The organism is Photobacterium damselae (assembly GCF_003026815.1).
In the GTDB taxonomy this organism is placed as follows: Bacteria; Pseudomonadota; Gammaproteobacteria; order Enterobacterales; family Vibrionaceae; genus Photobacterium; species Photobacterium damselae.
In genome coordinates, this window is sequence record NZ_PYOG01000029.1 from 1 (window position 1) to 48,582 (window position 48,582).

Sequence of the window (48,582 nt, forward strand, 5' to 3'; positions counted from 1 at the left end):
TTTGCGGCTGATTGAGATGCTGAAGCCTTATCAATATAGCTAGTTAAAGTCTGTATATTGAGATTATTTTGGATCTGGTTATTAACGGGCATAGGGTATTCCTTGGTCAAGCAATAATGTTAACAACATCATATTTTTTTCTATGCAGGTATTTCATCACTTTTGGTTTGAATTTTTATACTTTTGGTTGTTTATGGCTAAATTTGGGGTTCTGTCGCAAAGTTAGGGAACCAGAGAGCAGTTGAGAACTCTAATTACTGACTTTAAGCTTTTAGCTAAACTTTTATGCCATTTACTGGTTATCATTTTCCATCTGACATCATCCTTCAAGCCATACGCTACTATGTAGCGTACAAACTCAATTTCCGTGACATCGAAGAAATTTTTGCTGAAAGAGGAATTCAAGTCGATCATGCCACCATTAATCGTTGGGTCATTCGTTTTGCTCCCTTAATTGAGCAAAATGCACAGGCGAGAAAACACCCAGTATCAAGTTGTTATTGATAAAAGTGGCGCTAATGCTCGAGCTCTTCATCATATGAACGTCAAATTATGGAAAAGTGTCGTTTTCATGCTGAACTTAATAGAAATAATCGACGTGAAATACCTCAACAATATAGTTGAGCAAAGCCATAGGCCAATTAAACAAAAGATGTATCATTGGAAATCTGTTGAGGGAGCAAGTGCCACTATGTCAGGTCAAGAAGCTTGGACGCAAATCAAACGAGGTCAAGTTGGCGAGCTAAGCTCGCCTGTATGGGAGCGATTTTACGCGCTCATAGCATAATAGTGTCCGAAATTCGACACGCTTACGCCTTACATAAACTTTGCGGCAGAACCCCTTTTTGTACTGTGTGCACTCTGAGTATGACGCACATGATTGTGAGGGAGTTATACTCGCGATTCCTCAGACTGCTCAAGAGACGCAACCCAACGCAGGATTTCAGCGGTGGTTTCAATAAGATCGCCAGGAATATACTGGTTTAACTGACCATCAGCATAAAGAGCACGTGCGAGTGGTACTTTTTGCATCACTGGGACGCCTTCTTCGTGGGCTATCGCAATCATACGTTTCGCCATCGCATCGGTTTCTTTAAGGGTTATCACAGGCAGCGGTGTTTCGCCCTTTTTGTAGTACAAACCAATCGCGATGTGGGTTGGGTTCGTGACCAACACATTCGAACGTTTAACGTTATCTCTTTGGTTCGAAGCTTGCAGCTCTTGGTGCAACTGACGACGCTTACTCTTGATTTCAGGGCTGCCTTCCATCTCTTTATATTCGCGTTTGACCTCGTCTTTAGTCATCTTCAGTTGCTTGGTGTGGTCGAACTTTTGGTATGCGTAATCGGCAGCAGCAATCACAATAAAGCCGACGGAAGAGATGATCATGAGTTGTTTCACCAATACGCCGGTGATGGTCGGTACACACTCTAATCCGCATGCCGGGATTTGCAGTAGCGTGTTTAAGTTGTCCCGCAGCGTGACCCAAATAATGCAGGAAAGGAGCGAAACTTTAAGAATCGACTTAATAAACTCAATGATGCTCTTTAGCGAGAAAATTCGTTTCGCCCCTTCGACAGGGTTGATCTTTTTGATATCTGGTTTGACGGATTCACCACTAAACAGCAAGCCGAATTGCCCCATGTTCGACATGATGGCGATCAATGCCGCCACGATCAGGATCGGTGCCAGCAAGTAAACCATTTCTTTGGCGATGGCGATGGCTACGTCAAGCAACGCATCCTGAAACCCTTGATAAGCCAACTCACTCGGTAACAAAAGTAGGGCAGAAATGTGCGACATATAATAGTCAGCAAAGGCAAATAGGACGGCAACTAGGGCTAGGATTAAGGCCGATGAGACGACTTCCTGACTTTTGGCGACTTGCCCTTTTTGCCGGGCATCCCGAAGTTTTTTCGGGGTGGGGAGTTCTGTTTTTTCTCCGCTCATTGCTCTTCCTGTCTGTTATTACCAAATGGTATTGAGCTGTTCTCTGAACAGTACGATGTCAGAGAAAAGGGCTTGAAAGTGGTCCATCATCAATGCCAAATAAACAATCAATAGTACGCTGGCAATGGCACTTTTGATCGGCATGGCTAAAGAGAAAACATTCAGCTGTGGGGCGAATCGGCTAATCAGCGCGAGTCCAAACTCGGCAAGGAACATGGCTAAAACCAAAGGCGCAGACATCAAAACGCCAAGCCACATAAGTTGCTCGAACTGAGCGTAGAAAAAGTGCACCCATTCCTCAGTGACGGTTGGGAAAAAACTAATCACAGGCCACGACGAATAGCTGTTAAACAGCGCATAAATAAAAGTAACAAAGCCACCACCGGAGAAGAACAAGGTGATCAGGGTTTGAGTCAATAGCACAGCCGTTGGCGTTGACTGAGAGCCGAGAGTGGGGTTAAACATACTTGCCATCGCAGCACCACGTTGGTTATCCACTAGAAACCCTGCCGCCTCAATAGCCCAAAAAGGGATTGCTGCAACAAAGCCAATCAGCATACCCAATAGTACCTCTTTGCCTAAGATGACCATCAACCAAATCCCGTCCGTTTCTGCGGGCAGGTCTTGTTGGTTGATCATTGGGAAGATAAACAGCGCAAGCGAACACAAAACACCATTTCTCACCAAGGTGCCACCTAGCGTTTGTTTGTTTAAGATCGGCAAAAATATAAAGCAAGCCATTAACCTAGGGAGCGTCAAGCTGTATAGGAACAGGGCTTGGTGCAAATCATCGTAACTCATCGTATTTGCGGGATTTTATCCAAGGTCAAGGTAGCAAATGAATGCAGTTCGGCGCCCAGCCATTGTGAGGTAACAAATAGGGTTATGGTGACGGCGATCAATTTGACGACAAAGCCTAACGTCTGTTCTTGTACCTGTGTTAGCGCTTGGACAAGAGAGACCAAGGTACCGACAAGTGCCGCAACCAAAATCGGCGGCAGCGACAAGAACAGAACAAGCGTTAGAGCCTGAGTGGTAAAGTGGATCATTTCAGCCGGATTCATGCTTCTCTCCTCATTATCCGTAACTGAGCACTAGGCCATGGGTCAACTTGGTCCAACCGTCTAGCAACACAAAGAGCAGCAGTTTGAATGGCAGTGAGATGGTCATTGGCGAGACCATCATCATGCCCATGGCCAGCAAGATGTTGGATACGATCAGATCGATAGCGATGAATGGCAGGTACAACAGGAAGCCAATCTCAAACGCTCTAGTTAGCTCACTCACGGTAAAGGCGGGGAGTAACAACAATAAGCTGTCTGACTCCAAACGGTCGACGTACTTTTGTGGCCACAAGGTTCTTGCTGCATCAGTAAAAAACACCGATTCAGTTTCACGGATGTGCTTTTTCAAGAACTCACGGTACGGCTGCAATCCACTCTCGATTAAACCTTCGATGCTCTCCGAATCTTCAAGTGAGATTTCGTGCTGGGTCACGTAGTCATAGGTTTCAAACCCCACTGGCGCCATGATGAAGATCGACAGAATGATCGCCAATCCGTACATGGCCATATTGGGTGGAATCTGTTGTACACCTAATGCGTTTCTTAGCAGAGAGAAAACCACGGCCAGTTTAACGAAGGAGGTCGCCATCATTGCAATGAAAGGAATCAAAGCAAGAAGGGCGAGTGTAACGATGAGGTTCAGTTCATCAGGTAACTGGATCATGCTGGCTCCTGACTGCCGCCAAACAGTTCGAGAACGCGGACACCCAAGCGTTCATTAATGTTCACTAGTTCGCATTCACCAATGATTTTGCCGTTTGCTCGCATGGTGACTGGGTCAGAGATTGGCTGGTTAAGCTCAAAGGTAAAACCCGGTTGCAGCGCGTTAAGCTGTTCTAAAGTAATGGTTTGCTGACCAACATCGAAAGTCAGTTCAATTGGCAATTGCTGGTGGTCGGTCAGTGCTTCAGAGCTGTTGATATCGTTCATATTGGTTTCTTTTTCTTGGATATGGAGTGTCGTATTGTCGAGTTGGCATCGCCAAAGGTTGTGATTGGAGACCTGAAGCAGCACTTGGTGTTGCGCGATGTAGCAATCGTCGAAAAACACCACATCGCCCAGTTCAAGTTGCTCAAATTGACTGAGCGCCAAACGTGTTTTGCCAAAGCTCAACCAGAAGGGCAGTGCGATATTTTGGCTCAGGTAAGAGGGCGCTTGTGGCAGAGTGTCAATCAACACATCTCGACCTTCATGGACCCACAGGCTAAGAGAGACACCATCGCGATTGATGGTGAGCATCAACACGTTTTCTTCTGATGCAGGCTGCTCATGAACTTGCAGCTTGCTCAATGCCGGAAGTTGTCCAAATAAGCGCTTAATCATGTCGGTGTAGGGCTCAATTTGGCTACTGAGCAACGCCAATTGCAAAGAGTTTGGCAGTGATTCAAATGCCGTCGAGTCAAGAATGCCGTGCAACCATTGCTGTAATTGCGCACCGCTGAAATCGATTTGAATGGTTTGTCCACCAATGAGTAATGTTAAACGATAGCCAGAAAACTCCGGCTTTTGGCCAAGCGTGACCGATAAGCTATTGCTCTGACTATCTTGAAAGTGACACTGTTTTGCGCACAGTTGATTACTTAACGCGATGCTTGAAGGCTCAACCTTTGGGAAATCTAATATCATCATTCGTCCTCAGGCTTCCATTCATCGTAAATGCTGCGTTGTTGTCGAGAGCGTTGTTGGTCTTGTTGTTGGTTCATCTGTTCGCTGACTGCGATCCGAATCGGTTGGTCGATGCCTAAACGTTGCAGACGCTCGGTCAACTCTTGCTTAGCCGTTTGGTTGATCAGCGAAAGAGCGTGCTCTTGCTTAATCAGCACGCTGTAGCCAGAACTGTCTTGCTTGATGGAGATCTCGCCACCTTTTAATTGGCCTTCATTCAGAAGCAGGCGAACTTCTTTATCGTTTGCTGAAGGAAGAGAAACGTAGATCTTGTCGACTAACTTATTAATCAATTCGTTTACGTCTTGAGCTCTGTTCTGGGGCGCGTGTGTCTCTACGTTTTTCAGGATGATGTCGCCTTGCGCTGTTGATTGGCTTAGGTTGGCCGTCGGGTGAAGCTTAGCGTCCGACTCTGAACTTGGATGACGCAGTTCGATGTGCTTCACTGCTTTAACCTTCTCTTCAAGCGCGGACAATGCGGCTTTCGAGTCCACAATAGCAGCAGTGTCTTTTGCCGCAGGGTCGGGTTTATGAGCTGCGGCATCTAACTTATGCAGTTGGCCTTGCAGCACACTCTGCACGGTTGATGGCTCAGTTTTATTACGCAGATTGGCTTGGTCAGTCTGAATCGGTAATACCTGATCCTTTAGAGCGTTAGGCAAGCTGATCATCGGTATTTTAGGATCACGAGACGAACCATTATCTAATGGTACCGAGCTGACTTGTTTATTGTTCGAGTCTTTTTCTGCCGCAGAGTTAGAAGCCAACGGCTGTGATTTATCCGTTTCTTTACTTCCTACCGACTGCTCGATTAGAGAGTGTAGCTTTACAGGTTTGGCGGTATCTGAATGTGGCTCTTTCGCAGGGCGCTCTGACGTCTCGCTATGGCTCTCTTCGTTTTGATCTTTGTTGTCCAATACCTGCACGGTCTCTCTTTCTGAGAGATCGTGACTTGGCTTTTCTGGATGCAGATCAGCGTCTGACTTCTCATTAGCAGGTTGATCTTTCAAGTTTTCAGGGTGTTCTTGACTACCCTCGAGCTGCTCTTTCCCCGTAGCAGGAATAGCACTGCTGATCTTGCCTTTATGCTTCATGCCATCGAGCTTATCTGCGTTCAATACAGCAGCGAATAAGCGAGAGGTCGCTGACTCGTGTTCGCTTTCTGCTTGCGTTGGCTTAAGCGCATTATTAAAGCGAGATTCAAGTTCTTCTGAGACTTGGTTGACCGGCCTCTGTTGAACCTGTTGCGGACGTTCAGTTGTGTTTGGATGATCGTTTTTGACTCGCATCTTTACCTTCTATGAAACAACAACGCTGCGGAACTCTTCTTGTTCGAGCTCTTCTTGATACTGCACTTGGCGTGCTTGCTCAGCGATTTCTTGTTCGTTTAATTGAATGAATTTTTCTTTGGTTTTATCGGCGGCCAGAGCTTCTTGCTTTCTTTCCTTGAGTCGCTGGTTCTCTTGTTCCAATGCTTTTTTTTCTTCTGCGGCTCGTTGTTTTAAATCGGCTTCTCTTTCCCTTAACAGCGCGATTTCTTGCCGCAATATTTCAAGTTCTTTTAGAACGACGGTTTTCTGTTTGGCTTTTGCAAAGCGCCGTTCTTCTTCCTCTTCGCGCCATTGACGATAATCAACGACAGACTGTTCCGCCTTTCGGAGTGAGGCTCGTGCGTTACTGACTCGATACTCTTGTTGCTGCACCGCGCGATCAGCACGGTCGGCACGAATTTTTTTTATCTCTAGCAATTGCTCGATCATAAGCCTGCAAGCCCACTCAGCTGTGTGACGGTCTCTTCGAGTTCACTTGGCTCGTGCGTTCCTTGGCGCAAGAACGCTCGGATATCATCTCCCTGTGCGATGGCCATATCTGCGCGACTGTCGGCGCCGTGTTGGTACTCACCAATTTTTATCAGCAGTTCGACTTCTTCATATTTGGCCAGCATTTCACGCATGTGAGCCGCGGACGCTTGATGAGTTTTATCGACGATTTGATTCATCACACGGCTGGCAGAACGAAGCACATCAATGGCTGGATAGTGATTCATCGCAGCCAGTTTGCGAGAAAGAATGATGTGACCATCGAGTATCGAACGGGTCTCATCGGCGACTGGCTCAGTCATATCGTCACCTTCTACAAGCACGGTATACAGCGCGGTGATGGAGCCTTTGTCTGATTGACCTGCACGTTCCATCAGTTTTGGTAGTGCGGCAAAAACAGAAGGCGGATAGCCTCGTCGTGTTGGTGGCTCGCCAGCTGCCAAGCCGATTTCACGCTGAGCTCTGGCAAAACGCGTCACCGAATCCATCAGCAGCAGGACACGCTTACCTTGGTCGCGGAAGTACTCGGCGATGGAGGTCGCGACGAACGCCGCTTTGGCACGTTCCATTGCTGGTCGGTCTGAGGTTGCGACAACCAATACTGACCTTGCCATGCCTTTTTCGCCAAGGTCGTGTTCGATAAATTCTCTTACTTCACGGCCCCTCTCACCGATGAGGGCAAGCACGGTTACATCGACATCGGCAGAGCGAATGAGCTTGGCGAGCAGGGTACTTTTACCACCGCCAGCCGCAGCAAAAATGCCCATCCTCTGTCCTTCACCACAGGTGAGCAATCCGTCGATGGAACGCACGCCCATCGAAATCGGCTTTTCAATCAGTTTTCTCTGCATTGGTGGCGGCGCATCACGATAAACCGGATACCAAGCGCTCGGCTCAGTGCTTTGAGAGCCATCGAATGGGCGGCCTAGGCCATCGAGAATTTTCCCTAACAGATGATCGCCAACGCCGACTTCGTGCATTTTCCCAAGCGGGCTCACTTCGGTATTGGAGGAAATACCAAACATGTTGCCAAGTGGGGTAAGCAACGCATGGTGTTGCTGAAAACCCACCACTTCCGCAAGCAGCGACAAGGTTTGATCGGGATTTCGTAGCTCACAAAGCTCGCCGACACGAACACCAGGCACAACGGCTTTGATGATGGTGCCAGTCACTTGAGTCACGCGACCGCGGATTTGGATCAAACGCGTTTGCTTGATGGCCGATTGTTGAGTTTCGGCGATGTATGAGAAGTCGTTCAATTTAAGAAAACATGCGCAATAACTGATGCTGGTAGAATAGAAAGGATGGCGCCGTATTTATAGTGACTATTGGTCGGGAGTTTTTAGAAAACTTAAAACGCCCTAAAAAAACACGTCTGATTTTGACAGCCGATTAAAAATGCAATTCCTATAATTCGCTACATATTGTAGGAAGGAGTGCAAATCAATGAGCACTATCAATAGCCAAATTTTAACGGGCAACAAATTTGACGCGCCAATTCGAAGTAACCTTGAGTCTTCCCGCACGGGAGCTTCAGTCAATGGTAATTATCGAGGTGAAACTGTCCGCGCGCACAATGCAACTCAATCATTGTTTGATGCGATGGAAGAGCTGACGGCGTTAGGTTCAGAAAAAGCAGAAAAAGATCTCACGAAACGCAAAGTGAAAGACGGCAGTATTCGCGTGAATGAAGCGCATGAGCTGGTTTCCGATTACCTAAGAAAAGTGCCTGATCTTGAGAAAAACCAAAAGATCAAAGACCTTGCTACCAAAATGGCAAGCGGCAACTTATCAACGATTGCTCAGTTACAGGCGTACCTCAACGGATTCTCGGAAGAGAAGAGCCATCAGTACCTCGCGCTACAAGCAGTGAAAAAGTTCCTCGGAACCAATCCAGAAAGTAAGAGCTTATTGGCGCTGATAGACCAAGCCATTCTGACCTTTGAGCAGAACCTGGACTCTTGGGCTCAGATTGATACTGAAATTCGTGTTTCAAGCTTCGCGGATGAATACAGCCAAGAGCAAGGCTTTAGCAGTTTGCATCAATTGCGTGGTTTCTATCGCGACACGGTACACAGCTACCAAGGTTTAAGCTCAGCGTACAAGGATGTGGTTGAGCGCTTTGGTGCAAAAGAGGTCTCAACGGCGGTCGACTTTATGTTGCAGGGCATGAGCGCAGATTTGAGCGTTCAAGGTAGTAGTATTGACTCCGTTAAGCTTCAGCTTCTGATGTCCGATATGCAAAAACTTAAGACGCTGAATACGCTTCAAGACCAAGTTAGTAACCTCTACCAGATGTTCAAACCTCAGCAAGCAAACTATGGCTTATCAAGTTACTAATTTGATGTCAGACGTCATCGCTTTGGTTGAGCAGCGTTGGGTGGAAAGTGCCGAGATATGGAACCTAGTGAACGCCATGGAGTTGGCGTCCACGGAGCAAAAAATTAGCTTTTTTAGGGAACTGCACAAACTGATTCGCCATATTCCAATTGATGTATTTAACGATGAAGAACAGCGACAAAACCTAATACAAGCTGTGCAAAAAGCGCTTGATGAAGCAATTGATTTAGAAGAAGAGGAAATGTGGGACGATGAATTGGATTGATGAGTCAGTGGATGATTTTTGCCGAGGAATGGGGCTTGAAGCGGTGGACTTCTCGTCAGCAGGACGTGTTCAACTGAGCTTTGAGCAAAGCGGCACTCTGCATATCGAGAAGCATCAGGACTGCCTGTTTCTTATGCTTGCGAAAACGCTGCCTTGGCACCAGTCGAATGAGCCTATTAAAAAGGCGTTGAGTTTTTGCCATGCAGGTCAAGGTTGGCCATTCCTCATTAAGACCGGGTTACTGGATGAACAGACACTGGTCTTCTCTGCACAAATTGAAGGGGATGAAGTGACCTTACCAACCATCGAGCAAGCGTTCGCTCTACAGGTTCGTTTACATAAAGAGGTGGCGGGTTCATGAGTCGCATTAGTACGCTAAACGTTGGTATTGAAGGATTTACTCACGTTTCGCTTGAGCAAGTTGAAAACGGCTTCCCACAGCGTTTTCAGCTGTTGCCTGATGGTCAAGCCATTGCGACTCACCTAGAGAAACTGTACGAGCTTCGTCCCTCTGAGCAGTACTTGATGTCACTGGCCAGGCCGAAGTTGACGCATTTGGAACTACTTCGCCCAGACAAGTACCGTCAACAGTTTGATACCACTCAGCAGCGGCTTCAGGAATTGGCGCAGAAAAATGGTTCGCACGCGCTCAATCAGGCATTGGAAACACTGCAAAGTACCAAATTGGACCAACGTTATCTCACCATGGCGTTAAATCTACTGATTCAGGTTTAAGCCCCATGTTGCAAACGAAAGACGTGGAACTGTTGCTTATCCACGCTGCACTCCAAGTTCAATATCAAAAGCCGGAACAGGCGATTACCTTGCTTGATGCACTGCTGGAAATCGAACCTCAGCATCAAGAAGTTCGCCAAACATTAGCAGTGGCATGCCTGAATTCAGGTCGATACACACGTTCAATCGAGCTGTGCGAAAGCTTATTGAAAACCGAACATTCAAATAAAGCGGGTTTGTGGTTTTGCCTGAGCCAAGCTCGCTGGAAACAACAGGATGTTGAAGGTGCACGCCACGCACATCGACGTTATCTACAATCTCTAAATAATTAATCAAATGAATAAGTTGAAGTTGATCGATATTCTAAATAAAGCCGGACAGCGTAAAGACATCATGCTTGCCGTGATGCTACTTGCGATCGTCTTTATGATGATCTTGCCTCTACCTACGGCACTAGTGGACGTTTTGATCGGTACCAACATGAGTATTGCGGTCGTCTTATTGATGTTGGCTATCTACATCACCACACCGCTAGAATTCTCTGCATTCCCAGCCGTGCTTTTGATCACTACTTTGTTTCGCTTGTCGCTTTCTATTACGACAACGCGACTTATCCTGCTGCAAGGCGATGCAGGTCAGATCGTATACACCTTTGGTAACTTCGTGGTCGGTGGTAACTTAGTGGTCGGTATTGTTGTTTTCCTGATCATCACCATTGTTCAATTTATGGTGATCACCAAAGGCTCTGAAAGGGTTGCGGAAGTCGGCGCTCGATTCTCTCTTGATGCGATGCCGGGTAAGCAGATGAGTATCGACGGCGATATGCGCGCTGGGGTTATTGATGTTCATGAGGCGCGTCACCGCCGTTCATTGATCGAAAAAGAAAGCCAAATGTATGGCTCGATGGATGGTGCGATGAAGTTCGTGAAAGGCGACTCAATCGCGGGCCTGATTATCATCGTGGTAAACATTCTAGGTGGTGTCACCATCGGTGTGACTCAAAAGGGCATGTCTGCCTCTGAGGCTCTTGAATTGTTCTCAATCCTGACCGTCGGTGATGGTCTGGTTTCGCAGATCCCGGCACTGTTTATCGCTATCACGGCCGGCATCATCGTTACCCGTGTTTCAAACGAGGATTCTTCTGACTTAGGCTCAGATATTGGTGGTCAGGTGACTGCTCAGCCAAGAGCTTTGTTGGTTGGTGGCGTTCTGCTTATTTTGTTTGCTCTTATTCCGGGCTTCCCGAAGGTTACCTTCCTGATTCTTGCCGCGATTGTTGGCGGTGGTGGCTTCTTCTTGTTCTACCAACAGAAAAAACAAAGCGAATCCGACAGTTCTGACTTGCCTAGCTTTGTCGCCCAAGGTGCTGGTTCGCCAGCGGCTAAACCTAATAGACCGACATCATCTCGTAATAGCAAAGGCAAGCTGGGTGAGCAAGAAGAGTTTGCGATGACAGTACCGCTGCTCATCGACTTGGATTCTCGCTTACAAGAGAGCCTAGAAGCTGTGGCATTAAATGATGAGCTCGCACGAGTCAGACGCGCGCTGTACCTCGATCTAGGTGTGCCATTCCCGGGCATTCACTTACGATTTAATGAAGGGATGAGCAATGGTGAATACTTGATTCAATTGCAAGAAGTACCGGTTGCTCGCGGTCGAATTGAAAGCGAAAAAATGCTGGTAACAGAGGGCAATGAGCAGATCGATTTGCTGGGTGTGCCTTACGAAAACGATGACGATTTTCTGCCGGGCATTGTGAGTATTTGGGTTGACCACAGTCACCGAGAAAAATTGCAAAACAGCCATGTGGGCTTTTTGACTCCCGACTGCATTCTGACTTACCACCTGTCTCACGTACTGAAAGAGTACGCGCAAGACTTTATCGGTATTCAAGAGACCCGTTACTTGCTTGAACAAATGGAAGGCAGCTACTCCGAATTAGTGAAAGAAGCGCAACGTATTGTGCCTCTACAAAAGATGACGGAAATCCTGCAACGCCTCGTTTCTGAAGATATTTCTATTCGTAACTTACGTGTGATCTTAGAAGCAATGGTTGAGTGGGGGCAGAAAGAGAAAGACGTGGTTCAACTGACGGAATACATCCGTTCCAGCTTGAAACGCTACATCTGTTACAAGTATGCCAGCGGTCAAAATATGCTGCCTGCGTACCTGTTGGATCAGAGCTTGGAAGATACGATCCGTAACGGAATTCGCCAGACTTCGGCGGGCAGCTACTTAGCGCTTGACCCTTCTGTGACTCAACAGTTTGTCAGCGACGTTAAGCAAACTATCGGTGATTTGAGTCGCATGCCAAATAAACCTGTGCTGGTGGTGTCGATGGACGTGCGTCGTTACGTACGTAAATTGATTGAATCTGAATACTACGAACTGCCAGTGTTGTCGTTCCAAGAACTGACGCAGCAAATCAATATTCAACCTCTGGGAAGGGTAGGAATGTAATGGCGTGTGAACTCGCTCAGTCTTTAATGGCGTCAGGAGTCGAAGTGACGCCTTACTTTTGGCAGAAAAGCACCATCTTGCTCGGGCAACGATACGAGTGCGACGGTATGGAGCTGGTATTCCGAGTAGAAGAAGGTGAAATCATCATCGTACTGCTGCGAAGAGTCAGCCCTAATCAAGGTTTGAGCAATCCTTTCTCTGCACTGTTTTTACTCGCAGAACACACGATCCGATTGTACCCACTCGATTGGAGCATTCGCGGCAACGTTGACGTATTGCGAGGCAGCAATATGAGTAGCCAAAGATTAGCGCAGTTCTATTTAAGAGCCTGTGGGGCGAGCCACGATGAACAAGAAGATTGGTACTTTTTGCGCCTCAGTGATTACCGCCCACTTAAAAAGAGAAGAAGTAAAAACTCTCGACTGTTACTGACCGCATCCAAGAGATGCTTCGCTTTAAGATAGGTATCAAGATGAAGCAACCCTTTACCGAAACCATTGAAAAATCAGAACTTGCTATCCGTAATGCGGAAGATAGAACTGATGTCTTCAATGAATTACTTGAAGGATTAGGCGTTGGTCCAGTAGCAGGCAATATTCTGCTCGATGGGTTAAATGCTTCGCCCCAATTGATGAAACAAGCAGAGCATGAACTGCTTGAAGAAGTACAACGCCGCAGACAACAACAGCATCAAGTGCAAGCCACGAGTACCAAAGACTCTAGGCGCAAGCGACCAACAATGATGCGTGGCATGGTGATCTAGAGGTTTTTAAATGACGGATATGACAACCATGAACTCTGTATCTGGAGTTCTAAATACAGCAACGAATCGTGACTATCAAGCCTCTTTCCAGCAGCGTTTGGTAGAGACTCTTTCTCCAATTCTAGGCGATTCCGATGCAGCTCAATTAGAGTCTTTGATTCGCCAATTACCAATGGTAGTTGGGCGCACCGAACAAGACAGTTTGGATCTATATGCAGATTCATTACGCACGCTGCTAGAAAAGCAAGCCGCCTTTACGGGGACTGCTGCCGCTGAAACAGCTGCGCATTGGATGCAGTTACTGCAACACCAAGCGGTGAATGGTCAGATTGCGCCTCAAGACGTAATGACTGGCGTAAACAACACGCTCGCGCATCAATTCCAGTCTTGGTTCGATAAGCAATTAAAAGATACGGTCGACAGCTCGCTTCCAACAGATTTTATCAATGAGTTTCGTTTAGGCAGCCAAAGCACCCAAGCGCAGCAAATTGCAGCCCTAGATGCGAGCGCGCTTACAGCCGCGACAGCAGAGGTCAGCAAATTTGTAGACGCTCTTGCGCAGCAAATGAGCTCTAGCGAAGTCCGTGATAGTGCGATTTCATTTTTACGCAATGCTTTTCGTAATCTAGTCTCGGTAGACGTCAACGGGCTCAAGAACTCGGACTACTTGCTAACGCAAGAAAGCTTCAGTGCAGCGGTTACAGCTCAACTGGTTGCTTCTTTGGACAGCGTAGATATCAAGTTAAGTAAAAGTGACGCAGATGTTTTGGCAGGCAAGATTGCTTGGATTCCTGGTATGTCTAAACAGGAGCTTAACGACGCATTAAATGATCTTGCAAAACAAGTGAAAGGTCAGTTCGCAAACAGTTATACCGCTGGCGGTAAAGATGAATTACAAGCCGCACTTGATACTGTGGTAAACGAACTCAATAACTCCCCAAATGAGATAACACTTTCAAGTTTGTTATCTAGCATTGCGGTAAGCCTTGTGAACACTCAAGTCGATGCGTTTTACGGCGGCTTGGAAGATGTTCAAGTTACTCAAGCAACGCCAGATCAGGTTGCTCTGATCAAGCAAAGCACAGCGAGGGACATCACGCTGCTTTTCGAAAAAATAGTTGCTAGACAAGATAGTGGTACAGATTTCACTTCTCGTCATAAAAAAATGCTGGAAAACCTGGATGCGCTAAAGATTCGCTTAAGCAAAATTACAAAGGAAGAAAAAGACAACAAAGCAGTTAATGCTGAGCATGCGTTAACGGCTCGCGATCTTCTATCTGTGATTGAATCTAGTATTGGCGACCGCTTTGATGAACGTGTGCTGTTTGCCTTAAACGAGCGTCGCGTTAACCGACTTGAGAAACGAAATGAACAGAAACAAGTGCTAGAAGAATTGACTATTAGATTGAAGTTTTTCGGTGTTGTTCAGTCTCGGATACACTCGTTTCAAAGTAGAGATGCTAGTTACGATCCATTTGGAGTGGAGGGTAGATTTAAGGCGTCAGATTTTAATTATAGCAATGATAATGAGTTCAAAGCTTCTCCCGAGTATAAATATTTATCGAAAAATAAGATAGAGAAGCACGGGGATTTTTTGAGAAAGGAAGGTCTTACTGTACCGTATGATGTTTCTTATCAAGATACAAAAGATAATAAAAAATTATCAAATTTTTCCAGCTCTGTCAGCGATAAATCCAAGTTGCTTAACGATGAAGTACAAATCAAAACCACTGAGCTGAACGACACCAGTTCTCAATACAACTCTACCGTTGAAGCTATGAACAAATTTGTTCAGAAGTACCACAGTATTTTACAAGAAATCTTACGAGCGATTTAAGGATAAACAACAATGACTACACAAAACGCGGCAACTGACCCATCTCAAATGCAAGCAGAGGAGCTACTTTCGTTTCTAGAGGATGGAGGAACGTTAAAAATGCTGCACGACGTATCAGCAGACACTATCGAGCACATTTATGCGGTTGGCTACAACTTTTTCCAATCAGGCAAGGTAGAGCAAGCCGCTAAGGTTTTCCAACTACTTAGCATGCTTGATCATTACCAAGCGCGCTTTTTTATTGGTTTGGGAGCCGCTCGTCAGGAACTGAGTGAGTACCTGCAGGCGATTGATGCCTACAGCTACGCTGCGCTTGTGGATATTAATGATCCACGCCCACCTTTCCACTCTGCAGAATGTCACCTTAAGCTTGAGCAATTGACAGAAGCAGAGAGTGGGTTTTACAGCGCGAAGGAGATGTCTGCCGGGAAATCAGAGTATGCAGACTTGCATCAACGAGCAGACATCATGTTAGAAGCGGTGAGAAACAAAAGGAGTAACTAGAATATGAATTATATTGCACCTGACCGCACTCAGAGTCAGGTATACACACCTGACTCTGACCAAACTACGTTAGACAAGGTAACGAAGACCGCATCTCATGCGTCACCTTCTGTAACCGTTGAAAACGTAAAAAGTAAAGATGCTGAAGCATTGAACATTGGTAAAACTAAAGTTCAGCTTGATGCACCTAATGCCGCAGTAAGTGATAAGGTTAATGAACTTACGCTGAAAGCCATGGCTAAGCTACAAAAAATCGTAGACTCGATTGCCAAGGTTTTGTATGCGGTTGCCGACAATACGGGCTCACTAGCAGTGAGAATCATCGCAGGTTCTGTGGATGATTTTGAAGTAGAGCTGGCTGCAATCACAGACAAACTGAAGAGCGCTCAAAACGAGCTTAGAATTCAGGAAGTGAAAGTAGCGAAAGCGAAGCACGAGCAAGAAATGGCAGAAAACCAAGAGAAGATCAAAGAGTCTGAATCTGCGGCAAAAGAAGCTCAGAAGTCTGGCTTAGCGGCTAAGATCTTCGGTTGGATTAGTGCCGTAGCTTCGATAATTATTGGCTCTATTATGGTTGCTACAGGCATTGGTGCAGTAGCTGGGGCGTTAATGATTGCAGGCGGTATTCTTGGTGTTGTAAGTGCAACTATTCAAGAGCCCGCTGTACAAGACGCGATGAAAGAAGCTGGCATCAATATCGATGCTTTACAGAAAGCGATAATGGCTTTTGAAATTGCAGTCGCTGTCATTGGAGCAGTAGTAACTGTTGGTGCATTCTTCTCGGCTAGTATAGCGAAAATTGCAGAAATGGGTTCTAAGACCGCAACAATGACAACTCGAGTCATCAACCTTACCACTGAATCTATTGATATTGCTATTAATACTGGTAAAGGAATAACTGACTCTATTAACTCTAAAAAAAGTGCGAATGTCGCAACTATTCAAGCAGAGATTACTAATTTAAAATCAAGTATGACTCTTAGCCAAGCGGTTCTCGACAAGCTTAAAGAAGAGATCGCTAAGCTGATAGAAGATTTTCAAGAGTTGATGAGTGTCATCATGCAGATGATTCAGGCGAAAGGTGAAACGCTGCAAGCGGTGATGAGCCGTCCAGCAACAGTTTAAGGAGCGTTTATGTTAGATAAAATTGGCAATACTGGACGTACAGATCTTTACGGTTTGGGCGAGTTAGACAAAAGCACTAAGGCTGAAAAAGCGCCTGAGACGAAAACGGAAGCTGCGGCAATTCGTGGTAACGGTGAGGCTACAGTCTCAGGCCCTAAACATTACCAATTGGATGGTCCAAAAGCACCTGCAATCGGCGATCAAGCTAGAGTAGTTGAAAAGCTGATGAGCGCATTGGCGCCGACTGTGAATCTGCTAATGCAGACGACAGAAAAAGCTCTAAACGGTGAGCAGGTCATTAAATCTCCATCGGAGGTTGTTTCACAATCACTATCGCTGCTTACACTGCTTTACCAAGTGTCTAAGCTAAGCCGTGAGCAGCAAGTACTGCAACGTGAAATTGCCGTTGAAGCAAACGTAGCAAGCCTTAAGAGCCAAGCAGAAGAGTTGAACAACTCAGCCAAAGCGATGATCGCGATGGCGGTTATCTCAGGTGTGCTTGCAGGTATTACCGCAATCGTTGGTGTAGTTGGTTCAATGAAAGCAGGTAAGTACATTAAGCAAGAAGCTGCTGGTAGCGCGATCGCCGCAAATAAGTTTCAAAAGCAAATGGCTACTAATAACGCTGTAAACACGGTTATTCAAGCTATCGGGCAAATGGCAAATTCAGCTGCAAACGTAGAGCAAACTAAAGCTCAGGCTCGTAGTAAAGAAGACGAAATTCTAGCGACACACGCACAAGCATCTAAACAGAAAGCAGACGAAAACGTCGGCTTCCAAGAAGGGTTGCTAAAAGAGTTGCGTGAGCTGTTCCGCTCAATTTCTGATAGCCAAAATCAAGCATGGCGTGCATCTATCCCAACGGTATAGGTTTGCTATCAATTATCAAGGCGCTGGGAATACAGCGCCTTTTTGGGGTTCTGTCGCAAAGTTTATGTAAGGCGTAAGCGTGTCGAATTTCGGACACTATTATGCTATGAGCGCGTAAAATCACTCCCATACAGGCAAGCTTAGCTCGCCAACTTGACCTCGTTTGATTTGCGTCCAAACTTCTTGACCTGACATAGTGGCACTTGCTCCCTCAACAGATTTCCAACCAAGAGCCTGATACATCTTTTGTTTAATTGGCCTATGCTTTGCTCAACTATATTGTTGAGGTATTTCACGTCGATTATTTCTATTAAGTTCAGCATGAAAACGACACTTTTCTATAATTTGACGTTTATATGATGAAGAGCTCGAGCATTAGCGCCACTTTTATCAATAACAACTTGATCTGGCAATCCATTTGTTCGAATAGCCTTTCGTAGAAAGGCTTGAGCGGATTTTTCATCTCGTGTTTGACTAAGATAAAAATCTACAATATCACCGTATTTATCGACTGCCCGATAGTAATACCACCATTTCCCGTTGATTTTGATGTAAGTCTCGTCCATCCGCCATGAACTTGATACATAGTGTTTGCTCGTTCGTGCATTTTGCTCAATTAAGGGAGCAAAACGAATGACCCAACGATTCATGGTGGCATGATCGACTCGAATTTCTCTTTCAGCAAAAATTTCTTCGATGTCACAGAAACTGAGTTTGTACGCTACATAGTAGCGTATGGCTTGAAGGATTATGTCAGATGGAAAATGATAACCAGTAAATTGCATAAAAGTTTAAAGTCAGTAATTAGAGTTCTCAACTGCTCTCTGGTTCCCTAACTTTGCAACAGAACCCACCGTGAAATGTCTGACGACTAAAATTTTCTGACTAATTTTGAAAGGCATCAACTGGCGTAAACTCTATTATGCTCAGCGCAACAACGAACAACACTATTACCTCTACTTCCTTATGGATTGTTCGAAGTAGATGCGGAGAACAACACCAATGAAAAAGCTGCATTGGCGACGCCGTTCGCGTTATCCTAACAACATTGTGACGCAAAGGAAGGTCACTGTATTGCAGAGAGGCGTAAGATACGAAGGTTTAACCCAATCATCGCAAGTACCCAATGTTGTTAATATCAATCACCGACAACTGCTTAGTGAAGAGGTTCTGAGTTCAGAACAATTGTCTTTGCTGCTACGTTTGCTTGACCGCAATGTCGTTGATTGCTTATGTGCAAGCCAAGTGGTGAAAACCTATCAAAGGTTTGGTACCTCTTTAGACCGGTTTGCCATGCGCCTCTTTCTCGAGGTAGGTGGACAACTAAGTAACAATCATGTGTTGAGCTCTTTTGAGCAAAGGCTGGATTACATTAACTGCCAATTAGGGTTTCGCTTCAATTTGGCGTCCCCTAAAACGCTGATCCTGTCGATGTATTTAACCCTGAATGAGTGGGTGAACCGAAAGACAGATCAGACGGTGTTGCATGACACCATCCAGCTTGAGCAGTTGATTAATCAGCTGAGTATTCAGAAAGACTACTGGTTGAGACTGTCAACAGAAGAGAACAGTGCGATTTTTGCAAAGCAGCAGTTAGCACTGAACCAGAGCCAGCAGAGTGAACTGCCTGATTTTGTTGTTCTTAATGAACAACAAAATCAGGCAGTCGAATCCCACCAAGCAATGGTGGAAGAGTGGAAGCCAACGCTTGATAAGCTCAAAGGTCTATCTCAGTACGGCGAAACATCAGATAAGTTTATCTCAGAATGGAAAGTCTGGTGTGGCGAAGCTCGAGTACAAGCACCAGAGCTCAACGACGTGTGGGACGCTTGCGATCATGTGTACAGCGACTTAAATGCGGTTGCGAAGATTTGGCAGTGGTTTCAAGACATGCACACCGTTGGCAATGTGGATCACTACTATTTTGACATTCAGAGTAACCAGTGCGGTCAAGTTTGTAACCATCTCAGCCAGATTTAAATAGAGCTAAATATGTTAGATCAAATGATGAAATCTCTCGCGGCAACGCTTGGGGTAGGGGATTTTATTTCCTCAAATAATGGTTCCTACGATATCGAAGTCGATCAGATGCTGCTTAACATTCGGCAGCATTCATCATGGGTCTTGTGGGAAACAGTGCTCCCATTTCAGTTTAAACAGCACCTCGATTACCAAAAAGAGCAAACACTTAAGCATTGTATGCAGCTCTCTTTGAAGACTCTGCGAGACACGTGCAGCACACTGACGGTAAATAATAACGAACAGTTGATTGTGCAAGGAAAGATGAACATGGAAAGCGCAACCACAGAAGCATTATGCGCTCAGCTCTCCCAGCATGTGAATTTGGTCGAGCAATTTAGTGATGTGCTAGAGCATCAACGCGTTAATCATACCGTCAGCCACTGTATTTGGATTCCATAATGCTTGCCGTTTTAAAAAAACAACTACGCCGACTTGTTTGGTCTGTTGCATATACTTTGAGTTTGTTGGCGGCATTGTCTTTACACGCATCAGAGTTGGATTGGCCTGATCAGCCGTTTCGCTACTATGCCAACAACGACTCTTTAAAAGAACTATTGAATAACTTTGGTGCTAACTATCGTGTTTCTGTGTCGGTCAGTGACAAGGTCAATGATCGAGTCAGTGGTCGATTTACGCCAGAAGACCCAGCAGAGTTTCTTGATTATCTAGCACAGCTCTACAACCTGATGTGGTATTTCGATGGCGCGGTGTTGCATGTGTACAAAGCGACGGAAACCCGTTCACGACTGCTACAACTTGAACTTCTGACGGCCAATGAGCTGCGCAGTACTCTGATATCGACAGGGATTTGGGACTCTCGCTACGGTTGGCGTGCGGCAGAGAACAAAGGGCTGGTTTACTTAGCGGGCCCACCTAGATACGTTGATTTGGTTGTGCAAACGGCGGAAGCGCTGGAAAGCCGATTGGTTCAAAAGTCTAACTCTACTGATGAACTGTTTGTTGAAATTATTCCTTTGAAATATGCCTCGGCGACGGACAGAGAAATCACTTATCGTGATCAAGTGGTGACGGTGCCGGGCATTGCATCGGTATTGAGCCGCGTATTGTCAGGTGTGCAAACTCAGATCAAGGCAACCAAAGAGAGTGAAGAAACGGACATCAATACGGCTGCAACCACGACGAAGAATGTTTCTGTACACGGCGGTGCATCGGTTGAAGCAGAGCCAGGTTTAAACGCCATCATAGTGCGAGACACGCAAGCGCGCCTGCCTTTGTACCGCAAGTTAGTCGCTCAGTTGGATCAGCCACAGTCGCGAATCGAAGTGGCTCTTTCGATTGTCGATATCAGCGCTAATGATTTGAGCCAATTGGGTGTGGATTGGCGAGCGGGTATAGCGGTCGGTAACAATAGTATTTTAGACATCAAAACCACAGGTGACGTTGATGGTGGTGATGTGACGCTAGGCAGCGGGCAGACCTTTAAGTCACTGCTTGATGCGACCAACTTAAACTACTTGTTGGCTCAAATTCGTTTGTTGGAATCTCAAGGTAGTGCTCAAGTCGTATCTCGACCGACTTTGCTAACTCAAGAAAACGTTGAGGCGGTGTTGAACAACAGCAGTACTTTCTACGTCAAGCTGATTGGCAGAGAAATAGCAGCGCTTGAAAAAGTGACCTACGGCACCTTACTGCGAATCGTCCCACGTATTGTCGGAGACCGATTTGTTGAAAGACCAGAAATCAACCTGAGTTTGCATCTTGAAGATGGTGCGCAAATTCCAGATGGCGGTGTTGATAATGTGCCATCAATCCGCAAGACAGAGATCAGCACGTTGGCGACCGTAAAGCAAGGGCAGAGCCTACTCATTGGTGGTGTGTACCGTGATGAAGTCAGTCACCAACTGCGTAAAGTGCCTTTGTTAGGGGACATCCCATACCTTGGTGCCTTGTTTAGAAACACCACTGATACCACCAGAAGAACGGTGCGCATGTTTATTATTGAGCCGAGAATTGTTGTCGATGGCATTGGTGACAACGTGCTTATCGGTAGTAATGAGTATGACTTAAGACCGAAGCTCGGCACCTTGAACAATATTTCAAATAACAGTGCAGAACTGAAATCGGCACTCGCGCTCTACAGCTGTACATCTCAAGTGCAAGCGGAGCGTCATCAGCAAGATCTATTATCACAGGGCAAATCTTCGCTGTTATCACAATGTGAGCTGCCTTCAGGGCAAAAAGGATGGCGAGTGCAAATCAAAGAGTGTGATGGCTCAGAGAATCATTGCGTTCGACCATTAGAGGAGCAATAGCCTCAATGCAGCAATGGAAAATTCGTATTCTCTCTGGTGTTCATGCCGGAGTAGAGGTTACCTTACCCAATGATTCATTGGTGTTGGGGAGCGATGACTTCACCGCCGACCTTGTGTTGACCGATTCAGACATTAAGGCGAGTCACCTTGTATTGGTATGCGATGGCGATACTGTCTTACTGCGTGATTGTGATGAGGTTTCGATCAATAACGAGAGCGTTACGGTTGACGCTAATGAGATTGAATTATCACGCAACGCCTTGGTTTCGGTTGGCCGCTTAACGTTTGCGGTAGGGCATCTTGAAGATGACTTAGCGATCGATATCACGACGGAAGCCGCAGAAAAACAAGCAACACCGGTCAGCCATAAACCGTCATCAGGTTGGAAGCGAACAGTCTTGATCGGCTTAATGTGCAGCCTGATCCCAAGCGTGATATTTGCCGGTGTTTGGTATAGCCAAATCCGAGCCAGCAACAGCGATGCCATCACGGAAGCGGAGCCCATCGTTTTAGTGCGCAATATTCTGAGCGAATTGAAACTCGATGATGTGCGGGTTGAATGGAATGCCACGGCAAGGCAGGCAGTACTGGAAGGGTATGTCGAGGATAGAACCGCAAAACTGCAACTGTTGGGAAGAATTGACGCGCTAGGGATCAACTACAAAAGTGACCTGCGAACCATGGAAGAGATCCGTCGTGGCGTACGCTTTATCTTGCGTAACCTCGGCTATCACCAAGTCAAGGTTGATAATGGTGAAGAGATCGGCACGCTGCTCTTAACGGGGTACATTGATGATGCGAGCCGTTGGAGCCAAGTCGAGCAGATATTAGAACGCGATGTCCCAGGACTGGTCGCTTGGAAGGCCGAACTGCAAAGAGCGGGTGCCTATATGGATACGCTTAAAGCCTTGCTTGAAAAAGCAGAGTTACTAAAGAAAGTTCAGTTAGTAACAAGTGGCGATCGTATTGAAGTACGAGGTGAGTTAGACGATATCGAGACCACTCGCTTCTATGGCGTTACGAGGGATTTCCGTGAGCAGTATGGCGAGAAACCTTATTTGGTTTTGAAGTCCATTCCTAAAGTAAGCAAGGGAACCAACATCGATTTTCCGTTTCGTAGCGTGAATTTCGGCCAAGTCCCTTATGTGATTCTTACGGACAATGTTCGTTACATGGTTGGGGCTCGCACCCCTCAAGGGTATCGCATTTCTAGCGTCACCCCATCAGGAATAGAGCTGGTGAAAGGCGGGCGAGTGATCACGATCGATTTATGGTATGAAGGTGAAAATACCAATGACAAATCTTGAACAACTACTACAAAGCGACTCAGGGCAGGAACAGAAAGAGACCATTGTCCTCAAGTTCAAGCGTGCGCAATCTGCAGTTAAGCGCCAGCTCGATCTTGGCTGTGCCCCCCATGAATATCAGTTGCTACTCAAACAGCATGAAGCCTATCAAGCGGCCCTAGCTGTGATTGAAACTGTCGAATGCAATAAATAAACAAGAGGCGATACCTATGTCATTTTACGATGCGAGTAACCGTGTTTATCTCGATGATGTTAAAACGAAACTAGAAGAACAAGCAAAAGCGGCGAATGAAGCCGTGAATAAAGCTATCAAAAACTTAGAAACCAACGCTGACGACCCATCAAAGCTGGCTGAATTGCAGCACACGATCAACAAATGGTCGGTGATTTACAACATCAATGCGACCACGACTCGTGCTATCAAGGATGTGATGCAGTCGATTCTGCAGAAGGTGTAAGTTATGGAAAAAGACATGCGTTTGCTGCTGGCCGAAACGGCTTTGATGGCAACCGGTATGCATCGCCACGAAGAGGCAGAGACAATTGCGTCTTGCCTCGAATCCCAAGGGGATACCGAAGAAGTCGTAGCAATGATTCGTTCTATGAGTTTGATGAATCGTGGTCGCTACGAAGAGGCGCATCGCCTGCTTGAACCTGTGTGCGTGAACTCTCCTGACTTAGTCTGCTTAGCGGCTCTGGCAGCGGGTAAAGCAGGGTTAGCGAGCAAAGCGGAATCTTGGCTGGCAATGGCTTCAAAAGGCAGTGAAGAAAACCAAGCTTTTGCAACGAGCTTTTCTCAGGATATCAGGAACCTTTAATGAAGGTTGAAAACAACTCGCTCAACTATGCGCTCAGTCAGGTTCAGCAGCCAGACAAAGTTGATCCGCACTCATCAAACAAGATGAGCCGTTTGATGAGTGAAAGTGCATTAGACTACAGTTCATCAAACAAGAACGCATCGCCAGTGCAAAAAAGCACGGACATCGTCTCTCAGTCTGAGGCCAAAGTGACGGCAATTAAAGAGTGGTATGCGCTTAGCCAGGAAAGAAGCGTAAAAGGCACCGATAAAGCATCACCAGAGTTACTGGGCAGCTTTTCTGGACGTTTGCTAGCCGATCCTCCAAAAGACCGTGAGGAGCTAAAAGTGCTGCTGTCTGAGCATTTCCCTCTGGGCGCACAAAAAGAACAAGCACTTTGGCATAGCTGGGCCAAGTTGCAAGACATCCCTGATCAAGAGCTATTGTTAGACATGGTTCGGAAAGAGTTGAGCTTTGTTATACAAATCAACTCTATGGTCAAAAACATGCTGACTTACAGCCACAAACTAGAGCTCTCATAGGAACGCAGATGATCAATACGCAGTACACCGAAGTCATGCAGACGAATCTAGAGCAAGTGCAAGATGCGCAAGCTCAGGATGGGCTTAGCGAACGTTTCGATCAAGCGATGTTGGCCCCGGAAGGAAACAATGGTTTAGAAGGTGGTTTGTTAGAAAACATTAGCGAACTGAAAAATACCATCGATAACGCAAAAAGCAGTTTAACCGACAGTATGAAAATGGTGGGTGACGATCCTGCTCAGCTTTTGCAAATGCAATGGGCGTTGACTCGAATTACCTTTCAAGAGGAGCTGATCGCCAAGACAGTAGGTAAAACGACGCAAAACGTAGAAACACTGTTAAAGGCACAGTAGCCATGATGAAAGCAATAGTCATGACAAAAGCAGTAGTCACAATGAAGTCAGTCATCACAAGAAAAACAATGCGTGCAGTAAGCATGTTACTGGTTCTATTTTTGGTGGGTTGTCAGGCCGAACTTTACACCGGAGTGAGCCAGAAAGAAGGCAACGAAATGTTGTCAGTCTTACTTTCTGAAGGCGTCGTCGCCACCAAAGAACCGGATAAAGACAACACCGTCAAGTTAATGGTAGATAACGCACAAATTGCGTTTGCGATTGATGCGCTTAAGCGCAAAGGTTACCCAAGAGAGCAGTTCTCGACACTTAAAGAAGTCTTCCCGAAAGACGATCTGATTTCGTCTCCGCTTGCCGAGCGAGCGAGACTTATTTACGCAAAATCGCAAGAGTTATCGGCCACATTGTCACAAATTGATGGTGTGTTGGTAGCTCGCGTTCACGTGGTACTTAAAGACCAAAATCTTCGTCCTGGTGAGCGCCCAACGCCAGCATCGGCATCTGTGTTTATCAAGCATGCTGCGGATGTCGCGTTGGACTCTTATGTCCCTCAAATTAAGCTGTTAGTAAACAACAGCATCGAAGGGTTGAACTACGACCGTATCAGCGTGGTGATGGTGCCATCTTCGGAAGTTCGTGTGACGCCTCAAGGTAATCAATTCGAAAGCATTCTGTCGATTCAAGTAACCAAAGACACCGCAAGCCATCTGATTGTTATCCTTGTTTTCTTGGTACTGCTGATAATTGGCTCTAATGTAGCAACGTTTGCTTGGTGCCGCAGGAACGTGAAACGTGGTTAATTCCGAAACGCAGGCTTCTCAAATTCAGCATCAGTTTAACTATTGCCCTTGCAGTTATATTGACGAAAGTTGGGTAATGGAAAAACAGCCTTGGTTGTTAAAACTACAAGGCTGGAGAGACCAAGCGGCCATCAATCAGTGGTGTATTGAAGACTGGGCGTTATCGCCAATTACGGATCATACTTTTTACCATCCATACAACAGTCTGGCTTTACTGCCTGTAGAGGCAACAAATCGACTGCTGTTGATGATTGGAGGAATCATGCATTGCCAAGCGATGCGCCAAGTGGTGCTAAAGCAACCTAAACAGTGTCTTAATCAGGTCTTTGGGGTGGATGAAACACGTTTTTTGATCCAACAAGGACCGATGATGATTTCCAACTGGCCCAGCGGTTGGCAAAAGCCACTGCCAACCAGCCTCGATGAAAAAAGCTTTGAAAAGACAGCCCGAGAACAGGGGTATTTATGGGTCAAGTTCTTACTGGCAAAGTCACCATCAGAGCTAGTACAACGATGGCAATTTAAGCTCGATCGTCAACTGACGCTGACGGATCGCAGTGCAGATTGGTTGGATAACGCGCATCGCGATCTCGCATATCGACTTATCAAGAAAATCGCAAAACAGGTAATTCCTCAATGGTTTCATTTGTTGAAATAAAAACTGACAACTTGCAATTGGCGCCGGGCTTAAAAGTGCTCAAAGCAAAAGACTATGTGAGTTACTTAGATTCGCAGCATTTGGTTGAGGCGGCGCGCTCAAAAGCAGAAAGCATCATTACGAAAGCGGACGAAGCCTATGAGCTAGAGAGGCAGCGAGGTTATCAGGACGGCATCGATCAAGCGAAGATCGAGAACGCAGAAACCATGCTGGCAACGCTTGCTCGATGCAACGAATACTATCTTCAGGTCGAGCAAAAAATGACAAGCGTTGTGCTCGATGCCGTCAGAAAGATCATCAACAGCTTTGATGATGTGGATACCACTGCAAGTGTCGTGAGAGAGGCGCTCCAGCTTGTTAGTAACCAAAAGCAAGTGATTCTGCATGTACACCCAGAGCAGGTTACTGAAGTGCGGGAGAAGGTTTCCTCCATACTCAGTGATTTCCCTGAAGTGGGGTACGTTGAAGTTATTGCCGATGCGCGTTTAAAAAACGGCGGCTGCATACTGGAGACCGAGGTCGGTATTATCGATGCGAGTATCGACGGTCAACTGCAAGCGCTCAAGCAAGCTATTACTAAGCAATTGAGCGAACGCCAGCAGATACAGACTTAATGCGTTTATTTTTTCTCTCCGAAAGTCCAGCCATGCTGGGCTTTTTTATTTTCAGTGGCTGGCTATTTCTAGATTCAGCATCAATTTCCTCTCACTAGCATGCAATTGAAGGGACTGTTGCAAAAAATTCACTCAGTACTTAGAATTTCTATTTTCGGCATTTAATCTACCAACTCTATGACCAATCCTGAATTCAAATGGAAACACTTTGCTCCTGAGAGCATCCTTTGGTGTCTTCGTTGGTATGGTTCGACACCAATGAGCTACGCGAATATCAGATTTCAGTGAACCGTTCGACCATTTACCGTTGGTTCATTGAGTATTCCCCTGCATTACGTAAGAAGTTGCGTTGTTATCAATTTATTCGCGTAGATTCTTCGTGACAGCTTGATGAAATTTACGTCAAAGTGAAAGGAAAATGGTTTTATCTGTATCATGCTATTAATAAACAAGGTGAAACATTAGATTTTTACTTTTCTAAAAAGCGGAATAAATATTCATCATATCAGTTCCTTAAGCGCTGTTTAAAATATTATCCGCTAGATAAACAACCGAAAACGCTTAATACAGGCAAACATTCTTCCTATGGTAATGCAATTGCTCGTTTGAAAAAGGAGGGATATCTGCGAAAAGATATTAAGCAACGGCAAGTGAAATACCTCAACAACGGTATAGAATCTGATCATTCGCCCATTAAAAAGTTAATTATGGCGACGAGTGGCTTTAAAGTGCAAAAACGCGCATGGGCTACGCTCCAAGGGTTTGAATCAGTGCGAATGTTAAATAAAGGGCAATTTGATTTTTGGCTACGTCATGATGAACCTAAAACAAAAGTACTGGATAGATCCGCCTTTATGAATAGTCTCTTTAATGTTGATGCGATTTACGCGTAATTTAAAGTTAATTATAAGTCCAATATACCCATTAAATTATTTGCAACAGTCCCCAACCAAGAACCTGATACATCTTTTGTTTAATTGGCCTATGGCTTTGCTCAACTATATTGTTGAAGTATTTCACGTCGATTATTTCTATTAAGTTCAGCATGAAAATGACACTTTTCCATAATTTGACGTTCATATGATGAAGAGCTCGAGCATTAGCGCCACTTTTATCAATAACAACTTGATCTGGCAATCCATTTGTTCGAATAGCCTTTCGTAGAAAGGCTTGAGCGGATTTTTCATCTCATGTTTGACTAAGATAAAAATCTACAATATCACCGTATTTATCCACTGCCCGATAGTAATACCACCATTTCCCTTTGATTTTGATATAGGTTTCGTCAATTCGCCATGAACTTGATACTGGGTGTTTTCTCGCCCGTGCATTTTGCTCAATTAAGGGAGCAAAACGAATGACCCAACGATTAATGGTGGCATGATCGACTTGAATTCCTCTTTCAGCAAAAATTTCTTCGATGTCACGGAAACTGAGTTTATACGATACATAGTGGCGTATGGCTTGAAGGATGATGTCAGATGGAAAATGATAACCAGTAAATGGCATAAAAGTTTAGCTAAAAGTTTAAAGTCAGTAATTAGAGGTCTCAACTGCTCTCTGGTTCCCTAACTTTGCGACAGAACCTGCCTATCTATTCTTACCTATCATCAGAAATTGAGTTTATATTTTGAGACATAAAAGTAAATGCTTTATTATCGTAGCTCCAATAGTATGGGTAGAGCCTCGTAGTTGACCAAGATTTTCACCATGAAAAATACAATACAAAAAAACTTTAAATACAGTATCTTACATGAATTTCACGTAAATTGTTCACGATGAACACTCCACTATTTATTACTGAATAACTCATCTAAAGCAGATTGAATTGCCTTATCAATATGCTCCAGCTCGGACGCTGATAGCCTACCAAACTCATAGTTAACATTACGGCCTTTGACTTTCTTTCTTGCATGTCTATTCTTATCATCAAACTCTACTAAGCTCGTCACGCTAATAGTAGGCGCCGACTTTTTAGGTGGAATAATGAGGTGGAGTAATGCATCAATAATTTCTTTTATATCACTATCAGGGGAGCTCTCTACAGTAGATAAAAGTTCAGTTCTATCTTTACGAGAAGATAACGCCTTCTCAACTTTAGTCAGTACTGCGTAATCTTTAACGGTGAGATCATTAATATCATTAAAAAGATGGTATAGATCTCTGCCAATCGAAGCAGCTTGCATTGCGCGAGTCACCTTCGTTCTTGATATACCAAGCGCGTTAGCAATCTCTTCCTGACTTTTTAGGCCTGCGTCTTTGTAAAGCTCGCAACGTTTACCAATCTCATAAAGGTTATGTTCTTTCGCTGACTGCAACGATTTAGCTAATGCTTTAGCATCGCTTTGTGAAATATTGCCTTGAGCAAGTAATACCGTGAAATACTTAATGCCGCCTTTCTTAAGCAGAAAATACGCACGACGACGAGAACCATCGAGAATGTTAATTATATTTTCTACGCGGCAGCCAATCGCAGGGTAGAACTGTTGAAAGTCTAACGTTGATAAGTCAGACAAGTTATTCTGATTGAGTAAATCTTGATATCGCCCATTCACTTGAAAATCAACGTAAGTTTCATTTTTCACTTGCTCGTAAGAAAGCTTAACCTCAACAAAAGTTTCTTTCTTACCTGATTCCAAAATCCATTCAACTTCATTTGATGCAGTCTCAATACCAAATGTATTGGCCAGATATTCGTGCAAACCAGTACCAGTAATTTCTAGATCACGACGCAGCTGTTCAGGAAGCGATTCTAAGTTTGCTCTCGCAAGGTTTTGTTTTGATTCATATGCACCAGGCTGATTATCCGTTAAACCCATTACTGCTTTTTTCTTAGCCATTAGTTGGCACCCCATACATTATCGATATCACGGTAGATCTGACTTGCTACTTCAAACGCATTTGTACGAGCGTCGTTAAGTGTCTTTTTCGTTTTTGGATATTCACTTGCTGCTAGGTCAAAAACAGTATTCATCATAGAAGTACACAGCTGCACTGCTTCCGAATGTTTAAATTGAGTAGGGTAAAGCCATTCTCCAAACGAACGATTGAGCTGGTTCATCAATGAAGTGTTAGAGATAGTCTGACGGTAGTTTGTCACCATTAAGCGTATGAAGTCGTATCCTGGATGGTCATATTGTTCTAGCAGCGCCCAAACTTCTGGTAAGTTCGCAAAATAGTTACAGGTCGCGTCGATATCATTTTCATTTGCGGCCAATGGAAAAATAATACTGGTTGCAGCAAAATAACCGTTATAAGTCATGAAAGAGAGGGAAGGGGGCGTATCAAGGATAATAATGTCGAACTCATCCTCTACAGCATCTACGATACTTTTAACTAATCCATAAGGGTTGTCTAATTCGCTGTGTACACGGTGGAACCAGCCTTCTAAAGAGCGATCAGATTGTAGTGCTGGGAGTATTCTTAAATTCGGTATCGTCGTTTTGAGGAAGGCTCCTTTTACCAGCCCTTCAAAGGTTTCACCCTCATCAAGTTCGTAGTTACCTCGAACGATATCACCAACACTAAATTCACCATCGCGTTGCGCATTGGCTGCATAGTACATGCTTAATGTTGACTGACCATCCAGGTCAATCAAACCAATTCTTAACTTTTCAGGAAATTCAGCACTTAGGCAAGAAGCGACTGTTGCAGCTGAGACAGTTTTACCAACTCCACCTTTTTGGTTTTGGAACATAAGTACATGACATTTTTGATTAGGCTTGCGTTTGAAGTGTTCGTGCTTTTTGAGATTATCAGGAAGCTGGCTTTCAAAGTCATACAATTCTGAAATACTCATTGACCACAACATACCTTCACGATCTTTTACATTAAATCCTAGACTTTTTACATAGTTGTCTAGGGTTACTTTGTTAATTGCAAGATAATCAGAAGCTTCCTGGCGAGTATATAAGCGTTCTTCTTTTGGATAAAAGTCATTTCTTTTTTTGATGTAAAGATCCGCACGTTCTTTGAGTTTGTCTATCTCAACTTTAGTTTTACTCATTTACCGCCCCTAATAAACTAAAAAATAATTTACACAATATACTAATATTTAATATAAAAGGAAATAATTAATATAGTGAATTACGTCTATGGGTTCTGTCGCAAAGTTAGGGCACAGTAGCCAGCCGAAGGCTGGATCCAGATATATCTACCTGAAATAGAAAACTGTGGCCTAGAGCCTCATTTTTAGCCCTTTATGCTCGCTAATTTAGCGGGCATTCTTATTTTATATCAGTACAAATCGCCATTATTGTATTGACTACATCCTATGAGTAACAAACCTAGAAAAAAGAAGAAGAAACCAACAAAGAAATGTTGTTCAGCTCAGGCTTCATCTGCTTTTGACAGCTATGAGCAATATGAAGCCACTATGGATAATGTCACTCAGTTGTTAAATGCCCAATATGATATTGACCATCCAAAAGATCATGACGAAGAAATTGCATTAATTTGTCAATATCTTATTGATAAGTTTGTGACGCTTCGGCTACCGCATTCAAATTACATGAAGTATTAATCTCGCTTGCACATATTGCAGAGATGGTGCAACGCCTTACTAATAGCTGATATACACGTTCCTAGAGCCACCAAACTCATCTTTATTGGGAAATAATATCTCACGTATTGTAGTGATAGCATCACCACCAATCAAATAGAGTCCATAGAAAAAATGCTCGCTTGCGGTACCAGCAAAGTGGGCAGTAAGCACTACGAATGTAAAAACCTTGCTTGTGAGCACCACAAAGTCATCTATAACTCTTGTAAGAGTAAGGCTTGTAGTTCTTGTGGAGTAATGCTGACAGAAAAATGGATAGCGAAGCAGCTATCCATCTTGCCAAAATGTGAATATTAACACATGACCTTAACGATGCCCGATAAGTTATGGCCCATATTTCGACTTAATCCTTGGTTAATCAATCTGTTATACCGCTGTGCGGTATCAGCATTCTTGAGTTTTGCAAAGAAACGGGGAATAGAGATTGGCCTATTCTGTGTAGTCCATACATTTGGTCGTCAACTTAATTGGAATGTCCATTTTCATCTATCAGTCACGCGTGGAGGCATAAATCACAAAACTAAGCGATGGGGAAATATCTACTTTAATGCCGCGATGGTAGAGCAGCATTGGAAGCAGTAAATGGTCTCGTTCCTACGGGACCACTATCATAAATTGAATACTAAACATGATAACTATCAACATATTAGATACTTTCATGGATGGAGTCAGTTTCTCTCTAGTCAATACAATCGAAAGTGGCGCATTCACTTGGCCAAAAAGACAAAAGATGTTGGTCCTTAGTCAGATAGAGATGATCGATCGGTTAGTCTCGCATATCCCTGCAGAAAAGAATTATAGAGCCATCAGGTATTACAGTTTTCTGTCAAACAGAAAACGGGGAGAAGCTTTACCGTTGGTTTATGAGTTACTGGATCAAGAAGAGCTGGTAGAGCAAAAACCATTGAATTATGCGCAAATGATGTATCACCAGATACGTATAGATTCGTACAAATGTATTCTGGGGTTCTACGCCGGAACCGCCGAAATTTCCGTTACCCCAGTTTCAGCCCAGCAACAAGTGCATCCAGGTCCATGATTTCATTGCTACTGTGAAAGGTGTAATGCCCGTTCAACAAAATGTGCTGCCAGGCCACCGGGGATATCCGGGTCAGCGCTTCAATACCTTTAGCGTTGCCTTCCGCTTCCAGACGCTCCAGTAATCGCGACAGGATCGCAGAGTTGTAGTAAACGATCGCGTTGGAGATCAACCGCCCGCACTGGTTACTGATTTCCGTTTCAAGGTCATTTTTCCCGCTCAACTCTTTCTTTCCGCCGACTTTGGATACTGCGGCGCGTAGCTGGTGATAAGATTCAATCCGGTTCTGGGAGCGCCGGATATTGCGCTCCAGTTGCGGATCACGCAGATACTTCAGTGTGTAAATGCTGCGAAGCAGCCGGTCATATTCAAATATCGCCTGTCTTGTCGGGTTGGTTGTTGTGTACGTACATAGCTTGCGCATCAGCGTTCCCTGCGTCATCTCCTTCAGTCCCAACGTAGCGACAATACGATCGAGATTGTTTTTTTCTCGGATGATAAGATCCTGATTAATCTGCCCAACTGGCTGAATCAGACATTTTTTATAGGCCGATGGCTCCCTGGTACAATACAGCTCCTTCAACTGCTTGTTCAGGTCGGTGAAATGAGGTTCAAAGCGAAGCCCAAACCAGTGCAGGATCGCAAAGTTGGCTTTATTGATGCTGTGCATGTCTCCGGTAATGGCTGTGGGTTTCACTTCTGAGGTGTTACGGTACCAGATATCAAAGACATGGTGGCCTTCATACTCGTTTGTGCCTATCAGATAACCGTTGATCGGGATGTGGTTACACAGCAGCGTGTAGGCTACCATGCCTTTACCGCGTCCAAAATATTTACGTGAATGTCTGGCCTTTACCGTTGGCCGCTCAACGCCAAATTTTTGCCCGTCAACGGCACCATAAAGGGTCTCCGGATCAAACGAATAGAGCGGGAAAACCGGCAGGGCTTCTATGGCATCGGTGATGCAGTTATTGGCTGTGAGAAGTGACGCCAGACGAAGGTACTGTTCGTACGTGGTTTCCAGCACATGGAGTGGAATATCGCTGGTTCGTGCCATCACATTATGGCCATGGTTCATTGCCTGAGCAACGATGACCGCCATCAGACTATCTGCGTCGGCATATTTTTTTGCATATCGGGGCTGCAGCGGTTTCATCGCCGGGAGGAACCGGCACTGCTCGTTAACAAAGCGGAAGATGTCAGTTATATCGCAGAACGGTAGCTGCTCATAAAAACGCTTCTTCTGTGCCTTATGACGACTGACCACCGATTTATGCCAGGTCAGTTTTTGCGTTTCTTTATCGTATTCCAGATGCTTCAGCTTCCCCTGCTTTAGTTCGCGATTGAACGCTTTCCACTGTCGGTGCAGCTCGGACTCCAGCGCTTTGAGCTGCGTTTTTATCGGTTTCTGTAGAAAGGGAATTTTCATGTCAGCCAGCACCGCGGCTTGTTCCTCTGCTGATACCAACTCATCAGAAAGATGGCGGTGCCTGAGGCTGTCATTGAGGTGGAACTCTCCCGACTGAAAGCGCTTTCTTATCTGCCGATAGAGCCAGAACTCATAGCGTCCGGCATTCAGCCCTGTGGGCTCACCATCCTCGTCAAACACAAGCAGGTACGGCCGCAGCCGTTCCGGTAACGTTTCTGGTGGACATTCCGCCAGTGGCCGCTGCGAAAGCGTCATCTTTTTGCTGAACACCATTTTTAGCCAGCTCAGGGCTTCGGCCCACGGGCTGTCCTGGACTACGCTGGCAAGATCGAGGGACAGATATAATGGTCGCAAATGACGTCGGATTAATGCCGTCATACAGTCTACAACTTGCCATTGTAGCGCCAGCCTACTGACGGGTTTCACGCTCATGCGCTGTGCGGTGGTTTTCAGTGTCTCCCGCGGCATGATTTTCCAGGCACGGCGGCGGACTTCACCAAAGGTCGTGGGGTCAGGAACGCTGTCATCAACATAAAGCGACAGCAGCCGCCCGATTTTGGATGTTTCACGTCGGTGTTTTTCCTGCACGTCAGCCATAAGCTGCTTAGCCACGCGGCGGCTCTCATCCTCAAGCTGTTTCATATGGAAAAACATCGCATCCACCAGATTATCGCTGAACTGGCGATAACGAATCCAGGCATAGCACAGCAGGTAAAGGCGGGTCTGCCCGGGCTTCAGTTTGCGAAGATCGTAAACGGTATAGAAATTTGCCAGGCTGGCATAGTACAGCAGGTTTTGCTGAGAAATATTCAGCTCCGGTAAGACGTCACAGGCTTTGCGGTGCAGTGGCTCCAGGATGGTCCTTTTTTCCCGTTCGTGGACCATCTGGCGCCAGCCAAAGTCACGCGCATCCTGCCTGAGGACAGCGAGCCGGGAGAGCGTATCATCACGCTCAATCAGCTTATCCAGCCCGGTAATTGTCGTGTCATCAAGCCGCTCCGCCAGAATACGTCCCAGCCGCTGCCTTTCATCAGAAAGAATCCGGCTCACCAGCTCCTGGAGCGTGGTGTAACCGGGTCGGATGATTTTATGTTCGTTGAGCCATATGATCAGCTCCGTGGCGACAAAACCGGGGGTTACATCACGGCGAACAATATTGACGGCCTGATATTCGAGTTGTGAAGACAGTGCAGATGACCAGGGCCGGTAACCGTACAGTACGCAAATTTTTTCCCGCTGAGCATAGCGTTCATGCTTAGTGGGAGATAGGTCCGGAAGTGACTCCCCGTGAAAATAACGGTTCAGGACAAAATTGCAGTCATCCTTAACATCATCCCACCCGAAGCGGAAAAACAGGTGTTTGGCTTTAAAGTAAGCGATCTGAAGGATGCAATAAATTTGAGCATGAAGCCCCGGACGACTGCAGGCCTGCGCCAGCTCAGATTCATCCAGAGCAAGATATTCCAGCCGCTGTGTATCATCGAAGTCAGGGAGACCATACAGCGCTTCCTGCTCGGCATTATTTAAAACGGCCAGTCGTTCACTTTTGCCTGTTACTTTGCCACGCGTTGTCATCCTGACCCCGAAGATAATGTCCGTAAGAGGATCGCTCAGCGGACGGTAAAAATTTAAATTTGCGCTTCAGAGAAAATCACTGCTGACGTTGTCTCATATCACTGGTACGGTATCAATCTCTTTCATGGCCCCTTATACGTACATATTTATGACAGAAATACGCATTGGCTATGCCCGATGTTCAACTGACCGCCAGGATCTGGCCGCACAGCAGGAAGCTCTGGTTAGCCTGGGCGTTCCCCCGATCGGATTTACACCGACAGAGGACTGACAGGGTCAAACCGGCAGAGACCCGGGCTGGATCAGGCGCTGGCCGCGGTGCGCTGTGGTGACCCCCTGGTTGTACCGAAACTTGACCGTCTGGCGCGCTCGGTACCTGATGCGCGTGAAATTGCGGATGCATTACAGGCCAGGGGCGTGAAGCTGGCGCTGGGAGCCAGCCTCTACGATCCGGAAGACCCGATGGGGAAAATGTTTTTTAACGTGCTGGCGACGTTTGCTGAGTTCGAGGGCGATCTGATACGCCTGCGTACCCGTGAAGGCATGGCGATTGCGCGGGCTAAAGGGAAACTGCGGGGGAAGCAACCCAAACTGTCTGAGAAACAGCAGAAAGAGCTGTGCCGGATGCATGAAACCGGGCAGTACTCGATTAGCGATCTGGCAGAGTTATTTTCAGTTTCGCGGCCAACGGTCTACCGGACACTTTCACGTAATCATAAGGAGTGAATATGCGGATCCCGGAACAGGTTATCCTGTCTGCCCTGCAAAAAGGCGCGTGTATCAAAACTTTTTATCGGGCATCGCCCGGGCTGGCTGGTTCAACGGCTCGTCGAATCCCTGACGGATATGTACTGGAATCGCCAGGCGAGAGAAATGAGGTCATTCTGAGCCATACCGATTTTCAGCCTGTAGAAAATGGCTTGCAGAAAGAGAAACCTGGGAGCAAACCGTGGAAAGTATATTTTTACGGACCATCATTGAGGAAAGGCTCAGAGAAAAATAAGTAATCAGTATATACGTATACTTCGTAGTGTATGGTAACAACAGAACTGGAAGGCGGCAGGATTTTCAATTTGTAGCCTTCAGGCTGCTTACAATTCTAAACAAATCGTCACTAAAGCGAGATTTTAACTTTACTCGACTAATTGAATGACTATAATGAGCACAAATTCAGACAGGAGGAATATGTTGGACAGTCACCCTTACTTAAACATCAAGGCAAGCTGACGCTATTTTTTCTGCGCTGCTTGCCAACCGGCGGGCAGCAATCTCCTCATCCAGACGATTGCATCCCATAAAAAATAACGCAGCATGGCTGCGAGGATAATCGTCATGTTCATGTTTAAAAATACATTATTTCCTCCACCGTCAACACGACGTTAATCGCCTTCCCGGCGACAATTTGTCGTGTGCTTAATAAAGCACGTAGTTAATTCTTCCAGCAAAAATGGAGGAAGCTATGTTGATGTTTCCTTATATCGCAAATTTACTCGCCGCGATGCTGTTGGGTGCGCTGATTGGCGCTGAAAGACAGTGGCGTCAGCGTATGGCCGGCCTGCGCACCAATGCGCTGGTCGCCACCGGCGCGGCGGTTTTTATTCTGAGTTCCATTTCAACATCGCCGGACAGTCCCGGACGTATTGCCGCGCAGGTAGTTTCCGGAATTGGTTTTCTCGGCGCCGGCGTCATCATGCGGGAAGGCATGAACGTGCGCGGCCTGAATACCGCGGCAACGCTGTGGTGCTCTGCGCCAATATTCTACTGCGCGAAGCGGCGCAGAGAATTAATCAGATCCCCGGCGCGACAGAAGAAGAGAAATGCTACGTTCTGAATATTGTCTGTCAAAGCGAATATGAAAACGCGATTCGTCAGCTATTGCTTAATATCAGTAAAGAGATGACGCTCAGCCTTCAGGGACTGGTGTCGGCAGCAGCAAAAGAACAAGGGCATAAAGAAATCCGCATCGAACTGGTGGGGAATACCGACTGCCGCAAAGCGCGAGATCTCATTATGTCAAGAATTGGCGGGGACGAAAACAGTGTGTCGAGGGGAGTTAACCTCGCGGCTATTCTACTCTGACAATCATTTGTCTAAGGAGGGAATGATGGATATTCCCAGACAATTAAAGTAATAAGCTTTTAATAACGTAAAAATGAATTATGCATAAGTCATTTATGCAGGGATAGCGACGTCTTAATTTTGAGGATTAATCATGACTGACATGAAAATAGAAAACCGGAAAATAAACCGGTCTGCGTCAGAAAATGATAAGCAGCATAAAAAAAGCTTCGCCATTGAAACCGAGGCATTTAACAGCCCGGATCATACGCTGGCGCGGTTAAACAGCAGTCGCCACGGGCTCACCACCGAAGATGCCCTTGAACGACTGGATGAATATGGCCGCAATGAAGTGGCGCATGAGCAGGCGCCACCAGTGTTGATCCAGCTTTTGCAGGCATTCAATAACCCGTTTATCTATGTCCTGATGGCGCTGGCCGCCGTCAGCTTCGTGACCGATTACTGGCTACCGCTGCGTAACGGCGAAGAGACCGATCTGACCGGGATCATCATTATCGTCACGATGGTCAGCCTGAGCGGGTTATTGCGTTTCTGGCAGGAGTTTCGCACCAACAAAGCGGCGCAGGCGCTGAAATCCATGGTCCGCACCACGGCGACGGTGCTGCGTCGCGGTCCCGGGAATATGGGGCCGGTGCAGGAGGAAATTGCCATTGAGGAGCTGGTGCCCGGGGATATCATCTTCCTGGCGGCGGGGGATCTGGTTCCGGCAGACGTCCGCCTGCTGGAGTCCCGGGACCTGTTTGTCAGCCAGTCGATACTCAGCGGCGAGTCGCTGCCGGTTGAGAAGTATGACGTTCTGGCCAGCGTTTCCGGTAAAGGATGCGACAGGCTTCCCGAGCCGAACAAAGATAAAAGCCTGCTGGAGATGGGCAATATCTGTCTGATGGGCACTAACGTGACCAGCGGCAGGGCGCAGGCGGTGGTGGTGGCCACAGGAAACCGTACCTGGTTTGGTTCGCTGGCGAAATCCATCGTCGGCACGCGTACCCAGACGGCGTTCGACCGCGGGGTAAACAGCGTCAGCTGGCTGCTGATCCGCTTTATGCTGGTGATGGTACCGATTGTGCTGCTGATTAACGGCTTCAGCAAAGGTGACTGGGTTGAGGCCTCGCTTTTTGCCCTGGCGGTAGCGGTTGGCCTGACGCCGGAAATGCTGCCAATGATCGTCAGCTCCAACCTGGCGAAAGGTGCTATCGCCATGTCGCGGCGCAAAGTGATCGTCAAGCGGCTGAACGCCATCCAGAACTTTGGCGCTATGGACGTGCTGTGTACCGATAAAACCGGCACGCTGACTCAGGACAATATCATCCTTGAGCATCACCTTGATGTCAGCGGTCATGAGAGCGACCGGGTGCTGACGCTGGCCTGGCTTAACAGCAGCAGCCAGAGCGGGGCGCGCAACCTGATGGACCGGGCGGTGCTGCGCTTTGGCGAGGGGCGGATTGCGCCAGCGACCAAAGAGCGTTTTGTCAAACTTGATGAACTGCCGTTTGATTTTGTCCGCCGTCGAGTCTCGGTGTCGGTGGAAGATGTCCGCCACGGTGACAAAAGCCTGATCTGCAAAGGCGCGGTCGAAGAGATGCTGATGGTCGCCACGCATCTTCGTGAAGGCGATAACGTTGTGGCGCTGGATGAAACCCGACGCGATCTGCTGTTAGCCAAAACGAAGGACTATAACGCCCAGGGCTTCCGCGTGCTGCTGGTCGCAACCCGCAAGCTGGATGACTCCGCGCTGACCACGCCGCTGTGCACCGCCGATGAGCAGGGACTGACGGTTGAAGGGATGCTGACTTTCCTCGATCCGCCGAAAGAGAGCGCGGGAAAAGCCATTACCGCGCTGCGCGATAACGGCGTGGCGGTGAAAGTGCTGACCGGCGATAACCCGGTGGTTACGGCGCGTATTTGCCTGGAAGTGGGCATCGATGCCCACGGTATTCTGACCGGCGCCCAGATTGAAGCGATGACTGATCGCGAACTGGAGCGAGAAGTGGAAACGCGCTCGGTATTCGCGAAGCTGACGCCGCTGCAGAAGTCGCGCATCCTGAAAACGCTGCAGAAAAATGGCCACACCGTCGGCTTTCTCGGCGACGGCATCAACGATGCGCCAGCCCTGCGCGATGCGGACGTCGGCATTTCGGTCGACAGCGCGGCGGATATCGCCAAAGAGGCATCGGATATCATTCTGCTGGAAAAGGATCTGATGGTGCTGGAAGAAGGGGTGATCAAAGGACGTGAGACGTTCGGCAATATCATTAAGTACCTGAATATGACCGCCAGTTCTAACTTCGGCAACGTCTTCTCGGTACTGGTGGCCAGCGCGTTTATTCCGTTCCTGCCGATGCTGGCGATTCATCTGCTGATTCAGAACCTGATGTACGATCTCTCCCAGCTTTCGCTGCCGTGGGACAAAATGGACAAAGAGTTTCTGCGCAAGCCGCGCAAGTGGGATGCGAAGAATATCGGCCGTTTTATGCTGTGGATTGGCCCGACGTCGTCCATTTTTGATATCACCACCTTCGCGCTGATGTGGTACGTTTTTGCTGCAAATAACGTTGAGGCCCAGGCGCTGTTCCAGTCCGGGTGGTTTATTGAAGGACTGCTGTCGCAAACGCTGGTCGTGCATATGCTGAGAACGCAGAAAATTCCTTTTATCCAGAGTCGGGCGACGTTGCCGGTGCTGCTCACCACCGCGGTGATTATGGCGATGGGGATCTACATTCCGTTCTCGCCGCTGGGGGCGATGGTCGGGCTGGAGCCGCTGCCGCTGAGCTACTTCCCGTGGCTGGTCGCGACGCTGCTCAGCTACTGCCTGGTCGCGCAGGGTATGAAGCGTTTCTATATCAAACGTTTCGGTCAGTGGTTCTGATGATGAGGAGGCGCAGAGATGAATCGTTCTCCGGACACCCTCATCGCGCTGATATTTTTCCTGATTGGTCTGCTGGTGCTGCTGCTGGCAATCTGGCAAATCCTGTTCTGAAAGGGGGCGCGATGCGCAGAGGATCGCTGGATAACGTCTTTATTCAGGTGGCGATTATTGCGGCCATCATTATTCTGCTGACAATCTGGATTAGATAAGAGACTTTTTGTCTCGCCTGTTTGCCGGACTGCGGCTGACGTCTTGCCCGGCAAACCGTTCACGTACAGGAAATTGAAATTCTTTCAGCTCTGGAATGTGGTGGTTGAAATTAAACTATTGCTTGATTGGTACGCCATCGAGGCTCTGAAAGATCACTAAAAAAACACAGGCCGGAGTGGTCACATGTGCTTCGTGAAGATGGAAATAGGGCTGAAAGGGCATGAGTTAGTTGCTTTGAGAAAAGCAACTATGCGTGAAAAACGGCGACTTCATTACTGTCTTTAGGGAATATCGACCTAAAATCTGGCAAAACACTAAAAACAGTATAGAAAATACTCAAAAGTAACTTGTTTTAGTCGTCTAAATTATAAGAAAGACGGTTACTGATCGATTTTTCAGTATTGCTGTCAGAGTGGTTAGGAATGGAAATTCCTAACCGTGAACTTAATTATCATGCAGGAACACACTTATTTGAACCCACTTTGCTAGTGTCTAAAGTGGGTTTAGAAAAGTGTGCTTGTTCAACACCTAAAAAATAAGACGCTGAGAAGTGAAAGCGGTTCTTTGAGTGTAACGAAAAGGTTCGTTTTTACTTTGAAGTGTCAGTATAATATGCGCGGGTGCTCTTGGCTTATTTGCCAAGATGCCGAGGTAAATAAGACAAAGCCCCGAATGAACTATAAATTCAAACGAGGCTTATATCATGTTTCCTAACAAGACTGATCTTAGCCTCTATTTAGCTAAGAGGCAAGTTATATGCTACGAAAGACCGCTCTAATGGGTTTGATAGTTATCTGTATAACGATTCTATGTTTTACATGGATGGTTCGTGATTCGTTGTGCGAATTACAGATCAAAGATGGTAAAACGGTATTTCTAGTAACACTTGCTTATGAAGCGAAGTAGATGCTGGAGCGAGTAGGGGATTCCGAATCCTCTACTCGATTCAGATTGTGAGAGAGCAGGCCATAGAGCACCCATTCAAAATGACATTATGTGTGCATACATAACTTTATTTTGTTTTGTTACCCGAAATTCCCTGACTTGATGAACGTGGATGATCTCTTTCCACAGTAAGAGCACAAAGTAAACCATTCTAGCTCTTTAGTTTTTTGCCTTTGTTCTACAATCAAATGACCTTGATTGCAATCAGGACAACATACCGTTGTTTGTTTGCGAATCCAAACAGGCGTATTTTTCTGCACTATTCGACGTGTAATTTTAGAACGCATAGGAAAACCCCTATAACCAAATTACTTTACCAAATCGGTCTATTTCCCCGATCCGTCCGCGCAACCGAAACCGCTTTGATGCTGGATTATTTTTGAGCAATACAGCACCTTCACTTTGTAACGATTGCCACTGGATCATTGCTTGCCGAGTGAAATCTAAGTGCGCAGCCGTTTTATCCATAAATATTCATCTGATCCATTACGTTGTCACGTTATTGTTCTTATATATAACTATTCATTTCTTCATCAAACATATCAATGATCTTATCTATAGTAGTTTGCTTGTCACTTTTTTAAGTTCATTGATTGAAATCTAATTACCGCCACCTTTGCGAACACTAATTATCGCATCAGGCCAGAATGGAAGTATACGTTTCTTTGTTTCTTCTATAAGAACCATACCATTTTTAGGTAAGCCAACTGCTTATATATACAGTACTCTAAGATGTGGAAACAATTATTTTCATCTAAATGGTTAATAGTAATAGGGGTATGAAGTCCAACGGAACGGTTCTGTACGTTAAATGTTAAATGTTAAATGTTAAATCAATCAGTTAGAACAATATGACTTTTTAGTATACTCATAAAAAATAAATTATGGCTTCAATAAATTATGTAATAATACATTTTCCTACATATTTAGCATAGCTATTCTATAGAAGAATAATATTTAATAAGGATGTCTACATTAGATAACAAGGATTTATAATATGATTACTAATAAAAAATAACTAGATTCTCTTTGCTCAGCTCTCTTTTGCTTACCTCTCTTTTAAGCCATGCTTCAATCCCAACTCATGGTGATTTTACCGCAAAGCAAACCTGTGACGCTTTTCAATCATTTAGAAAGCAAAGCAATCCACAAAATGTTCAATTATCTGTTGGACAACGCTATGAAATAACAGCGATTAACAAAGAGGCTTTCGACTGGGTACAAATTAAAGTACCTGGCTCATCACCTCTCACTCGTTGGGTTAAAAGTAGCTGTGGCGAAAGCAATTTTCTAGGCCAAAACAAACCGACAACAAAACTATCTACCCCCAATAATAACAAAGGAAATGGAAGTTGTAGTACAGCAGGCAACTTTGATTCTTATGTATTAGCACTAACTTGGCAGCCAGGATTTTGTGAACATTTCTCTTATAAAGGGAAAAAGCCTGAATGTGATGCTATTAATAGTGGCAAATTAGCAAGTACCAACTTGACCCTTCATGGATTGTGGCCAAACAAAAAAAGTTGCGGTACAAACTATGGCTACTGTGATGATAGCAATAAATTAGATTTATCGCGTTCGACGATCAATAAAATAGCCCCGTGGATGCCAAACTTTTACTATCAAACCAAATTTGGTGAATATGAGTGGCGTAAGCACGGCACTTGCCAAACTCAAAGTGCAGATCAATATTTTATGACGGCAGTAGACCTTGTTAAGCAGGTGGATGCCTCAGAAATCGGTCAATATATCAAAAAGAACATTGGTCGTAATATCAAAGCAGATCAGTTTAAACAACTTCTGGTCGATAAAATGGGTAAAGAGGCAGTCAATCGTATTAAGGACCTGTCCGTAATACGTGTAATTTATTGTCACATCTTTTATTGTTCATCTATAGGGACTGGTCTTGGGTCTAAATCAGGCGGGCGCTCCGTCATATCAACATCATATCGTCCAAACCTTCTGATATGCTCTCTGATATAGGGGCTTAAGCAACTCACCAGTTCTTTGGTGATAACAATGCCTTCAGATGCCATTTCGTTTAAGATACCAGTCAAATCGGATACGTTATGTAACATAATTGAATTAGCGATTAAATTTGCGTATTTTATCTGCTTAGCTTGCTCGACCGGATCACCGCTTTTGATTATTTCACCGCCAAATGATATCCAGTCTTGGAAATTATTATAGGATTCGACTTTGGTGGTTTCTGCACGGATAGTATGCCTCAAATCTTCTTCAGAAATATATCGCAGCAAAAACAAAGTCCGCATAACCCGCCCTAATTCCCTGAAAGCCCGATACAACTTGTTTCGTCGGTTATGGCCGTTGAGCCTCCGTAACAACATTGACGATAAGACTTTACCCGCCTGAATGGAAAGAACTACTTGCATTAAATCCTGCCAGTGAGTTTCTATCAGTTCCCAGTTGATTGTTTTCTTAAATATTTTATCAATGTGTTCATATTTTGCATTTCCGTCAGGCCTGTAAAAAGCAACATCGTTCCAGGTACGCATACGGGGATAGAGTTTGATCCCTAATAAATATGCCAGACCAAATACAGGCTCGCTTTGCCCCTGAGTATCAGCATGTAATGTATCCGGCTGGTAAACGGATTGATTTAATATTAAGGCGTCAAGTATATATACCGCTTCCCACACACCGCAGGAAATAAAGTGACTAAATAACGCTATATATTCACCGGAAATATGGTGATAGGCGATACCGCCGAAGCCATCGTACCGAATATGCTGCTCTCCCAGCAGATTGTTTTTCCTCAGTTCTGTTTGGGTTCCGTCAGCAATGACCACATTGCTCTTCCCCCAAAACTCAGGGAGTTCAAATCTGGCGTATTCGCTTATGACTTTATTGGAAGCTGCTTCCAGTTTGGTAGCATTGATATGCTGAGTATTGACCCGCCTCAGAGTCTGACGATGAATGTTTTTAGGGGCGTGACGGGCGGTTTGGCTAGCTCCTAGGTTACACCCAAAGCCGAAAACGGTATACAGGTAGCTGCTGTGCGGATCGGACAATTTTGCATCTGTACCCGCAGGAGGGCTGAAACAGCGAGAATAGTTTGACCAGTGTTGTACATTTCTGAGAATATCGAGCAGGTTTCGCTCAGGCATCCGACCATAAACTTGGTCCTTAAATTCATCTAACCCTTTCGGTAATACAGAAACTTTCTGCCTTTTCAGATGAGGAGTGCCATCGCTATCTATGGTGAGCTCACTATTTTTGGGAAAACCTTTGTCAATTTTATTAGCAACAGTGGTTAATTGTTGTCGTAATGATTTTACAAACTCGCTGGCGGTATCCGGAAGACCTAGCTCCTGGCAGTAATCCGGCAACCTCTTAAGGCACTCGCTCCATGGCTCCAGTTGTTTTCGATGATCGGAATAAACACCTGAGTTTTCAACATATAAATCCCCACTTTGCAAAGCTTCTGCCAAATGTATAAACACGCACACTTCTAAGGAACGGCGATCATACAAAATGCCAAAATGAGTCTTTTTTTGAATGAGACTTACCCAACGTTGAGTCGTAAACTGAAGACCTATTTCGGGTGGCAATAGATCTTTTCTGGTATTTCGGTGCTTACGTATAAAATCCAATGCCCGTAGCAGCGTTACATCCTGAGTTGAAGAGCATATTTCGATAGAATCCAGTACTCTGAAAATCACAGCGCGATTGGATTTATGTACTGGCCATAAAAGGGGGAAATAGTTATTGTGGTGATAGGCCGTAACCATATTGAACCTGGTATCTATTGCTTCAACGCCACCTCGTGCTTCCAGTAATTCCCTAACTTTTTCCCCTAACACTTCGTTGGTTTCGACAATCTTAGCATGTTGAAGTACCTGACCGAAAACGGCAATTAGTTCTTCTTCCATTTCTCTGTGCTTGTCCTGCAAATTTTTGAGGTTTTCCTGTGCCGTATTATGAACCCGTTTCATTCTTCGCAGGAACATTTCTATTAGCTCATCACGGGTGTTTATTTGAGTCTGAAACAGCAAACAGAGCAATAATGTATAGCGTTTGGCTTCGTTGTGGATACCCCGCATATCATTAATTTCATAAGCCAGAGCTTCAGAGGCAAATTGGCGAATTTTTGTGTAAGCTACCTTTTTTAGAAATGGCTTTGTATCAAGTATCGCATCAAGCAGCACCAAGCGATTTTCCCATTTTCTGAAATTTCGTAGAGTCGCTGAACCTGGGCTTTTCTTCATTCTGGCAAAACTAGTAATTCGTTCGCCATTTTTCAGTTGCAGTAAAGCATCCAGTTTTTCCCGATGAAGCGCCGTCAGATTTTAGGTTATTTCCAGATATAATTTCTCATGTATCAGGTGACGTTCGTGACTGACCAATCTGTCTAACGTACTGAATGCAGGAAGCTCAATGCCGGAATTGACTAACGCTTCGATAGCAACATTAATTAAATCCGCAGGATCACTCATGGTAAGAGCAGCATTTCTAACACTAGTAATGACTAACTTTTTTCCTTTCTCCGTGAATGGCGAGCTTTCTAAAAATTTGCGGCAAGAAGAGCGGTATCTGTGAAGCATTTTGCCATCATGCTTTTCATCAGCCTTCCAAACAATTGATGTTAAATTTAACTGTTTTGAAATATGAAAGATAATTTGAACGGGTATTTTATTTAATGCGGGAAAATATCCCAATTGCCTGCGAGTTTTTAGCATAACAGCTATGATTAAATACCCGCGATCACTACGTGTATTTCGTCGCGCAAAACTCAGCTCTTTATCATCCAGAACATAATGATCGGACAGCTCTTTTTCACTTAGTTGCTTATAGAATCGTGGGGATGCAGTTCTGTCGATAGATGCCATAAATTTAAAGATTTTATGTCTGGTTAATAAATCATCATCATTGTGAAGCAATGATCATTTTCTACTTTCACAGATGAGCTGGCAGTAAGTTTGTCACTATAGCTCAACGCCTTGGCTTTGGTGGACATAGTATAATATACACATTATATTACACCTTTCAATGCACGTATCGACAAAAACCAGAGTGTCATTTAAACCTTCGTTTGATTGACACCTCAAAAAGCTTACTGGAAAACAAATGGCACAAAAAATTGATGTCCGGGGTGTAAAAGTATCTGTATTCTCAGACAAACAAGATGATTACATATCTTTATCTGACATTGCTAAGTACAAAGACGGGGATCGCAGCGATTACATCCTACAAAACTGGATGCGCAATCGAAGTACCATTGAGTTTATTGGCCTTTGGGAGCAATTGCATAACCCAGATTTTAATTCCATCGAATTCGATGGGTTTAAAAATGAGGCAGGTGCCAACAGCTTTTCTCTCACGCCAAAACGCTGGATCACAGCAACCAATGCGGTTGGGATAATATCAAAAGCTGGCAGATATGGTGGTACCTACGCTCATCAAGATATTGCTTTTGAGTTCGCTTCCTGGATTAGCGCAGAATTTAAGCTTTATCTACTAAAAGAGTTCCAACGACTCAAACAAGAAGAAAATGAACAAAAGAACCTTGAATGGAATGTTTCGCGCACTTTAGCCAAGGTCAACTACCACATACATACCGAATCGATAAAAACGAATATTATTCCTACCCTTGAACTTAACCCAAAAGCGAAAAACTTTGTTTACGCCAATGAAGCCGACATGTTGAACCTGGCTTTGTTTGGTAAAACAGCCAGTGATTGGCGTAAAGAAAATTCAGAACTAAAAGGCAACATAAGAGACTATGCTACGCTTGAGCAGCTTGTAGTGTTGTCCAATCTGGAAAGTTTCAATGCCGAACTTATTGAGCAAGGAATATCAACAAATGATAGGTTTCAAAAACTAAACAGTGTCGCAGTCAATCAAATGAAGATCCTGATTGAAAATAAATCCATCGATAAACTAAAGCAACTAAAGTAGGTGGATTATGCGTATTGGGTATGCCCGAATTTCGAAATCTGACGGAAGCCAAGTACTGGATCTACAACAGGATGCGTTACTTGCTGCAGGAGTTAGTCAAGAAAGCATATATAAGGATGAAATATCCGGAAAATCAGATAAGCGCCCAGGGCTAGACTCCTGCTTGAAAGCTCTTAGACCTGGAGATGTTTTAATCGTATGGAAACTTGACAGGCTTGGTCGCAGCTTAAAACACCTAGTGAATACAATAGACGATCTTGCAGATCGACAAATTGGATTTAAAGTCCTGACCGGACAAGGAGCAGAAATTGATACCACAACGGCCAGTGGTAAGTTGGTGTTTGGAATTTTTGCGGCACTAGCCGAATTTGAACGAGAGTTGATCAGCGAACGAACCAAAGCTGGACTTGCAGCTGCTAGAGCAAGAGGAAGAGAAGGTGGACGCTCTTTTAAGCTGACAAAATCACAAGTACGCTTAGCACAAGCTTCAATGAAAAGTAGAGATTGCAGCGTATCTGAACTATGCAAGGAGCTAGGGATTAGCAGGCAGGCATTGTATAAATATGTTGGCCCTGATGGGGAAATTAGAGAGCATGGAAAGCGGGTATTAGAATCCTAGGTCCAAGTTTGAACCATATCGGGGATGGGCAGAAATAACCAACTTAGAGAACACGGAAAACGAGTTTTAGCTGGTTAAGAATGGATAATTTATTTGTAGAAGACGGGGATGTGACAACAAATCACACGTATTACGTACAGACCCCTATTAGTCTATCGTGTACTAAAGGCAAGTACCTTAACGAGGTCCGTATTAATCTACCAGAACCTCTAGATATGACGGCATCTCTTGTATCTCAGATAGAAAAAGCGCCACGTACCAAATCATTTTACGGAAACTGTAAAAAAATCATTCATATTGAAGCCGCAGGTAAATAAACGGTTATTCTAATATGATGGAGATCAGAGCATCTGACTCTGATCTCCTCACTTAAAACTATAATCTAAGTCTAAGTTTTGTCTTTTTTCACTCTTTTTACTATCCATTCTCAATATGAAATTCCTAACCTTGAACAGTAGCCAGCCTTTGGCTGGAGCCAGATATCTCAACCTGAAATAGGAAACTGCAGCCTACAGCTTCACTTTTAGCCCCTAATGCTTAACAGACATTCTTATTTTATGTCAGTACAAATCACTA

General features: G+C 45.3%; 51 protein-coding genes and 5 pseudogenes. 40 read left to right on the forward strand and 16 right to left on the reverse strand.

Going from position 1 to position 48,582, the window contains the following annotated elements:
* Window positions 1-285: 285 nt before the first annotated feature.
* Window positions 286-787 (forward strand): annotated as a pseudogene (locus CTN07_RS18455) (IS6 family transposase).
* A 104-nt stretch (window positions 788-891) separates the two neighbouring features.
* Here the strand turns inward: CTN07_RS18455 and sctU are convergent.
* From sctU to vscN, 8 genes are read right to left on the reverse strand one after another with little or no spacing between them, the layout of a single operon-like run.
* A complete protein-coding gene (gene sctU / locus CTN07_RS18460) occupies window positions 892-1,950 on the reverse strand; it encodes a type III secretion system export apparatus subunit SctU (RefSeq protein WP_005306592.1) in 1,059 nt (352 codons plus the stop codon).
* An 18-nt stretch (window positions 1,951-1,968) separates the two neighbouring features.
* Window positions 1,969-2,751 carry a type III secretion system export apparatus subunit SctT gene (sctT, locus tag CTN07_RS18465; protein ID WP_005306589.1) on the reverse strand — a complete coding sequence of 261 codons (783 nt, stop codon included), beginning with the start codon at window positions 2,749-2,751 and terminating at the stop codon, window positions 1,969-1,971.
* Window positions 2,748-3,014, reverse strand: coding sequence for a type III secretion system export apparatus subunit SctS (gene sctS / locus CTN07_RS18470; RefSeq protein ID WP_036766118.1), 267 nt, complete (start codon window positions 3,012-3,014; stop codon window positions 2,748-2,750). The genes sctT and sctS overlap by 4 nt, the downstream gene beginning before the upstream one ends.
* A 13-nt stretch (window positions 3,015-3,027) precedes the next feature.
* Window positions 3,028-3,678 carry a SctR family type III secretion system export apparatus subunit VscR gene (gene vscR, locus CTN07_RS18475; RefSeq protein ID WP_005306587.1) on the reverse strand — a complete coding sequence of 217 codons (651 nt, stop codon included), beginning with the start codon at window positions 3,676-3,678 and terminating at the stop codon, window positions 3,028-3,030.
* Window positions 3,675-4,640, reverse strand: a complete 966-nt coding sequence (sctQ, locus tag CTN07_RS18480; protein WP_005306585.1) for a type III secretion system cytoplasmic ring protein SctQ — start codon at window positions 4,638-4,640, stop codon at window positions 3,675-3,677. Before sctQ ends, vscR begins: the two co-directional genes overlap by 4 nt.
* Window positions 4,640-5,968: a type III secretion system needle length determinant gene (locus tag CTN07_RS18485; protein ID WP_005306582.1), complete on the reverse strand. Its 1,329-nt coding sequence runs from the start codon at window positions 5,966-5,968 to the stop codon at window positions 4,640-4,642. Before CTN07_RS18485 ends, sctQ begins: the two co-directional genes overlap by 1 nt.
* A 9-nt stretch (window positions 5,969-5,977) precedes the next feature.
* Window positions 5,978-6,439 carry a type III secretion system stalk subunit SctO gene (gene sctO / locus CTN07_RS18490; protein ID WP_036766117.1) on the reverse strand — a complete coding sequence of 154 codons (462 nt, stop codon included), beginning with the start codon at window positions 6,437-6,439 and terminating at the stop codon, window positions 5,978-5,980.
* Complete coding sequence (gene vscN / locus CTN07_RS18495) at window positions 6,436-7,758, reverse strand: SctN family type III secretion system ATPase VscN (RefSeq protein ID WP_036766116.1); 1,323 nt, start codon at window positions 7,756-7,758, stop codon at window positions 6,436-6,438. Before vscN ends, sctO begins: the two co-directional genes overlap by 4 nt.
* Before the next feature lie 187 nt (window positions 7,759-7,945).
* Between vscN and sctW the strand changes: the two genes are divergently transcribed.
* Genes sctW through sctB form a run of 12 tightly spaced genes read left to right on the forward strand, consistent with a single transcriptional unit; the run spans window position 7,946 to window position 17,398 of the window.
* The gene (gene sctW, locus CTN07_RS18500; RefSeq protein WP_005306573.1) at window positions 7,946-8,839 is read left to right on the forward strand and encodes a type III secretion system gatekeeper subunit SctW; all 894 of its coding nucleotides are present in this window, start codon (window positions 7,946-7,948) and stop codon (window positions 8,837-8,839) included.
* Window positions 8,820-9,104, forward strand: a complete 285-nt coding sequence (locus CTN07_RS18505) for a TyeA family type III secretion system gatekeeper subunit (RefSeq protein ID WP_036766115.1) — start codon at window positions 8,820-8,822, stop codon at window positions 9,102-9,104. The genes sctW and CTN07_RS18505 overlap by 20 nt, the downstream gene beginning before the upstream one ends.
* The gene (gene sycN / locus CTN07_RS18510; RefSeq protein ID WP_036766113.1) at window positions 9,091-9,465 is read left to right on the forward strand and encodes a type III secretion chaperone SycN; all 375 of its coding nucleotides are present in this window, start codon (window positions 9,091-9,093) and stop codon (window positions 9,463-9,465) included. The genes CTN07_RS18505 and sycN overlap by 14 nt, the downstream gene beginning before the upstream one ends.
* Complete coding sequence (vscX, locus tag CTN07_RS18515) at window positions 9,462-9,839, forward strand: type III secretion system protein VscX (protein WP_036766111.1); 378 nt, start codon at window positions 9,462-9,464, stop codon at window positions 9,837-9,839. Before sycN ends, vscX begins: the two co-directional genes overlap by 4 nt.
* A 5-nt stretch (window positions 9,840-9,844) precedes the next feature.
* The gene (gene vscY, locus CTN07_RS18520) at window positions 9,845-10,171 is read left to right on the forward strand and encodes a type III secretion system chaperone VscY (protein WP_036766110.1); all 327 of its coding nucleotides are present in this window, start codon (window positions 9,845-9,847) and stop codon (window positions 10,169-10,171) included.
* Window positions 10,167-12,299: a type III secretion system export apparatus subunit SctV gene (gene sctV, locus CTN07_RS18525; RefSeq protein ID WP_085999158.1), complete on the forward strand. Its 2,133-nt coding sequence runs from the start codon at window positions 10,167-10,169 to the stop codon at window positions 12,297-12,299. Before vscY ends, sctV begins: the two co-directional genes overlap by 5 nt.
* Window positions 12,299-12,763, forward strand: coding sequence for an LcrR family type III secretion system chaperone (locus CTN07_RS18530; RefSeq protein WP_050787846.1), 465 nt, complete (start codon window positions 12,299-12,301; stop codon window positions 12,761-12,763). The genes sctV and CTN07_RS18530 overlap by 1 nt, the downstream gene beginning before the upstream one ends.
* Window positions 12,764-12,771: 8 nt before the next feature.
* Window positions 12,772-13,062 (forward strand): LcrG family type III secretion system chaperone, encoded by a 291-nt coding sequence (locus tag CTN07_RS18535; protein ID WP_036766109.1) that lies wholly within the window; start codon window positions 12,772-12,774, stop codon window positions 13,060-13,062.
* A 10-nt stretch (window positions 13,063-13,072) separates the two neighbouring features.
* Entirely contained in the window at window positions 13,073-14,899 is a 1,827-nt protein-coding gene (locus CTN07_RS18540) for a virulence-associated V antigen (protein WP_005306565.1), read from the forward strand.
* A 12-nt stretch (window positions 14,900-14,911) separates the two neighbouring features.
* Window positions 14,912-15,403, forward strand: a complete 492-nt coding sequence (gene vcrH, locus CTN07_RS18545; protein WP_036766108.1) for a SycD/LcrH family type III secretion system chaperone VcrH — start codon at window positions 14,912-14,914, stop codon at window positions 15,401-15,403.
* 3 nt (window positions 15,404-15,406) lie between these two features.
* Entirely contained in the window at window positions 15,407-16,528 is a 1,122-nt protein-coding gene (gene sctE / locus CTN07_RS18550) for a type III secretion system translocon subunit SseC family protein (RefSeq protein ID WP_005306562.1), read from the forward strand.
* A 9-nt stretch (window positions 16,529-16,537) separates the two neighbouring features.
* Window positions 16,538-17,398 (forward strand): type III secretion system translocon subunit VopD, encoded by an 861-nt coding sequence (sctB, locus tag CTN07_RS18555; protein WP_005306559.1) that lies wholly within the window; start codon window positions 16,538-16,540, stop codon window positions 17,396-17,398.
* A gap of 120 nt (window positions 17,399-17,518) precedes the next feature.
* On the opposite strand, the gene CTN07_RS23275 is transcribed toward sctB, so the two are convergent.
* Both CTN07_RS23275 and CTN07_RS18560 read right to left on the reverse strand, forming a co-directional pair.
* Window positions 17,519-17,641, reverse strand: coding sequence for a hypothetical protein (locus tag CTN07_RS23275; RefSeq protein WP_256593872.1), 123 nt, complete (start codon window positions 17,639-17,641; stop codon window positions 17,519-17,521).
* 20 nt (window positions 17,642-17,661) lie between these two features.
* Window positions 17,662-18,183, reverse strand: a pseudogene (locus tag CTN07_RS18560) (IS6 family transposase); the annotation flags it as partial.
* 217 nt (window positions 18,184-18,400) lie between these two features.
* Between CTN07_RS18560 and CTN07_RS18565 the strand changes: the two are divergent.
* The 13 genes and pseudogenes from CTN07_RS18565 (at window position 18,401) to CTN07_RS18625 (ending at window position 27,657) form a co-directional block, all read left to right on the forward strand.
* Complete coding sequence (locus tag CTN07_RS18565; protein WP_005306556.1) at window positions 18,401-19,378, forward strand: T3SS regulon anti-activator ExsD domain-containing protein; 978 nt, start codon at window positions 18,401-18,403, stop codon at window positions 19,376-19,378.
* 12 nt (window positions 19,379-19,390) lie between these two features.
* Window positions 19,391-19,819, forward strand: coding sequence for a YscB family type III secretion system chaperone (locus tag CTN07_RS18570; protein ID WP_036766107.1), 429 nt, complete (start codon window positions 19,391-19,393; stop codon window positions 19,817-19,819).
* Window positions 19,819-21,693: a type III secretion system outer membrane ring subunit SctC gene (sctC, locus tag CTN07_RS18575; RefSeq protein WP_005306553.1), complete on the forward strand. Its 1,875-nt coding sequence runs from the start codon at window positions 19,819-19,821 to the stop codon at window positions 21,691-21,693. The genes CTN07_RS18570 and sctC overlap by 1 nt, the downstream gene beginning before the upstream one ends.
* A gap of 5 nt (window positions 21,694-21,698) precedes the next feature.
* On the forward strand, window positions 21,699-23,000 hold the full coding sequence (gene sctD / locus CTN07_RS18580) for a type III secretion system inner membrane ring subunit SctD (RefSeq protein WP_005306550.1): 1,302 nt from the start codon (window positions 21,699-21,701) through the stop codon (window positions 22,998-23,000).
* Window positions 22,987-23,193 (forward strand): EscE/YscE/SsaE family type III secretion system needle protein co-chaperone, encoded by a 207-nt coding sequence (locus CTN07_RS18585; RefSeq protein ID WP_036766106.1) that lies wholly within the window; start codon window positions 22,987-22,989, stop codon window positions 23,191-23,193. Before sctD ends, CTN07_RS18585 begins: the two co-directional genes overlap by 14 nt.
* A gap of 16 nt (window positions 23,194-23,209) precedes the next feature.
* Complete coding sequence (sctF, locus tag CTN07_RS18590; RefSeq protein ID WP_005306547.1) at window positions 23,210-23,458, forward strand: type III secretion system needle filament subunit SctF; 249 nt, start codon at window positions 23,210-23,212, stop codon at window positions 23,456-23,458.
* 3 nt (window positions 23,459-23,461) lie between these two features.
* Window positions 23,462-23,818: a YscG family type III secretion system chaperone gene (locus tag CTN07_RS18595; protein ID WP_036766105.1), complete on the forward strand. Its 357-nt coding sequence runs from the start codon at window positions 23,462-23,464 to the stop codon at window positions 23,816-23,818.
* Window positions 23,818-24,339 (forward strand): YopR/YscH family type III secretion effector, encoded by a 522-nt coding sequence (locus CTN07_RS18600; RefSeq protein ID WP_005306541.1) that lies wholly within the window; start codon window positions 23,818-23,820, stop codon window positions 24,337-24,339. The genes CTN07_RS18595 and CTN07_RS18600 overlap by 1 nt, the downstream gene beginning before the upstream one ends.
* Before the next feature lie 8 nt (window positions 24,340-24,347).
* Window positions 24,348-24,692, forward strand: a complete 345-nt coding sequence (gene sctI / locus CTN07_RS18605; RefSeq protein ID WP_036766104.1) for a type III secretion system inner rod subunit SctI — start codon at window positions 24,348-24,350, stop codon at window positions 24,690-24,692.
* Window positions 24,693-24,760: 68 nt separating this feature from the next.
* Entirely contained in the window at window positions 24,761-25,492 is a 732-nt protein-coding gene (sctJ, locus tag CTN07_RS18610) for a type III secretion system inner membrane ring lipoprotein SctJ (RefSeq protein ID WP_036766190.1), read from the forward strand.
* Window positions 25,485-26,150, forward strand: coding sequence for a SctK family type III secretion system sorting platform protein VscK (vscK, locus tag CTN07_RS18615; RefSeq protein ID WP_005306536.1), 666 nt, complete (start codon window positions 25,485-25,487; stop codon window positions 26,148-26,150). Before sctJ ends, vscK begins: the two co-directional genes overlap by 8 nt.
* Entirely contained in the window at window positions 26,129-26,764 is a 636-nt protein-coding gene (locus tag CTN07_RS18620; protein ID WP_005306533.1) for an HrpE/YscL family type III secretion apparatus protein, read from the forward strand. Before vscK ends, CTN07_RS18620 begins: the two co-directional genes overlap by 22 nt.
* Before the next feature lie 177 nt (window positions 26,765-26,941).
* Window positions 26,942-27,657, forward strand: a pseudogene (locus CTN07_RS18625) (IS6 family transposase).
* Between the two features lie 31 nt (window positions 27,658-27,688).
* Here the strand turns inward: CTN07_RS18625 and CTN07_RS18630 are convergent.
* The 3 genes and pseudogenes from CTN07_RS18630 to CTN07_RS18640 form a co-directional block, all read right to left on the reverse strand.
* Window positions 27,689-28,273, reverse strand: a pseudogene (locus CTN07_RS18630) (IS6 family transposase).
* Window positions 28,274-28,554: 281 nt separating this feature from the next.
* Window positions 28,555-29,604 (reverse strand): ParB family protein, encoded by a 1,050-nt coding sequence (locus CTN07_RS18635; protein WP_005306530.1) that lies wholly within the window; start codon window positions 29,602-29,604, stop codon window positions 28,555-28,557.
* A complete protein-coding gene (locus CTN07_RS18640; protein ID WP_005306527.1) occupies window positions 29,604-30,770 on the reverse strand; it encodes a ParA family protein in 1,167 nt (388 codons plus the stop codon). The genes CTN07_RS18635 and CTN07_RS18640 overlap by 1 nt, the downstream gene beginning before the upstream one ends.
* 267 nt (window positions 30,771-31,037) lie before the next feature.
* Here CTN07_RS18640 and CTN07_RS23100 point away from each other — a divergent pair, with 267 nt between their 5' ends.
* On the forward strand, window positions 31,038-31,286 hold the full coding sequence (locus CTN07_RS23100; RefSeq protein ID WP_036766102.1) for a hypothetical protein: 249 nt from the start codon (window positions 31,038-31,040) through the stop codon (window positions 31,284-31,286).
* A 51-nt stretch (window positions 31,287-31,337) separates the two neighbouring features.
* Window positions 31,338-32,289: pseudogene (locus CTN07_RS18650) on the forward strand (IS91 family transposase); the annotation flags it as partial.
* 31 nt (window positions 32,290-32,320) lie between these two features.
* Here CTN07_RS18650 and CTN07_RS18655 read toward each other — a convergent pair.
* The gene (locus CTN07_RS18655) at window positions 32,321-35,368 is read right to left on the reverse strand and encodes a Tn3 family transposase (protein ID WP_005306524.1); all 3,048 of its coding nucleotides are present in this window, start codon (window positions 35,366-35,368) and stop codon (window positions 32,321-32,323) included.
* Window positions 35,369-35,617: 249 nt separating this feature from the next.
* On the opposite strand from CTN07_RS18655, the gene CTN07_RS18660 reads away from it, so the two are divergent.
* From CTN07_RS18660 to CTN07_RS18690, 9 genes are all read left to right on the forward strand, one after another.
* Entirely contained in the window at window positions 35,618-36,094 is a 477-nt protein-coding gene (locus CTN07_RS18660; RefSeq protein ID WP_256593868.1) for a recombinase family protein, read from the forward strand.
* A 2-nt stretch (window positions 36,095-36,096) separates the two neighbouring features.
* On the forward strand, window positions 36,097-36,375 hold the full coding sequence (locus CTN07_RS18665; RefSeq protein ID WP_036766101.1) for a hypothetical protein: 279 nt from the start codon (window positions 36,097-36,099) through the stop codon (window positions 36,373-36,375).
* A 452-nt stretch (window positions 36,376-36,827) separates the two neighbouring features.
* Window positions 36,828-37,199, forward strand: coding sequence for an MgtC/SapB family protein (locus tag CTN07_RS22970; RefSeq protein ID WP_198137225.1), 372 nt, complete (start codon window positions 36,828-36,830; stop codon window positions 37,197-37,199).
* Window positions 37,109-37,447: a hypothetical protein gene (locus CTN07_RS23340; protein WP_369698711.1), complete on the forward strand. Its 339-nt coding sequence runs from the start codon at window positions 37,109-37,111 to the stop codon at window positions 37,445-37,447. The genes CTN07_RS22970 and CTN07_RS23340 overlap by 91 nt, the downstream gene beginning before the upstream one ends.
* Before the next feature lie 133 nt (window positions 37,448-37,580).
* Entirely contained in the window at window positions 37,581-40,313 is a 2,733-nt protein-coding gene (gene mgtA, locus CTN07_RS18675) for a magnesium-translocating P-type ATPase (RefSeq protein ID WP_036766100.1), read from the forward strand.
* Between the two features lie 18 nt (window positions 40,314-40,331).
* On the forward strand, window positions 40,332-40,424 hold the full coding sequence (gene mgtR / locus CTN07_RS18680; RefSeq protein ID WP_107183742.1) for a protein MgtR: 93 nt from the start codon (window positions 40,332-40,334) through the stop codon (window positions 40,422-40,424).
* 11 nt (window positions 40,425-40,435) lie between these two features.
* Window positions 40,436-40,522, forward strand: a complete 87-nt coding sequence (mgtU, locus tag CTN07_RS23280; protein ID WP_256593869.1) for a magnesium transporter protection protein MgtU — start codon at window positions 40,436-40,438, stop codon at window positions 40,520-40,522.
* 757 nt (window positions 40,523-41,279) lie between these two features.
* Entirely contained in the window at window positions 41,280-41,429 is a 150-nt protein-coding gene (locus tag CTN07_RS18685; RefSeq protein ID WP_080551795.1) for a Hok/Gef family protein, read from the forward strand.
* Between the two features lie 1,083 nt (window positions 41,430-42,512).
* Entirely contained in the window at window positions 42,513-43,451 is a 939-nt protein-coding gene (locus CTN07_RS18690; RefSeq protein WP_232282483.1) for a ribonuclease T2 family protein, read from the forward strand.
* Here CTN07_RS18690 and CTN07_RS18695 read toward each other — a convergent pair.
* The gene (locus tag CTN07_RS18695; RefSeq protein WP_198137227.1) at window positions 43,349-45,775 is read right to left on the reverse strand and encodes a Tn3 family transposase; all 2,427 of its coding nucleotides are present in this window, start codon (window positions 45,773-45,775) and stop codon (window positions 43,349-43,351) included. The genes CTN07_RS18690 and CTN07_RS18695 overlap by 103 nt on opposite strands.
* Window positions 45,776-45,778: 3 nt before the next feature.
* Window positions 45,779-46,369 (reverse strand): DUF4158 domain-containing protein, encoded by a 591-nt coding sequence (locus CTN07_RS22975; RefSeq protein ID WP_080551794.1) that lies wholly within the window; start codon window positions 46,367-46,369, stop codon window positions 45,779-45,781.
* Between the two features lie 187 nt (window positions 46,370-46,556).
* On the opposite strand from CTN07_RS22975, the gene CTN07_RS18700 reads away from it, so the two are divergent.
* The 3 genes from CTN07_RS18700 to CTN07_RS18710 all read left to right on the forward strand — a co-directional run bounded on the left by CTN07_RS18700 (window position 46,557) and on the right by CTN07_RS18710 (window position 48,323).
* Complete coding sequence (locus CTN07_RS18700) at window positions 46,557-47,387, forward strand: KilA-N domain-containing protein (protein WP_005306509.1); 831 nt, start codon at window positions 46,557-46,559, stop codon at window positions 47,385-47,387.
* A 7-nt stretch (window positions 47,388-47,394) separates the two neighbouring features.
* Complete coding sequence (locus tag CTN07_RS18705; RefSeq protein WP_005306506.1) at window positions 47,395-48,006, forward strand: recombinase family protein; 612 nt, start codon at window positions 47,395-47,397, stop codon at window positions 48,004-48,006.
* Between the two features lie 80 nt (window positions 48,007-48,086).
* Complete coding sequence (locus tag CTN07_RS18710; RefSeq protein ID WP_036766096.1) at window positions 48,087-48,323, forward strand: hypothetical protein; 237 nt, start codon at window positions 48,087-48,089, stop codon at window positions 48,321-48,323.
* The last annotated feature ends 259 nt before the right edge of the window (window positions 48,324-48,582 follow it).

Excerpts from the sequence above, each read along its gene's own strand:
- sctU (WP_005306592.1), bottom strand. The coding sequence starts at position 1,950 with ATGAGCGGAGAAAAAACAGAACTCCCCACCCCGAAAAAACTTCGGGAT.
- sctT (WP_005306589.1), bottom strand. The coding sequence starts at position 2,751 with ATGAGTTACGATGATTTGCACCAAGCCCTGTTCCTATACAGCTTGACG.
- sctS (WP_036766118.1), bottom strand. The coding sequence starts at position 3,014 with ATGAATCCGGCTGAAATGATCCACTTTACCACTCAGGCTCTAACGCTT.
- vscR (WP_005306587.1), bottom strand. The coding sequence starts at position 3,678 with ATGATCCAGTTACCTGATGAACTGAACCTCATCGTTACACTCGCCCTT.
- sctQ (WP_005306585.1), bottom strand. The coding sequence starts at position 4,640 with ATGATATTAGATTTCCCAAAGGTTGAGCCTTCAAGCATCGCGTTAAGT.
- CTN07_RS18485 (WP_005306582.1), bottom strand. The coding sequence starts at position 5,968 with ATGCGAGTCAAAAACGATCATCCAAACACAACTGAACGTCCGCAACAG.
- sctO (WP_036766117.1), bottom strand. The coding sequence starts at position 6,439 with ATGATCGAGCAATTGCTAGAGATAAAAAAAATTCGTGCCGACCGTGCT.
- sctW (WP_005306573.1), top strand. The coding sequence starts at position 7,946 with ATGAGCACTATCAATAGCCAAATTTTAACGGGCAACAAATTTGACGCG.
- CTN07_RS18505 (WP_036766115.1), top strand. The coding sequence starts at position 8,820 with ATGGCTTATCAAGTTACTAATTTGATGTCAGACGTCATCGCTTTGGTT.
- sycN (WP_036766113.1), top strand. The coding sequence starts at position 9,091 with ATGAATTGGATTGATGAGTCAGTGGATGATTTTTGCCGAGGAATGGGG.
- vscX (WP_036766111.1), top strand. The coding sequence starts at position 9,462 with ATGAGTCGCATTAGTACGCTAAACGTTGGTATTGAAGGATTTACTCAC.
- vscY (WP_036766110.1), top strand. The coding sequence starts at position 9,845 with ATGTTGCAAACGAAAGACGTGGAACTGTTGCTTATCCACGCTGCACTC.
- CTN07_RS18530 (WP_050787846.1), top strand. The coding sequence starts at position 12,299 with ATGGCGTGTGAACTCGCTCAGTCTTTAATGGCGTCAGGAGTCGAAGTG.
- CTN07_RS18535 (WP_036766109.1), top strand. The coding sequence starts at position 12,772 with ATGAAGCAACCCTTTACCGAAACCATTGAAAAATCAGAACTTGCTATC.
- CTN07_RS18540 (WP_005306565.1), top strand. The coding sequence starts at position 13,073 with ATGACGGATATGACAACCATGAACTCTGTATCTGGAGTTCTAAATACA.
- vcrH (WP_036766108.1), top strand. The coding sequence starts at position 14,912 with ATGACTACACAAAACGCGGCAACTGACCCATCTCAAATGCAAGCAGAG.
- sctE (WP_005306562.1), top strand. The coding sequence starts at position 15,407 with ATGAATTATATTGCACCTGACCGCACTCAGAGTCAGGTATACACACCT.
- sctB (WP_005306559.1), top strand. The coding sequence starts at position 16,538 with ATGTTAGATAAAATTGGCAATACTGGACGTACAGATCTTTACGGTTTG.
- CTN07_RS23275 (WP_256593872.1), bottom strand. The coding sequence starts at position 17,641 with ATGTATCAGGCTCTTGGTTGGAAATCTGTTGAGGGAGCAAGTGCCACT.
- CTN07_RS18565 (WP_005306556.1), top strand. The coding sequence starts at position 18,401 with ATGAAAAAGCTGCATTGGCGACGCCGTTCGCGTTATCCTAACAACATT.
- CTN07_RS18570 (WP_036766107.1), top strand. The coding sequence starts at position 19,391 with ATGTTAGATCAAATGATGAAATCTCTCGCGGCAACGCTTGGGGTAGGG.
- sctC (WP_005306553.1), top strand. The coding sequence starts at position 19,819 with ATGCTTGCCGTTTTAAAAAAACAACTACGCCGACTTGTTTGGTCTGTT.
- sctD (WP_005306550.1), top strand. The coding sequence starts at position 21,699 with ATGCAGCAATGGAAAATTCGTATTCTCTCTGGTGTTCATGCCGGAGTA.
- CTN07_RS18585 (WP_036766106.1), top strand. The coding sequence starts at position 22,987 with ATGACAAATCTTGAACAACTACTACAAAGCGACTCAGGGCAGGAACAG.
- sctF (WP_005306547.1), top strand. The coding sequence starts at position 23,210 with ATGTCATTTTACGATGCGAGTAACCGTGTTTATCTCGATGATGTTAAA.
- CTN07_RS18595 (WP_036766105.1), top strand. The coding sequence starts at position 23,462 with ATGGAAAAAGACATGCGTTTGCTGCTGGCCGAAACGGCTTTGATGGCA.
- CTN07_RS18600 (WP_005306541.1), top strand. The coding sequence starts at position 23,818 with ATGAAGGTTGAAAACAACTCGCTCAACTATGCGCTCAGTCAGGTTCAG.
- sctI (WP_036766104.1), top strand. The coding sequence starts at position 24,348 with ATGATCAATACGCAGTACACCGAAGTCATGCAGACGAATCTAGAGCAA.
- sctJ (WP_036766190.1), top strand. The coding sequence starts at position 24,761 with ATGCGTGCAGTAAGCATGTTACTGGTTCTATTTTTGGTGGGTTGTCAG.
- CTN07_RS18620 (WP_005306533.1), top strand. The coding sequence starts at position 26,129 with ATGGTTTCATTTGTTGAAATAAAAACTGACAACTTGCAATTGGCGCCG.
- CTN07_RS18635 (WP_005306530.1), bottom strand. The coding sequence starts at position 29,604 with ATGGCTAAGAAAAAAGCAGTAATGGGTTTAACGGATAATCAGCCTGGT.
- CTN07_RS18640 (WP_005306527.1), bottom strand. The coding sequence starts at position 30,770 with ATGAGTAAAACTAAAGTTGAGATAGACAAACTCAAAGAACGTGCGGAT.
- CTN07_RS23100 (WP_036766102.1), top strand. The coding sequence starts at position 31,038 with ATGAGTAACAAACCTAGAAAAAAGAAGAAGAAACCAACAAAGAAATGT.
- CTN07_RS18655 (WP_005306524.1), bottom strand. The coding sequence starts at position 35,368 with ATGACAACGCGTGGCAAAGTAACAGGCAAAAGTGAACGACTGGCCGTT.
- CTN07_RS18665 (WP_036766101.1), top strand. The coding sequence starts at position 36,097 with ATGCGGATCCCGGAACAGGTTATCCTGTCTGCCCTGCAAAAAGGCGCG.
- CTN07_RS22970 (WP_198137225.1), top strand. The coding sequence starts at position 36,828 with ATGTTGATGTTTCCTTATATCGCAAATTTACTCGCCGCGATGCTGTTG.
- mgtA (WP_036766100.1), top strand. The coding sequence starts at position 37,581 with ATGACTGACATGAAAATAGAAAACCGGAAAATAAACCGGTCTGCGTCA.
- mgtR (WP_107183742.1), top strand. The coding sequence starts at position 40,332 with ATGAATCGTTCTCCGGACACCCTCATCGCGCTGATATTTTTCCTGATT.
- mgtU (WP_256593869.1), top strand. The coding sequence starts at position 40,436 with ATGCGCAGAGGATCGCTGGATAACGTCTTTATTCAGGTGGCGATTATT.
- CTN07_RS18685 (WP_080551795.1), top strand. The coding sequence starts at position 41,280 with ATGCTACGAAAGACCGCTCTAATGGGTTTGATAGTTATCTGTATAACG.
- CTN07_RS18700 (WP_005306509.1), top strand. The coding sequence starts at position 46,557 with ATGGCACAAAAAATTGATGTCCGGGGTGTAAAAGTATCTGTATTCTCA.
- CTN07_RS18705 (WP_005306506.1), top strand. The coding sequence starts at position 47,395 with ATGCGTATTGGGTATGCCCGAATTTCGAAATCTGACGGAAGCCAAGTA.
- CTN07_RS18710 (WP_036766096.1), top strand. The coding sequence starts at position 48,087 with ATGGATAATTTATTTGTAGAAGACGGGGATGTGACAACAAATCACACG.